Consider the following 57,671-nt stretch of genomic DNA (forward strand, 5'->3'; position numbering starts at 1 on the left):
ATAAGAGAATTGAAGCTGCTCAAGCAGAGGAAATCGGGAAAAAGCTCAAAATAGAGGCGTGGAGCAGGAAAAGGGCTGAGAATATCAACGATTCAAGCAGATAAAATCGGAAAAAAGGCCAAAATAGAGGCGTGAAGCAGGAAAAGACCTGAGAATATCAACGATTCAAGCAGAGAAAATCGCAAATTTCCTCAAAATAGAGGCGCACGTCAACAACCGAATATCAGAGGCATTCATTTCACAACATAACAAAACTTCCGGATCCTTAAAAAGACCCGGAAGTTTTTTATCCCGTAACCTCATCATATATCTTCTCAAGCTTATCAATATGTGCATCAAAGCTATATTTTTCTGTAGCAATCTCAAGACTCTTCTTTGCGGCAAAGACATAAGCCTCATAACTTGATAGATAATCCATAATGCCCTGCGCCATGCCTGATGCATCCTGAGGCGCATAGAGCTTGCCGTTTACATCCTTTGCCACAACCTGGGGGATACCGCCAACCTCTGTGGACACAATGGGAAGAGCATATCCCATGGCTTCAAGTATTGACATGGGCATAGCCTCCATGTGGGAGGGCAGAAGGAAAATAGCACTTTCGCGAAGGAGCTTTTCTTTTTCATCTCCTGTAATCCATCCAGGCAAGATCACCGTATCCTGAAGCCCAAGTCTTTCAATCTCGGCTATAACAGGCTCTGTCTCACCTGTTCCGCCAAGAACAAAACGAACATCATCAAATTTCTTTTTTACTATATCCGCGATGGCAGGAATATCCACAACACCCTTTAGATTATCGAAACGTCCAAGATACAGGATCTGACGCTTGTTAAAACGCTCAGACAGAGAAGTATCAGCTGCCATCTCGGGATAAATCTTGCAATAATTGGAAACGACAGTAATCCTCTCAGCAGGCACAATCACCGACAGCTTTTCTTTCCATTCCTCAGACAGCACAACTATTTTTGTACAGTAGCCATAGATTTTGCGAACAAGGCATTTCTTAAAGCTCCCTGCATTGGTGTAAAGCTCATCAAGAGCTGAGCCGTGGATGTGGTTGATAATTGGAATTTTCCTGTTGTGGGCCATTATGATGATGGGCATTTTTCTAAAAAAGCTTGGTCCAAAGGATGAATGTACATGAACAGCATCCGGTCTGTTTGTCCTTAGTACGCATCTAAATTCCCTGTAGGCACCCAGTGCCTTAGAGAGTTTTTTCCACTTGGAGCCGTCACAGTAAGATTCCACGTAGGTTATATCAAAATCATCTTCAAGACGGCTTCCGTAGTAATTTTCGATAACTGCGGCGATTCCGCCCTTTACCGTGCGCTCCTGCACTATCATGCAAATTTTTTTTCTGTTATTAGAAGTAGCCACAAATAGACCTCACTGTCATAAATGATAGGCTAATCTTATCATTATAAGGAGTTTTTGTAAAAAAATGATTTCTGCCGGGGACTTATCAAATAGTAGATTTTATAGGGGAAATTAGCGTAAAATGGAATATATAAATTCTAAAAGTTGCTAAATGGAGTGAGGGTATGAAACTTAATCTGAAATGGATGCGGGATTATGAACAGCTCCGCAAGGAAAAGGAAAATGCTGAGCTTGAAGCGGAACGCAAGATGGAGTATTTTGCCAGCGTTGCGCATGAGATCAGAACGCCCATCAATGCCATTATGGGTTATGATGAGCTGATCCTTCGTGAGTACAACGATCCTGCCCTCAGACAGTATGCCAGCAGTATCAGATCTGCTGCCAACACTCTTTTGTCCATAATAAATGATTCCCTTGATTATTCCAGAATACAAGCAGGGAAAATGCGCCTTTTTCCCGCAGAGTACGACCTTGGTGCTGTAATAGAAGAGCTGGCTGAGATGATCCGCCCAAGGGCGGCATCCAAAGGCCTTGAACTTAAAAACTATGTAAATGAGCAGACACCCAGATTCCTCTACGGCGACTGTGACAGACTTAAGCAGTGCATCATGAATCTTTTGACCAACGCTGTTAAGTACACGGAGGAAGGCGAGATTACTTTTTCTGTTGACTATGAGATGCTTGATGAAAACAGTGAGCGCGGCAACAGCCAGATGCTTTTGAAAATATCTGTAAGAGATACGGGTATTGGTATCAGAAATGAGGATATGGGCAGACTCTATAATCCCTTTGAGAGAATAGAGGAGGAGAAAAATAAATATGTTGAGGGCACAGGCCTTGGTATTTCCATCGTAAAGGAAATCCTCGGACTTATGGGCTCTAAGCTTGAGCTTGAAAGTGTATACGGCGAGGGCAGTAATTTCCATTTTGCAATTAAGCAGGAAGTTATGAAAATGAGCCCCATCGGTGATTTCGAGCAGCTCTATGCCGAGAATATTGTAAGTAAGGAAAAATACAACACTAAGTTTCTTGCGCCAAATGTGAAGATACTGGTGGTGGATGATGCGGATCTGAACCTCTCTGTTATGGAGGAACTTTTAAAAGATACCAGAATGCAGGTGGATTCAGCACTTAGCGCTACCACAGGACTTGAGCTTGCATATAAGAGAAAATATGACATTATTTTCATAGATCTTAGAATGCCCGGGATGAACGGCGAAGAGATGGTAAGGCTTATAAGGGGTAAGGATTCTGATAGTAAAAGCAAAAGGATAAACAGATGGAAGAAGGATAAGAAGGGTGATGACAGAAGCGGCGAGCATGCCGGAATAAACAGGAACACGCCCTGTATCGCACTTTCCGGTGGAACACTTCAGGAGATGCAGGATAAGCGCGGTTTTGCCGACTATCTGCTAAAGCCCGTTTTATATAAGGAACTGGAGGAGGTTCTATTAAAGTACCTTCCTGCAGACAAGGTAAAAACCATCGATAATTCAAGCAGAAATAAGTCAGCAAGAGAGGCAGACTCAAGAGTTGAGAAAGCTGCCGAGATACTTAGACGCAGACAGAACAAGGAACTGGGAGCGGGAGAATAAATTGGCAACGAAATATAACATTTTTCTGGAGTTATCAGCAATACCCTTTGACGTGATCCTATGCGGGTTTTTCTGGTACAAATATAGAGACAACACCAAGATAAACAGGGAGTTCCGCGCTTTCTCAATTCTGGTGCTTTTGGGAACGACAATGGATGTTATCGCCGGAATTTGCATTGGCTATGACGGCGTAATTCATCCTGCCATTATGTATGTAGTAAACACTCTGAACTATGTTTTGGCAACCTGGGCATCATATCAGTTTGTAAAATATGTAACTGCTTATTCCGGCTTTGAGTGGAGAAATACCGGAGGCGCGGTTATCAACAGAACGGCATTTCTTATCTATTTTGTACTTCTGATACAGAATCTTTTTACGGGCACAGTTTATAGCTACGATGCTGCAAGACATTTTGTGCCCGGGGCGTTTTTCAATATTGTTGTGTATATTTATCCGCTGTACTTCATTGTATTTGGCGGCATTTATATTCTAAGTCACAGTGAAAAATACTCCTTTGGTATGAAATTGTCGCTGATATTTACCTTCGCATTCACTCTTGCGCTGTATGTAATCCAGATGCTGGTGGATCAGTACCTGTTGGTTACTTTCTTCGCAGGATCCGCAGCGCTGTTTACCATGTTCCTGACCTTGGAGACCCCTGATTATTCTAAACTTATGAGGACCATGGAAGAATTGTCCATTTCCAAGAGAGAGCTTGAAGCCTCCGGTATACGAGCAACAGAAGCAAGCCGTGCAAAAAGTAGATTTCTGGCGCAGATGTCCAACGAAATAAGAACTCCTGTTAACGCCATAATGGGATACAGTAACCTGATACTGGCGGATACCGGTGAGGACAGCACCAGAGAGTACACTCAGAGAGTAAAAATATCTGCTAAGAGACTTCTTGTGTTTTTTGAAAACGTCCTTAATTTCGTATCAGAGGAAAATGAGAGTCCATCTCCAAGAAGACTTCCTTCCATGGCAGAGCTGATAGAGAGCACTGATGAACAGTCATTTTTGGATGATACGGGTTCCTCATCCCACAAGGTTGTAAGCGGTGCATCCAGAATAAGGATTCTGGTTGTTGACGATGCGGAGATGAACGTGGATCTGATGGTCAGAATGCTGAGACCCATGGGCTTTACCGTTGATACTGCATCTAACGGCAAGCAGGCTATCCTTCAGGTAAGAAAATTTCACTACGATCTCATTTTCATGGATCATCTGATGCCTGTAATGGACGGCGTAACTGCTCTTTCACAGCTTCGGGATGAAAAGCTTTGCGAGAATACACCAGTAATCATGCTGACAGCCAATGCCATAACGGGTGAAGAGGAGAAATATTTAAAGAAAGGCTTTGCTGCTTATCTTACAAAGCCCTTCACAGAGAGCAATATAAGGGACCTTTTGAAGAGATTCCTTCCCATGCCTGAAAGCGGATGGGACGAAGAAGCTGATATAAGCGAATGGGAAGCACTGCAGGAAAAACTTCCCACTGTCAGAGTTGCGGATGCAAGAAATCATCTGCTTCACGACATAGTTTTATACAGACAGCTCCTTACGGCATTTGCTGAAAACGATGTGTCGGGTGACCTTTCCGCAGCCATCAGAAAAGGCGACTACACGGTATGCAGGGCTCTTATCAGAGAGCAGCGAGACTGTGCTGTTTTCCTTGGAGCAGAGAGTCTTGTGAAAAAAGCGGACAGGCTAGAAGTCCTTCTTAAAAAGAGTGAATTCGAACTTATGAGAGAAAGAATCGGATCCTTTGTTGCAGAGAAAAATCTACTTGCAGATCAGATCCGTATGATAGGTGAGAGCGTTGAGTAAAAAAATCCTAGCAGTGGATGATTCCGTTGTTGAGACCATGTATTTAAAGGGCTTTGCAGGAAAAATCGATGACGTAACATTTGAATATGCAAAAAGCCATGAAGAGGCAATAAAGCTCTGTAGTCAGGAGAAGTTTGGCCTCATTCTCATTGATGAATGTATGCCGGACGGCGATGCCTTTGGACTTCTGGCTGCCATAAGAGAGCTGGATGATTTAAATGCCAAAACACCTGCCATTGCCATGGGAAACCCCTCTGATTTTGCAGGGGAGGAATATCTTGAAAAAACAGGCTTTGCCAATTATCTCGAAAAACCTGTGGACTTTTATATGCTAAAAGCTGCCATATCATTGTATTCATTATGAATTTCGGGGGAAGAAAATGATGATAATAGATCCAAGATATGAGATTGCTGCAGTATTTTTTGACCTTGTAATATGTGCATTTGTTAATCTCATTTATACGGACTCATCGAAATCAACCAAAGCGTTCAGAAAACTCGCGGCATATCTCACAATCGCGACTATTATTGATGCCCTGACCTGCATAGCCATCGGAATGGGATCGCAGCTGTCCGTTTTTTCGCATTATCTGCTGCACTCGCTGAATATATTATCATCCACGCTGGCGTCTGCATCCTATGTGGAATACGTTATAGCCTGTGTAAATGTTGATCCGAGAAAGCTTGCTTTTAACAAGATAAATCTCGCCATATTTGTTGTGCAGGTATTCCTGGTTCTTCAAAATGTTCTTACAGGATACGTCTTTTCATATACCGTGGAAGGCGGCTATGTTCATGGGATGTTTTTCTATGTGGCATCTGCCATTATTCCGCTGTACTATCTGATTCTGGCATCGGGGTTTGTGGCCGTTAACAAATCAAGCTATACCATGCTGCAGCTTGTAAGTATGGCGATTTCCACAGTTGTGCTTGTAACGGTATACATGGCTCAGATTTTCGTCTTTAAATCAGCATCACTTGCCTTTTTTGCGGCATCGCTGGCGCTGCTGATGCTGTTTTTTACATTGGAGACTCCCGATTTTCACAGACTTGAAAAGACCATCGATAAGCTTGAAAAAGCAGAGAAAGAAGCTCTCGAAGCAAGGAGAAGAGCAGAAGAAGCCAATGATGTAAAAAGTGAGTTCCTCTCTCAGATGTCCCATGAGATAAGAACGCCCATCAATTCAATCCTTGGCTTTAACAATTTCATCCTGGAAAATACCAAAGAAAATCTAACCTCCGAGTATGCGTCCAAGATAAAGAGCGCAGGAGAGAATCTGCTGGCATTTTTCAATAACCTCTTAAGTCTCATATCCCAGAGCGGTGATGAGGAAGTTGATATTAAGAGCCTTTTTGAGTACACATCCCTTATCGATAATGATACGGACGAGGTTCTGGTGCCCATTATGCCTAAAGCTTCTGTTCTTGTGGTGGATGATAATGCCATGAATGTGGACCTTCTTATAAGAATCCTTAAAAAGACAGAAGTTATCACAGATACGGCAGCTGACGGCCAAAAGGCTCTGATGAAGCTTAGGAAAAAGAACTATGACCTCATCATAATGGACTACATGATGCCTATTATGGACGGCGTTGAGAGCCTCAGTATCATGCGTGAAGAGAGGCTGTGCCCCGGATCTCCTGTTGTAATGCTGACAGCAGGCGGCCTTCGCGGAGATGAGGAGCGCTTTAAGGAACTTGGTTTTGATGCATACCTTACAAAGCCTGTTGTTGCTAACACGCTCTATGAGCTTCTTGCAGATATCATGCCACTTGAGCTGATCGAGCAGAGAGTATCTCTTGAGCATCTTTTTTATAAGGAGAAAAAGGGAGAGCTCGAAACGGCAGCACCGCCTGCTAAAAAGAGGAGCCTTGCTGAGATATTCACTGATCTTGATACCAAGGCGGGACTTAATTACTGCATGGATGATGAGGAATTCTATCTCTCACAGCTTGAGATGTTCGTAGATAGCGGTAAAGGTGATGAACTTGAAGGATTCTGCAATGAAAAGGATTATGATAATTACCTGATCTCCGTTCATGCCCTTAAGAGTACTGCCAGAACCATCGGTGCCAATGCCCTGGCTGATGAAGCTCTTGCTCTTGAAAATGCCATAAAAGAAGGAAGGACTGAGGCTGTTGATTCAGATCACGGACAGCTTAAGATCCATTTTGATGAGCTTTCAGAAAAGCTTAGAAACGGCCTTGATGAGTACAAAAACCAGAGTTCTGCTCCCGCACTGCCGCAGGATTCTGCAATTCCTGAGATTGCACTATCTGCAAGAGACCAGGCAGAGCAGAAAAACCTGTCGCTCCAGATACTTCTCGCCCTGGCAAATACTGTGGATGCAAGGGAAGTAAGCGGCAATGGACGTTCCATGCGAGTTGCCAAATACGCAACTGAGATCGCAAGGCGTTTTGGTAAAAGCGATGAGGAGCTTAAGGATATTTATTCCATGGCCCTTGTGCATGATATAGGAAAACTTATTATCCCCGAGAAAATCTTAAGAAAGCCTGACAGTCTCACAGAGGATGAGTCTGAGATAGTAAGGCAGCACCCTGTAATCGGCTACGAGATTCTAAGAAACGTATCAGAGCTTCCCGGCCTTGCTACAGGTGCCAGATGGCATCACGAGAGATATGACGGAACAGGCTATCCCGACGGACTTGTGGGAGATGAGATACCCGTTGAAGCCCGCATAATCGGAATAGCAGATGCCTATGATGCCATGACCAGCGAGCGTCCCTATGCACCTGTTATGCCGCCTACCCGCATAATAAAAGAGCTGGAGCGAAACAAGGGAGTTCAGTTCGATCCGGCTCTTGTGGATATTCTTATTCAGATGATTAATGAAAGTATGTGATTTAGCTTAAGGAATTCATGGCATAATCTGCCAGAAGTCTTGCAGCTTCGCGCATACTCTCGCGGCGAATGTGAACAGTATCGCCGTCCTTCATGACAAACATTTGCAGATCCTTATCCACGCTCTTTACATGAGCAATGTTTACAAGAAAGCTCTTGTGAGTCCGCATGAAAGTGTCATCCGGAGTCTGTGCTTCGATATCGTCAAGCTTGCCGGTGAACTGAAGTACTGCTCCGTTGGCCATATGCATGAAAATAGTGTGGGTATTCTGCTCCACATAACATATCTTTTCATAGGAAAAGGTCATGTCCTTGCCATTAATACGCACAGTGACACCTCCCTGTCCGCCCTTCATCTGCTGGGCAAGGGTCAAAACCTCTGATACCTCCGTGGGATCAAAGGGCTTCATAAGATATCGGATGACTCTGTTTTTATATCCCTCCATTGCATAGTCGCGACTGGAGGTAGCAAATGCGATGGGAACTGAAGCGTCGATGGCTCTAATCTTGGTAGTAGCATCAACTCCGCCCATTCCGGGCATCAATATATCCATGAAAATAAGATCATATATTCCGGGACGAAATGCATTAATGAATGCTTCTCCTGATTCAAAAAGGTCGACCTGAGAACCTGGAAGAATTTTGTCGACCAAAAACTGAAGTTGTCTGCGCTGAGCCTGTTCATCGTCGCAGACCGCTATTTTTAATGTGTTAGATTCGCTCATAAGAAAGTATCGCTCCTTTATTAAATATATTATATTTCATGCGGAAAATTTGGGCAAGAGCACAAAAATCTGAATTGTCAAGTACGAGTTTTGAACAAAACTGTTCATTTTCCGTAAACAATCTATCATCTTGGCAGATTATAATATAAGAGCAGTTAATATGTTTTTTATATTAGGTGATGGGGAGATGGAAAATAATAGTTTGAAGAACGTAATTACTACGCTTGTTCGCATGGCTATCACGGCATGTGTAGTTTTTGCGTTCTTCGGGCAAAGTATGAATCATACGCTTCATGTACGGGCCATGGAGAAGCATACTGAGAGAATAATCTTTACAGCTCCAAGTGCAGAGAAATTGTATGATGGTACGCCGCTAAGAGAACAGATAGACGTAACCGCTCAGGGGTTGCCTGAGGGTTATACATATAAAGCAGTTGCTGAGGGAAGCGTTACATATCCTGAAGATAATACAGAAGATAACAATATTGTTACTGACTATATAATATATGATCCAAACGGCCTTAATGTTACGGATCAGTTTGTAAATGTAGTGACAAGACCCGGGACTCTCAGAGTCAGCTACACCAAGGAGAACGTCCTTGGCGCAAGGCGCGACAGGGCTACGGGTAAGGAGATAGCTGTTAATACAGATAGTAGTCAGGAAGTGGTTATCGAGGATGAGGGGACACCTCTTGCAGATGGCGCAGGAAATACCGCAATTAAAGGTAACACGCCGGATACCTCTGTAGAAATTTTTATCTATGGGATTCTTTTTCTTATAATGCTCATAGTTTTTGGATTATTCATAACAGATAGTAGCAAAATGAGGGCAAAATGAAATCTATTCAGCAAAAAATAATGCTGCTTACTACGGTGGCGATAGTGATTGTCGCTATTGTTGTAGGCACGTCGGCGGTTTTTAATCTGATACAGGTGGGTGAGTACGATTCTGCTCAAATTCTGAATCTGACCTGTGCAAAGGAAGCGACAGCAATCAACAGGACACTTTACGACGCTGAAGAAGCGGTAAGTATTCTTGCTGATTACGCTGAGGAGCGCCTTTTTTCCGTAGAAAAGCTGGCAAGTGATGCGGACTACAGAGACAGTTACACTGTACAGCTTGGAAATATCTTTGCAAATGTCGCGGCTAATGTTTCCGGTACAATTGCATATTATGTTGTTTACAACCCGGCCATCATTGAATCCGAAGGCGGTCTGTATTATGTGTTTGATGAAGATACAAGGACTTTTTCTCCCGAAGAGCCCATAATGATAGCTGCTATTGAAAAGGGAGATAAAGATTCAATAGCGTGGTGGTATGAGCCTCTTGAAACAGGAGAGCCCACATGGATAGATCCTTTTTATGATCCGGTTTCTGACAGAGAGATTATTTCACATATTATCCCTCTTTATTATGGGGATATCCTGATAGGCGAAGCCGGCGTGGATATTGACTTCTCTGGGATTGTAGAGGATGTTAAGAACGTTAAGTGCTATGAGACGGGATACGGCAGCCTGGCAGACGATAAGGGGACGGCGTACTATAATCCCAACTATGAAAAAGGCACGCTCATGAGCGAGATGGATGTCAGCGAAGGCCTGACCTTTGATGCAGAGAGTAACGGCGAAGAACTTATGACCTACTATTTCCATAATGTTCAGAAGCAGATGGCATATACGACTTTGGCCAACGGAATGAGGCTTATGATCACAGCGCCCACCAAAGAGATAAATGCTGTCAGCAACAAGCTTGTAAGACAGGTTATCATTTCTACTATATTAGTACTTTTCATTTTCTTCTTCGTAACTCTTATGGTTTCAAGAAGAATTACTGAGCCCCTTAAGGAGCTTGCTGAGGTTGCCAAGAAGATCAATGAAGGCGAGCTTGAAGTTACCTTCCCTAAAGAGACCAAGGATGAGGTAGGAGCACTTACCCATGTCCTCGAAAAAATGGTGCATCATCTAAAGCATCATATAGATGACCTCAATTCTCTGGCTTTTCATGATTCACTTACAGGTGTAAAAAATAAGACAGCCTATGATGAAGCTGTAGCCAAGCTTGATGAGATGGAGGGCGATAAGGAGTATGGCATTGTAGTAATGGATGCCAATAATCTGAAGAAGATAAATGATACCTATGGGCATGAGAAAGGCAACATCTATCTGAAAAATGCCTGCAAGCTTACCTGTAGGATTTTCAAGGGAAGTCCTGTATTCAGAGTAGGTGGAGATGAGTTTGTCGTTATTCTTCAGGGTGATGATTATGAGAATTGCTACAAGCTGATGCGCGATTTTGATGTTGAAGCAGAGAAACATAATAAACGTACCAAGAACGAATGGGAAAAGATAAATATTGCAAAAGGCATGGTTAAATATGAGCCAGGTACCGATCAGAATGCAGAGGCTGTATTCAAGCGGGCAGATGCCAGAATGTACGTGGCAAAACAGAAGATGAAGCTGGCGGAAATATCCTGATATCTTCTATATAAAGTAATAAATAATAGAGCCTATCAAATAAATGAAAAAATTTGTTTGATGGGTTCTTTTTGTGATGCTTAAAAATGGTGAAATTGGAAACACTTAAAAATATGCCGTTTCGCTATTGACATTTGTTAGCAGGTTTTTATGGAAACGAGATACGGAAAAATGGTATTGTCAAGTACGAGTTTTGAATAAAAAATTTCATTTTCCGTAAACAAAAGTGAAAAGAAATTTCATATAATTAAAGAGTAACATGAGGTTGATAAACCCAATTTTTTTTCATTAGAGGGGGAATATCTATGAGAAAGAACATTGCTAGAAAGTTTGCACTGCTTTTGGCACTGACACTGCTTGTAACGACCTTTGGCTCTGATTACAACAGTATCGGCGTTCGCGCTGATGAAGGTGCCCCCGAGCAGGCAGAAGACGTTGATTACAGCCCTGTGTTTTCCGAGCCTATCGGCGCTGAGCAGGAAACTCCTGCAGAAGAGGAGATTCAGGAAGAACCTGAAGAAGAACAGGAAGAACCTGAAGAGGAAGCTCCTGCAGAAGAACCTCAGCCTGAACAGCAGGAAGAAGAACAGCCTGCACAGGAAGAGGAAGCTCAGCCTGAGGAGACTCCTGCAGCAGAGACACCTGCAGATGAGACTCCCGCGGAAGAGACACCTGCAGATGAGACACCTGCAGCAGAGACTCCGGCGGACGAAACACCCGCAGAGGCACCTGCAGAAGACGCTCCCGCAGCAGAGACTCCTGCAGACGAGACGCCTGCAGCAGAGACACCTGCAGATGAAACACCCGCAACAGCAGTTACGATCAGATTCGTAGCCGGCGAAGGTGGAACAGTTTCTAAGGAAGCCGAGACTGTTGATATGAGTATAGAAGGCGCTGCATTTGAAGGCGCTTTGGCAACAGCTAATGAAGGCTTTGAGTTTGTAAACTGGACAAACGTTGAAGGTACTCCTGTTTGCGAGACAGCTGCATTTGCACCTGTTGGCGATCAGATTATCAACGAAGCAGTTTATACAGCTAACTTCAAGGCAGCGGAAGTTGTTAAAGAAGAAAAGGTAGAAGAGCCTGAAGAAGAAATGCCTGCAAAGGATTTCGAGGATGTTACAGATAATAATGTTACCGTTAAGGTAAGTGCTCCTGAAGGTGCATTTCCTGTAGGTACAACAATGTCTGTATCAGACGTTACAAATCCTGAGATCATAGATGCTGTTAAGGATGCGGCAAACAGTGACGTAGAGAACAGCAAGCAGGAAGCTGTTGCTGTTGACATCACATTCAGAAATGAAAAAGGTGAAGAGATCGAGCCTAAGTGCGCTATTAGCGTAGCCATCTATAGCCCGATTATTGAAAAAGAGAATTCAACTCTTGTACACGTAGATGATGAGCAGAAGGCAGAAGTAGTAGATGCAAGCTTCAAGGAAGATAAGGCAGAGTTTACTTCTGATGAGTTCTCAATTTACGCTATCGTTGTTGATCCCAAGCCTGAAGTACAGACTCCCAGACGTACATATAAGTTCCAGGATTCTGACGGAACACCTTATATGTTCACAAATGAGGAAGGTGAGGAAGTAGACAACCAGATTATTAAGAATGGTGAAGCTCTTGCAGAGATTCCTGCTCCTTATTCCACAGGAATGGAATTCATCGGATGGTATGAATATGATACAGAGGGTGGTGCATATACAGAAAACAAGATTACATTTGGCGCCGCTATCGATTTATCTGCCCTTACAAAAGATGAAGAAGTTATCGTAAGAGCTAAATACAAGAATTCTTACATTATTACATACCTTAGCGAGCCTAAGGGTGAGAACAACGAGAGAGCTATTCTTGAAACTGTAGAGGTTTTAACTGAGGATGGTTCCTGCAAAATTGATTACAACTATGAAGCTTCAGATCCCGAGACATCTGCATTCCTCGGCTGGAAGCTTGAGAATCCTGCTCAGCAGAGCAGTGTAACTATTGATGGAACATGGCCTGACTACATCGCTAATGGTACAGAGGTGAAGATAAAAGATAACATCACACTTATACCCTATGTACCTACAGGACATTGGCTCATTTTCCATGAGAATGGTAAAGGCGCATCCTATACACCTTCAGCATTTGTTGAAGGCGGCGTGCTTAACGATGAAAACAGGGATAGTTACATACCTGCAGATCCTAAAAGAAAAGGTTATGATTTTGCAGGATGGTATACTTGTAAGGTAAACCCTAAAGATCATAAGCCTTACGTTGATGATAATGGAAATCCTGTAGATGAGAATAATAATCCATATGGAGAAGAGTATTCATTCCTAGGAACACTTGATAAAAATGTTGATCTTTTAGCTATGTGGACACCGGCAGGCACCGCTCCTTACACAGTCATTATCTGGAAACAAAATCTTAAAGGTGATGACTATGATTATGCAGAGTCTATTACAGTCCAGGATGCTCCTACCGGAGTTGTTGCCAGTGGAATAGTGCTTCATACAGCAGACTGCTATGCAACGATTAATGGAAAGAATTATGGTGGCCCTGAACCTGCTAATCTTAGGACTGCAATAAATAATAATGATCCTATGGTGAAATATGTAGGATTTAAACCGGTCCGCTACGACAGTACTAAGAAAATTAGTCCTGATGGAAATACTATTATCAATGTATATTTTGATAGAATAGAGTATGTATTCCAGTATAGACTTGCATTTTATAGAGGAAATTCTCTTCATGCCTATACTGATGGAAGCAGAACGCAGAGTAGAGAACTGACTAATCTGCCGGCAGATGCTTTTGCGGCAATATCAGAACGTGTTGGAAATAATTATGTTGTTACCAGAACAGCAAAGTACGGTCAGGATATAACAGGACTGTGGCCGAAGTATGAAGAGTTTGCAAGCTTAAAGGGTAAACTTGGAAGATTAAGAAACGCTGATGCAGAGCTTGTCAGCTGGATACTTGATCCTAATGCTCAGGCATATACAGGAGGAGACAATCAGGGCGGTGAGACTGTAAAAGGTAAGCTTACCGTTATGGATGAGCAGCTTCTTGGAAATTGGAAGGATCCTAACGCTAACTATGTCGATGCCAGATATGATGGTAATCCATACAATTATTCATACTATATTTGTGTTGAAAAGGAAAACTCTACCGGGACAACAGCTAGAAATACTGCAACAACAAATGCAGCTTATGAAGCAGCGGAAACTATCGTTCATAATCGCGTAGAATACACATTAAAAGAAATAGTTCCCTCCAAAGCAAATTCTGATTATGGCGGACAGAAGGCTCCTGCTTATGAAGGATTTACAGCTCAAAAAGATGCAAATGGTAGATTTGTTTACGAGCAGTTGACAGAGAATGGCCAAAGTCGTGGTATGGCTTTCTACTACACAAGAAATACCTCCGGTATTACCTACATGGACGGTGCATATTATACAGGTAATGGAGTTAAGGTAGAAGGAATGGTACCGGATACTATCCTTAAGGAAGTTGAGGATATCAAATTCGCTACTGACTTGACATCATATAATAAGAATGTTAATGGTCAGCAAGGCGCGAACTATTATGTACCAACACCTAAGTATGAGGGAATAATATTTGATGGATGGTATAAAGATGCTGAATGTCAGGATCCTTATACATTCACTACTATGACTAAAGATCAGATTATAGTATATGCTAAGTGGATTCTGAAGCAGTACAGAGTAATTCTTCATCCAAATGCTTATGAAGACGACGGAACAACAAAAAAGGCCGGATATTTTATTGGAAATCAGGGCATGTCATTCCGTGTAGATTACAATGATCTGGTTTCTCCTACATCTCCTACTGCTGATGATTATGAGTTTGTAGGTTGGTACAGGGATACGGAATTTTCAGAACTTTTCAGTTGTGCTGCAACAGCATTGAATGATACTTCTGTTATTACTCCTTATGATCGAACAGGACCTACAGAGTATGATCAGCTTGGTAATGCTACAAGTGACATTAACGGTGATGAGCATCCTAAAGACAATGATGGTAATCCGTTGCCTCCTCGTTTTTGGATCACAAGAAGGCTTGATCTCTATGCTAAGTGGAGAAGCAAGCTTGCAGGTGCTAATGGTATCAACGTAGAATATGTTGATAACGATGGCAATGTACTGGAAAACCTTGATACTAAACTTTATTCAGATCATTCTGCAGCTATAGCTAAGGATTGTCCTGATAGTATTAAAAAGATTACTGTTAATGATGAGGAAAAGGTATTCGATCACTGGGTTGTTCAGAAGTATGAAAACTCAGCTTATACAAATTCCGACACTACAGTAACAGAAGGTAAGAGTTTCACAGTATATAAGAGATATGCTAAGGTGACAGCGAATTCTGATAATACACCTGAGAATCCTTCTTATACATATACTGTAAGACTTATTCCGGCATATAAGAGTGCTAAGAACGATAACATTAAGCTTACACATATCAACTATCACGGTAATGAAGGCACAACATCTCTTACAACAGATGCTAGCAAGAACCTTACCGTAAGTGATGATAAGGCAACTGCTTCCTATGAAAAGCTTCAGCTTAATACAGCTATAATACTTTCAGATGAAGGCTTTACAAGAGAACATTATACATTGGTAGGATGGGAAGACAGAGCTAACCAGAATACAGTGTATAAAGTTGGTGATAAGATTGGTGTAGATCAGAATAATCCTTTACCAAATGATCTCTATGCTGTATGGGAAATCAACAAGGCATCATACATCATCAGATACTACAAGGATGAAGTAGTAGAAGGGGGAACACCTCTTGCATCTGTAGAAAAAGGCCCTGTAGATGTTGGTACTCGTGTTGTTATCGAAGCAGGAGAAGCAGAAGGACAGCTCGATTACAAGAAGCCTGATTCCGGTTATGAATCCGGTGTACAGCAGGGATTGACAGAAGAAAAGCCTTATTATGAGGTACAGGATACTACTAAAGAGCAGTACATTGATGTATTGTATGTAGCTTCTTCTACATCCTACACAATCGAGTACTACAAGGGTGATGCTAATGGCAATCCTGTAGGAGATCCTATCGGTACAGAAACAGTTGATAATGTAACTGTTGGAAGTAGCGTAGGCCAGCTCGATGATGCAACAATAAATGCTAAGAGACCCGGCGGCTATAAGAATGGTGTTCAGAAGAATACAATTGAAACTATAGTTGCAGAAGCTTCAAATAATGTTATCAAGGTTGTTTATTCACCTATTAAGGTTACTGTAACTGTAAGAGGTAAGCAGTGCGAAACTGACTACGATGGAACAGAGAAGTCTCAGGCAGATTCAAATCTTAAAGATAAGACAGCGCCTAACGCAAATTGGGCTGACGGATGGATCATCGAATCTGTTGAAGCAGAGACAGGATATGAAGTATCTGAGAGTGACTTTACAATAAGCACAGTAGATTTAGGTCTTAAATATCCTCTGGTAAAGACAGACGCAGGTACATACGAGAATGAATTTACAGAGAACAACTTTGTAGCAACTCCTGTAGCAGGTAAAGAAGGCTTAGATATCGACATTGAGGTTGAGGATGGTTACCTTAAGATCAATAAGATTACTTCTAAGGTAATAGTAAAGATCAAGGGTGAGCAGGTTGAAACCTACTACACAGGTAACAAGCAGTCCACAGATGAATTCGAGACTGCCGGATTTAACGGAAATGGTTATGCAGTTGTATCCAAGCTTACAGAAGATAACAAGCCTGTAGCAGGTCTTGCAGATACCGATATCGTCCTTGCAGAAGGTAAAACGGCTGAGGCACATGGTACAGAATCAAGTGATGATCCTTATCCTATGAACCTCACAAAAGATCACTTCCAGTGCAGCAATGAGAATTTCACAGATGTGGAATTCGAGATTGTTGAAGGTGATGATGGTAAGACCAAAGACGGTTATATCCTGATTAAGCCTGTAGAAGGTATTGTAGTAACACTTCATGGCGAGATCCTTGAGACTCTTTACAGTGGAGAAGAGCAGTCAACCGCTGATGAGCAGTTCGAAGGTCTTGATAAGTTCACAGTTGATAGCATTAAGAAGGATGGTGAGGATTGCAATCTCATAGATGCTTCACAGATTATTCTTAAGGATGGTGAAGGAATCGCAACCGGTACAGATGTACAGGATGATCCTTATGCTATGGGTCTTACAGAGGATAGCTTTGAGTGTTCTAATAAGAACTATAAAGTAAGCTATATTATTACAAGTGATGGCGGGCTTAAGATAAATCCTGTTGAGCTGGTGGTTAGAGTTACAGGACACAACAATGGCGAAGGCGATCCCTGGACCGGCAAGGAAATTTCTGTAAAGGGATTTGATATCGGACTTGATGAAGAGTTTGCTCAGTCAACAAATACACCGGACGCAGTAAGCAAGTATGATATCGATAAATCTGTAGAGTTTGATGGAACCAAGATCGGCGAGCTTGAGAAAGAAGACGGAGCAATCGCTGTTCCTGTATTAACCAAAAAGAATGTTGGAACTTATCCTATGGGACTTGACCAGATGGATGAGAGAGAAAACTATACACGTTTTGTTAATACAGATACTAACTACCGCGTATTCTTCATGGTTGAAGATGGTTATCTGAAGATCAATCCTCCTGCAGGACTGTATACACTTACAGCTGAGACAATCGGCGGAGAAGAGCAGTTCTCAGGAAAGACCTGGACAGGTCCTGATTTTGATTACAAGATTTCCGGTGAGGCACCTAAGGAAGTACTAAGACCTATGGTTGAGGCTCTTAACAGCTTTATTGGTGGACTGACAAGCTTCTTCGGACTTAAGGCACATGCTACTACTGAAGAAGATCTGCACAGCTTTGAGATTGACGGCGTTACATTCTATGCTAAGGGACTTAGGGTAGAAGTAACTGCAAGAGACGTTGATACTTATGAGCTTGATCTTGTAGGAACACCTGTAATCATGGATGGTACCGGAGCTGATGCTACTGATGTAACAGAATTCTTCGATGTTGAACACATGACAATTATTAAGGGCAAGTTCAAGATCACACCTAAGCCTATTACTATTACATCAGGATCAGCAGAGAAGGTTTATGACGGTCAGCCGCTTAGAATGGAGTCTGCAACAAATAGTCCTGAGCTTGCAGAGGGTGATGCATTTACATACACCTTCACAAAGAGCCAGACAGAGGTTGGTGAGTGCGATAACGAGTTTGATTTCGCACCTGCAAATGAGCAGACCAAGGTTGGCAACTACCAGATTACCAAGGTTTACGGCAAACTTAAGGTAACAGCAACTACTGATACCAACAATGATGATGACGACGATGATGATGACGATGATGATAATCGCAGAGAACGTCGCCGCAACAACAATAACGCAGCTGACAATGATGATGACGATGACAACGATACACAGGTACTTGGCGCTAAGAGACCTGCAGATGAGCCTGCAGCAGTTCTCGGAGCAAAGAGAGAGCAGGAAGAGCCCGGTGTACTTGGAGCAAGAAGAGGTGGTACAGATGATAACACCAATGCTTCAAGAGTAATCGTTCTTCTCATTGCAGCCGGAGCAGTAGCAACAATCCTTGTTACCGGTAGAAAACGTAAGGAAGACGAAGAATAATTCGTTCGTTAACCTGAATAAGTAAAACTTAAAATGGGATCGGCACATTGAAGTGTGCCGGTCCCGTTTTTTCATGCCATAAAAATATTATTCATGGTACAATACTAGTATAAAAAATCACGGAGGTAGGCTATGAATAACAGAGTTTTTCATGTTGATCACCAGATTGCCAATAAAAGTGTTGAGGATTCCATCACAGAGATCACAAGAGTGGTCCAGTATAATCAGATAAACGGATATGAGAGAATGTTTGGCGGAGAGCTTATGCGCTGGATCGATGAGGTTGCAGGTATGGTTGCCCTTAGACATGCAGGTACTCCCGTAACTACAGCTGCAATCGACAATATGCAGTTTAAGCAGCCTGTACTGCTCAACGACATCGTGGTTTTGATAGGAAGGATTACCCATGTGGGCAAGACCTCTATGGAGGTAAGAGTGGACACTTATGTTGAGGACCTTCGCACAGGTATGAGACATGTGGTGAACAGAGCTTATCTTACAGAGGTTTGCGTTGATGAGGACGGAAGACCCACCACGGTTCCTTATGGTCTGAATGTGCGCACTGAAGCTGAGAGAGCAGAGTGGCAGGGAGCTGAGAAGAGAATAGAGCTTCGCGTTCAGAGAAGAAAAGAAGGTTTTTAAGTATTATTAGTTAGAAGAGGTTTCAAGTGATAGATTACGAGGAAAAATATCACAGAGAGAAAAAACTGGCAGATCAGCTGATGCATGCCCTTGCCAAGGTTGCCGATGAGAACGGACATTATACCCACGATCATTCGGAGCGTGTGGCACTGTATTCCATGGAGATCGCCAAGCGCATGGGCAAAAGCAGGGCTGAGCAGTTTGAGATTTATCAGATGGGTCTTATGCATGATATCGGTAAGATTGGGATTCCCAACGAGATTATCAGTAAGGCTGAGTGTCTGATGGATGAAGAATATACCCTTATGAAAAAGCATCCTATGTTTGGTGCTAAGATTCTGCAGGATATCACTGAAATACCGGGTCTTGCAGTAGGAGCTCGATGGCATCATGAGAGATATGATGGCAACGGATATCCCGACGGTCTCAAGGGTGAGGCTATTCCTGAAGAAGCCAGGATCATAGCTATCGCCGATGCTTATGATGCCATGAGCTCTGAGAGATGTTATCAGGGTGTCATGAAGCAGAAAAAGGTCAGAAGCGAGATAGAGAAGGGCAGGGGCACACAGTTTGACCCTGAAATAGCTAATATTTTTTTGTCTATAATAGATGCTGATACTGAATATGTCATGAATTCTGAGGTTCCCACTTATATTATCAAAGAATTTTTCGGAAGGTTTGATGATTGACGAACAAAATTGAAAAAGAGGGCACATCGTGGTAAAATTCATACGGTGTTTAAGTAAACACCCGGCGTGATAATTTGCGCCGGTGAACTTTTTTTGTTTAGATTCCAATTTTTATTTTTTATCCAGGAGGTACATATAATGAGTAAGAGTTTCGATGATATCCTTGCCAAGCTTAAGACAGCCAGCACCAAAAAGCTTGCAGTTGCATGCGCACAGGATGAACCTGTTCTTGAGGCTGTTAAACTTGCTAAGGAGCGCGGAATTGCTGATGCAATCCTTGTAGGTGATAAGGATGAGATTGAGAGAATCGCAGGTGAGATGGGCATGGACCTTTCTCAGTTTGAGATCATTGACGTGAAGGATACAGTTGAGGCTGCTACCAAGGCTGTTTCACTTGTACACGACGGCAAGGCTGATATCTACATGAAGGGTCAGCTTGATTCCAAGACTTTCCTTAAGTCAGTTCTTAATAAGGAAGTTGGTCTTCGTACAGGTCGTCCGCTTTCTCACGTTTGCGTATTTGAGATTCCCGGAATCGACCGTCTTCTTTTCCTTACAGACGTTGCATTCATGCCTTATCCCACACTTGAAGATAAGAAGGTTATCATTGAATATACAGTTAACGTAGCAAGAGCTTGCGGTGTTGAGTGCCCTAAGGTTGCTCCTCTTGCAGCAGTGGAAGTTGTTAACGATAAGATGCCTGTTACAGTTGAGGCAGCAGAGCTCACACGCCTTAACGAAGCTGGCGAGATTAAGAACTGCATCGTTGACGGACCTCTTTCCATGGACCTTGCTATTGATCCTTCAGCAGCTGAGCACAAGGCTGGCGCTAAGGACCGTAAGATTGTCGGTGATGCTGATATTCTTCTTTTCCCTGACATCCACGCAGGTAACCTTACATACAAGACCATCGTTCGTCTTGCAACAGTTAAAAACGGTAACATCTTAACAGGAACACAGGCTCCCGTTATCCTTACATCACGTTCTGATTCTGTTGAGGTTAAGCTCAACTCTATCGCACTTGCAGCAGTAGTAGCAGAAGAGAAAAATTTATAATAATGAGCCCTCATCCGGCACTTCGTGCCACCTTCCCCCAAAGGGGGAAGGCATGAATGCTTTGCCTTCTTACCAAGGGGGGAAGACATGAATGCTTTGCCTTCTTACCAAGGGGGGGAAGACATGAATGCTTTGCCTTCTGCCCAAGGGGGAAGGCATGAATGCTTTGCCTTCTCCCCTTGGGGAGAAGGTGTCACCGTAGGTGACGGATGAGGGAGAAGGAGACAATTATGATCAAAAGTTTAATCATTAATCCGGGTTCCACATCTACCAAGCTTGGTATTTTTGAGGATGAGACTCTTACAATGGAGGAGACTCTCCGCCATCCCACAGAGGAGATTGCCAAGTACGACCACATCATCGATCAGCTTGGCTGGAGAAAAGAGCTTATTCTTAACTTCCTTAAGAGTGCTGATCAGGACGTTAAGTCCTTCAATGTAATAGTGGGTCGTGGCGGACTTGTTAAGCCCATTCCCGGTGGTACATACGCAGTTAATGATGCACTTATCAAGGATCTTAAGGCAGGTGTTCAGGGTGAGCACGCTAGTAACCTTGGCGGACTTCTTGCAAAAGAGATCGCAGACGAGATCGGTGTTCCTTCATATATCGTAGATCCCGTTGTAGTTGATGAGCTTTGTGAAGAGGCAAGAGTTACAGGTCTTCCTCAGATCCCGAGAGTTTCAATTTTCCATGCACTTAATCAGAAGGCTGTTGCCAGAAGATATGCAAAGGAAATCGGCAAAAAGTACGAGGACATCAATCTTGTAGTAGTTCACCTTGGCGGCGGTGTTTCCGTAGGTGCTCACAAGAATGGTCAGATCATAGATGTATTCAACGCTCTTGATGGTGACGGCGCTATGTCTCCTGAGCGTGCAGGCGGACTTCCTACAGGTGGTCTTATCCGTCTTTGCTTCTCAGGTGAGTATTCTGAGGCTGAGGTTCGCAAGATGGCAGTTGGTAAGGGCGGCTTCAATGCTTGGCTTGGCACCAACGACATGAGAGAAGTTGTTAAGATGAGAGATGAAGGCGATGAGAAGGCTAAGCTTGTTATCGATGCATTCATCTTCCAGCTTGCTAAGAACATCGGATCAATGGCAGCTGTTCTTGACGGCAAGGTTGATCAGATCATTATTACAGGCGGTATCGCTTACAATGCTCCTATCATGGAGAGATTATCAGCTAAGGTTAAGTTTATCGCTCCTGTAACAGTTTATCCCGGTGAGGATGAGCTTCTTGCACTTGCACAGGGGGCTCTCCGTGTAATGAACGGTGAGGAACAGGCTAAGATTTACGAGTAATACTTAGAGTTCTGATATTTTAAGAAAAGATAAGCCCTTCCGGGTACTTACCGGAGGGGCTTTTTTGAAAAGCTATACAAAAGAGGAATGTATGAAGGTATTTTTGGTTGAAGACGAGTTTGTTGTGAGGGAAGGCATAAAAAACAATGTGGACTGGGCTGCCCACGGCTATGAGTTTTGCGGAGAAGCAGGTGATGGGGAGCTTGCTTATTCAATGATACAGAAGTTAAAGCCGGACATTGTAATTACTGATATTAAGATGCCCTTTATGGACGGGCTTACACTGAGCCGCATGATCAAGGAAGAATTTCCCTGGATAGAGATTATTCTTCTCACAGGTTATGAGGACTTTCAGTATGCCACAGAGGCCATAAGAATAGGTGTATCCTGCTATCTCTCTAAGCCCATCAGCGGTGAGAGTCTCCTTAAAGAGGTGGACGCTGTAGCCAGGAGGATAGAGGAGAGGCAGGAAGAGGTTGAAGCAAAAAAGCGTTACGAAGAGGACATGGAAGAGCGGATGGAGCTGGAAAAACAGGAGTTTTTCAGCGATCTCGTAACAGGCAACAAGGAGTTTTCAGAGCTTTTAGAGAATGCCAAGAAGCTTTCAATCGATATTACCGCAATCAGATATAACATTTTGATGCTGAGGGTATGGTCAGGCAAACGTGATGCGAGAGAATATTCAGGAAGCGTCGTTGAAGTTGAGCAGGGAATCCGCAGGATTGCGGAAAAATACAGCGCTATCTATTTTAATTTAAATATAGAAGGCATCGCTCTTTTATTTAAGGCTGATGATGAAGCTTCTTTATCAGGCAGTATAGAGCGTTGCATACAGGAGATAAAAAGACTTTTATTTGAATATAAGCACGTACGCTATTTTGGCGGTGTAGGCAGAAGTGTTGACAGGATAAGTGAGATTCCTGCCTGCTTTGGATGGGCCAGCAGAGCCTTTGCCCATATGTATCTGACAGAAGATAGCGGATTTTTATTTGGCACGGAAGAAGCTCTCAAGGGTGGGAGCGACAATGTTATCCTGTCAGAGATAGATCCAAGGCACATTGACAGACGCCTTATCAAGGAATTTTTAAGACGTGGTGAGAAGTCTGAGACAGAGTTTTTTGTGGAAGAGTTCATTAACGGCATGGGCAGAAGCGCCATAAGATCTACTCTTATCAGACAGTATGTGGCAATGGATTTCTATTTTTGCGTATCTGATTTTCTTGAGAATGAGCTTGGAATTTCCAGAAAGGACCTCAGTGAAGAGGTGGAGACTCCTACGCCTGAGATTCTGGCAGATGAGGAGAAGACTCAGAAGTATATGGCGAGAATCATCAATCAGGTGCTTGCTGTCAGGGAGGCTGATTCAAAGGGACGTTACAGCGATGTTGTAAGTGAAGTTATCTCCTATATTGAGAAGAATTACACAGATGATGAGCTTTCGCTTAATACGCTGGCAGCTCACGTTAATTTTTCACCCAATCACTTAAGTGCTATTTTTAAGGCACAGACGGGACAGCCCTTTATCAAGTACTTAACTGACTACCGTATGAATGCTGCTAAGGAGCTTCTTGTCACTACTTCAAAGAAGAGCAACGAGATAGGACTTATGGTGGGCTATAAGGATCCACACTATTTTTCATATACTTTCAAGAAGACCCAGGGCATGACCCCGACACAGTACAGAAGCGGAAGTTCTCCGGAGGTAAGCTGATATGGAGTTTCTAAAAAGAAGAAACAGATCAAAATCACACCTTGCGGACCAGATAAGACTTTCCTATCTGATACTGCTTCTTCCCAATATTGTTTTCATGTTTTATGCGTTCTTTAATCTGTGGACCATAAACGAGCGCTACAATGATATGCTTAATTCCGTGGTTGCAGCCAGTGAGTTCAGTTTGGACTTCAAGGAAAAGTTTGACTATGAGACCTATCTTTTAATAGTAGGAAATGTGTCTCCCGAGGAGTCTGCGATACCTCAGCTGATATCGGATGCAAGGGGTGTTGTCCACAGGCTTGAGGGCATGACCGATACTGAGGACAATGTGAAGCGTCTAGAGAGCGCAGGGAAATACCTTGATAACCTTGAGGGATACATCGCTCATATCGAAGACAACATGAACTACGAGGATAAGTATGACGACAACATGACTATCTGGGAGAACGACGTTCAGATAGTTACGTCCCTTATCAAGGAGACCATCAACGAGTATATCTATTATGAAAACAAGCAGCTTCAGACTGCCCAGGAGGAGACAAGTGCCTTTTTCCTTAACACGGCAAAGGTTTCTATAGGTATCTTTATTTTCATAGTGGTCAGTATTGTTTTCGTATCATTGGTTGGTCCTGTCATCATCACAAGACCCATCGAGGAGCAGGTAAAAGAAGAGCAGAAGCAGCTTCGTAAGGCTGAGTTCGAGCTTTTGCAGGCACAGATAAATCCTCACTTTTTATATAACACCCTTGATGCCATTGTTTGGTCTGCGGAGGCGGGGAACCAGAAGCAGGTTGTTAAGATGGTTGGCAGCCTCTCTGACTTTTTCAGGACTTCTCTTAACAAGGGTAAGGAGATCGTCACCATAAAAGAGGAGCTTCAGCACGTAAGAAGTTATCTGGAGATTCAGCAGATCAGATATCAGGATATTCTTACCTATGAGATTGATGCTGAGGATGAGATTGGGGGATACAAGATTCCCAAGATTACGGTTCAGCCCATAGTTGAGAATGCGCTTTATCACGGAATAAAAAATAAGCGGGGAGGCGGAAAGATCACTGTAAACGGCAAGTCCGACGGTGATGATATCGTGATAACGGTTCATGACGATGGAATGGGTATGGATTTTGACAGGCTCCAGCAGGTACAGCAGAGTCTTGTTTCCGGCGATGAAAATGAAAAGGCGATCTATGGTCTTTATAATGTAAATGAGAGAATACGTCTGGAGTTTGGTGAAGAATACGGTATAAAAATCGAGAGTATTCACGGCATTGGAACCACAGTTACGGTTCGTCTGCCGAAAATCTTAACCTGAATCGTAAAAAATTCAACTTTTCAATTCAAGATGATAAAAATTCCAACTTTATAAAGTTTTTTATTCAATGGCTTTTTTTCTCCAAAAATCTAAAATATTAACTAACAGGGACGAAGTCCCAATATTCACATCATATTTTTTGGAGGGAAAAAGTTATGAGAAGAAAGTTATTGTCAGTAATTATGGCATCCGCTATGACACTTAGCTTAGTAGCATGTGGCGGCGGCGCAGCAGAGAGCACAACTACAGAAGCTCCTGCAGCAACAGAGGAAACAGCAACAGAGGAAACAGCAACAGAGGAAACAGCAGCTGAGGAGCCTGCAGCAGAAGAAGCAGCAGAAGAGCCCGCAGCAGAAGAGACAGCAGCTGAGGACACAGCAGCTTCAGGCGACCTTATCAAGGTTGGTATCATCAACAACGATCCTAACGAGTCCGGCTATCGTACAGCTAACGATGCTGACCTCAAGGCTACATTCACAAAAGAGAACGGCTATGATGCATCATTTGCATACAGCTTAAAGAATGATGAGCAGATCGCAGCAGCTCAGACATTCATTCAGGACGAAGTAGATTACCTTCTTCTTTCCGCAGCTGATACAGCAGGCTGGGATTCAGTTCTTCAGGATGCTCAGGCAGCAGGAATCAAGGTTATCCTTTTCGACCGTACAATCGATGCAGATCCCAGCCTCTATGAAGCTTCTATCGTTTCAGATATGGCTAAGGAAGGCGAGACAGCAGTTACATGGCTTGCAGGTCAGGGACTTGACGAGTACAACATAATCCACCTTCAGGGTGTTATGGGTTCAGCAGCTCAGCAGGGACGCAGCGGCGCTCTTGATGAGAAGGTTGCAGCAGAAGCTAACTGGAACATCGTTAACCAGCAGACAGCTGAGTGGAACGCTGAGAAAGCACAGCAGATCGTTCAGTCAGTTATCGATTCCGGCGAGAAGTTCAACGTAATCTATGCTGAGAACGACGATATGGCTAAGGGTGCAGTTGCAGCTCTTGACGCAGCTGGTATCTCACACGGTGTTGGCAAAGACGTTATCGTAATGGGCTTTGACTGCAACAAGTGGGCACTTGAAGAGCTCCTTGCTCAGAACTGGAACTATGATGGACAGTGCAATCCTTTCCAGTCAAGCTACATCGATGAGATCATCAAGACTCTTGAGAGCGGCGGATCACTTTCAGAGAAGACCATCATCATGGACGAGAAGGGCTTCGATGCAAGCACAATCACTCAGGAAGATGTTGATAACTACGGCATATAATAGTATTGATGCGTAGCAATTTGGTTATCAATTTAAATTAGTCTATTCAGCGCGGTGCGGAGAAGTGTCCGCACCGCGCATTTTTTAAGAAGCGAGGTAGAACCGGTGGAAGAAAACAGAGTGCTCGAAATGCGAGGCATAAATAAATCGTTTCCGGGCGTTAAGGCATTGCAGAACGTGGATTTTAACCTGGGTAAAGGTGAGATTCATGCTCTGATGGGCGAAAACGGTGCCGGAAAATCCACACTGATCAAGGTGCTTACCGGAGTGTATTCCAAGGACTCAGGAACTATCAGCCTTCAGGGGAAAGGTGAGGTTGCCATTCATTCACCTCAGGATGCACAAAAAAACGGTATCAGTACTGTTTATCAGGAAATAACGCTCTGCCCCAACCTTACTGTTGCTGAGAACATGTTCATCGGCAGAACACAGGGAGTCATCACCAACTGGAAGAAGATAAATGAAGACGCTGACAAGCTCCTTCAGAATCTGGATATCCCTGCCAAGGCAACGCAGCAGCTTTCCAACTGCTCAATCGCAGTTCAGCAGATGGTTGCCATTGCAAGAGCCGTTGATATGGAGTGTGAGGTTCTGATTCTGGATGAGCCTACATCATCTCTTGATGAGCAGGAGGTTGAGAAACTCTTTAACCTGATGAGAAATCTGAAAAACAGAGGTGTTGGAATTATTTTCGTAACACACTTCCTTGATCAGGTATATGAGGTATGTGACAAGATCACCGTTCTCAGAGACGGTCAGCTTGTGGGAGAGTATGAAATTAAAGATCTGCCCAGAGTTCAGCTGGTTGCCAAGATGCTTGGCAAGGAGATGGACGATCTCTCAGATATTAAGGGAGAGAGCGGCGGATACGAGGGAGCAGATGCAAATGATAAAATCTTTGAAGCAAGCGAGCTTCAGAGTGATGCTGGCATTAAGCCCTTCGATTTTTATATCAAAAAAGGAGAGGTCAACGGATTTACAGGACTTCTCGGATCAGGCCGAAGCGAGTGCGTTCGTGCTATCTTTGGTGCTGACAGAGTTCTTGGCGGTAAGGTCAAGATGCATGGCAAGGAGGTTAAGATTAACAAGCCCCTTGATGCAATGAAGAACGGAATTGCTTATCTTCCTGAGGACAGAAAGGTTGATGGTATCATTGGGGATCTTTCAGTAAGAGATAACATCATACTTGCGCTTCAGGTGCTTAAGGGATTTTTCAAGCCCTTCTCAAAGGCACAGGCTTATGCTTTTGCAGACGAATATATTAAGAAGTTAAACATTAAAACTGCTTCTGCGGACACACCGATTAAGTCACTTTCCGGTGGTAATCAGCAGAAGGTTATCCTTGCCAGATGGCTGCTTATGCATCCTGAATATCTGATCCTTGATGAGCCTACAAGAGGTATCGACGTAGGAACCAAGGTAGATATCCAGAAGCTTGTCCTTGATCTTGCAAAGGACGGCATGAGTGTAACCTTCATTTCATCTGAGACAGATGAGATGCTGAGAACCTGCTCAAGGCTTGTTGTCATGAGAGACCGCAAGGTTGTAGGAGAGTTGTCGGGTGGTGATCTTACCCAGAACAAGATCATGAGTACGATTGCAGGGGAGAGTAAGGTATGAGTAAGATAGAAAAAAATGAGCAGAGCTTTCTTAAAAGGCTCGTAAGTAATCAGCTCTTTATACCGGTTATAGCGCTTCTTTTGCTGTCGGTTATAAATCTGATAAATGATCCCGGATTTTTCAAAATAACACTGGGAACAAATAATGCAGGTAATCCTGTTCTTTCAGGATATCTGATCACCATCCTGGACTACGGTTCAGAACTTGGTATTCTTGCAATCGGAATGACACTTGTAACTGCTGCTTCAGGCGGACAGGATATTTCGGTCGGAGCTACAATCGCTATCGCAGGTTCTGCAATGCTTAGAGTTCTCTGCGGCGGTGTTTCAAGACCTACTGAACTGGCAGCACCTGTAATCGTTGCATTTCTTGTAGCCTGCGTGGTTGGTATGCTCTGCGGAGCCTTCAACGGAATGCTGGTCTCGGTGTTTAAGATACAGCCCATGATAGCGACGCTGATACTTTTCACGGCTGGAAGATCAATCGCAGCGTGGATCAACAACAACGAGCTGCCCATCGTTCCTGACCCGAAGTTTGGTTACTTTGGCGGATTTATTCCCGGAATTCCGATTCCGACAACAGTTTTCATAGTTATCGCTTGTATTATAGTTATCGCACTTGTTCTTAAGTTTACAAACCTTGGACTTTACACACAGGCAGTTGGTATCAACGAGAGTTCTTCAAGACTTAACGGTATCAATCCTACCTTTATAAAGTTCCTCAGCTTTGTAATCCTTGGACTTTGCGTAGCTGTTGCAGCTCTTATCAAGGTCAGCAGACTTTCAACCATCAACTATTCTGTAATTGCAAAGGATATAGAGATGGATGCGATCCTTGCGGTTGCACTTGGCGGTAACGCACTTTCAGGTGGTAAGTTCAATATGTGGGCTTCAATCCTTGGAGCTTATGTAATACAGTTTTTGACAACTACCCTTTATAAGTTCAATGTTTCTTCAGATGCACTTGCAGCTTACAAGGCAGTAGTAGTTATCCTCCTTGTTGTTTTCTCTGCTCCCAAGGTAAGAGAGTCTATGAGTGGTTTAGTGAAAAAAGCCACAGCTAAGAAGGGGGTGGCTTAAATGAAAGAAGCAAATGAAAAGAAGGGCTTTTTGTCCAAAATGAATGATACAAGCCTCCTCCTGGCGATTACTATTGTAATCTTCTTCCTTATGTATATAGGAGCAATAGTGTTCCAGGGAGGCGGATTTACAAAGCCTCAGATGTTTTTCAACATCCTCAATTCCAATGCGGCTCTTATCATCACAGCCTGCGGAATGAGCGTGGTTATGATCTCCGGCGGTATCGATATCTCTGTAGGCGGCGTTGTTGCACTTGTTTCCATGTGCTGTGCTGTGTACCTTGATTATCATGATGGTAGTATCTTTGGTTCTATCCTTATCGCTCTTGGAATCGGTGTTGCTTACGGTATAGTACAGGGCTTCTTGGTTGCTTACCTTGATATCCAGCCCTTTATCGTATCCCTTGCAGGTATGTTCTTTGCAAGAGGTATGACCACTATCGTAAACACAGCTCCCTTCAACGTAGCTGATGAGGAGTTCACAGCTCTTAAGCTTACGAGAATTTATGTGCCCGGAATGGGAACAGTTAATAAAAAAGGCATTTACGTACCTGCTTATGTAGAAATTGGTGTAATCGTAGCGCTGATAATTGTGGTATTATTGTTTGTGGTGCTCAGATGGACCAAGCTTGGAAGAAGCTTCTATGCAGTAGGCGGAAACAAGCAGAGTGCGCTTATGCTCGGCATTAACGTTCAGAGGACAAAATTTATCTCACACATGATCTGCTCAGTTCTTGCGGGAATCGGCGGATATGTGTACTTCCTTCACGTTGGATCCGGTTCAGCTTCACATGCCATGGGTATGGAAATGAACGCAATAGCATCCTCCATCATCGGAGGTACGATGCTTACAGGTGGTGTCGGCAATATCATAGGCACACTTTTTGGTGTTCTGTCACTTAGTACAATTCAGAATATCGTTGCGTCCGCAGGTCTTGATCAGGCTTGGTGGACCGGAATCACCATAGCAGCTATGCTCTGCGTATTCTTGCTGATCCAGAGTGTTGTTATGGCACAGAAAAAGAAGGCAGTTAAAAGCTAATGAAAAAAGCCATTTATGTTACCACAATGCTGCTCCTTACGCTGGCACTTTTTGCCGGCTGCGGGAGCAGCAGTGCTAATGAAGAAAATAAAAATGAGACGGAAGCAGCGCAGGTCAACAGGATAACTGTTGGCTTTTCGCAGCTTGGCGCAGAATCCGATTGGAGAAATACCAACACGGAGTCGATGCAGAGCGCTTTTACCAAGGAAGCGGGCTATAACCTCATATATAAAAACGGTCAGCAGAAACAGGCCAATCAGATCACTGCCGTAAGGACTTTTATTCAGCAGGATGTTGATTATATTGTTCTTGCACCTGCCACAGAGACAGGCTGGGATACGGTTTTATCTGAAGCAAAGGAAGCGAACATCCCTGTAATCCTGGTTGACAGAAGAGTTGATACAGCGGATAAAAGCCTTTATTCCTGTTGGGTGGGATCTGATTTTGAATTAGAGGCAAAGAAGCTTACAGCCTGGATTAAGAACTATACCATTAAGAGAGGAATTGCTCCGGGAGAGCTTCATATAGTAAACATTCAGGGTACCATGGGCTCCACAGCCCAGATAGGACGTACCAGAGGCCTTGCAAATGCAGCAAGGGAGAATCACTGGGAGATTATCTCAGAGACCAGCGGCGATTTCACGGAAGCCAAGGGCAGAGAGGTCATGGCCGCACTTTTAAAGAGATTTGATAATATCAATGTGGTTTATTGCGAGAACGACAATATGGCAATCGGCGCAATTGATGCCATTGAGAGCGCAGGCGGTCATGTTGGCGGTGATATCATGAACGGAGACATAATGGTCGTATCCTTTGATGGCGTAAACAAAGAGTCTCTGGAATATTGTAAAGAAGGAAAAATATCCTGCATAGCTGAGTGCAATCCCCTTCACGGGCCCAGGGTAAAGGCACTTATTGAGGCTTTGGAGAGTGGCAACACCCCTGAGAAATTCAACTATGTGGATGAAAAGATATATAGTTCGATAGAAGACGTGATCAGTGTAGTTGTAGACGGCGAGAAATACGAAGTAGAGAAGCCGGAGTAAAACGTGCATCTCTGCGGAGTGCTATGGAAACGGGGATTTTGCCCATGGCCATAGTTGATTAAGTTACTTAAATTTGATACAATGTCATTTGTGATTTTGTCTTTATAGAGCGGGAGGCGAATCGTATTATGTTACTGCTTCCTGCTTTTTATATGCACAGAATATACAGACGTAATTATTTTTATGGAGCGATAAGAAATGAGTATTATTGATAAGATTATCGGTACACACAGTGAGAGAGAGCTTAAGCGTATTCAGAGTACTGTAGATAAGATTGAGAGCCTGCAGCCTGAGATGAAGAAGCTCACTGACGACGAGCTTAAGGCTAAGACCGATGAATTCAAGAAGAGACTTGAGGGCGGCGAGACACTTGATGATATTTTGCCTGAGGCCTACGCAACAGTGCGTGAGGCAGCATGCAGAGTTCTTGGTATGGAACACTTCCGCGTTCAGCTTATTGGTGGCGTTATTCTCCACCAGGGTCGTATAGCCGAGATGCGTACCGGTGAAGGTAAGACACTTGTAGCAACACTTCCTTCATATCTTGATGCACTTGAAGGCAAGGGCGTACATGTAGTTACCGTCAATGATTATCTTGCAAAGCGTGATGCTGAGTGGATGGGAAAGGTTCACGAGTTCCTCGGCCTTACAGTCGGTGTTGTTCTCAACAGCATGACAAGTGAGGAGAGACAGGCAGCTTATGGCTGTGACATCACTTATGTAACCAACAACGAGCTTGGTTTCGATTATCTTCGTGACAACATGGCTATCTACAAAGAGCAGTGCGTACTTAGAGGTTTGAATTACGCTATCATCGACGAGATAGACTCAATCCTTATCGACGAAGCCCGTACACCTCTTATCATTTCCGGTCAGAGTGACAAGTCCACCAAGCTTTACGAGGCCTGCGATATTCTTGCCAAGCAGATGACTCGTGGTGAGGACCAGGAAGAGTTCTCCAAGATGGATGCCATCATGGGTATCGAGCAGGAGGAGACAGGCGACTTCATAGTTAATGAGAAGGACAAGATTGTCAATCTTACAGCACAGGGTGTTGCAAAGGTTGAGAATTTCTTCCGTATAGATAACCTTGCAGATCCTGAGAACCTTGAGATCCAGCACAATATCATTCTGGCTCTCCGTGCTAACAACCTCATGTTCAAGGATCACGATTACATTGTAAAAGATGATGAGGTTCTCATAGTTGATGAGTTCACAGGACGTGTAATGCCCGGACGTCGTTATTCAGACGGTCTCCATCAGGCTATCGAAGCAAAAGAGCATGTTAAGGTTAAGCGTGAGTCCAAGACTCTTGCAACCATCACGTTCCAGAACTTCTTTAATAAATTCGAGAAAAAGTGCGGTATGACAGGTACAGCTCTTACAGAGGAGCGAGAGTTCCGTGATATTTACGGTATGGACGTTATCGAGATTCCTACCAACAAGCCTGTTGTACGTATTGACCATCAGGATGCTGTTTACAAGACCAAGAAAGAGAAGCTCAATGCGGTAGCTGATGCAGTTCAGGCTGCTCACGAGAAGGGACAGCCCGTTCTTGTAGGTACTATCACAATCGAGTCTTCAGAGGAAGTAAGTAAGCTCCTTAAAAAGCGCGGCATTCCACATAACGTTTTGAATGCCAAGTTCCATGAGATGGAAGCTCAGATAGTTGCAGAGGCAGGTAAGCATGGCGCCGTTACAATCGCAACTAACATGGCAGGTCGTGGTACCGATATTAAGCTTGATGATGAGGCAGTTGCTGCCGGCGGTCTTAAGATCATCGGTACTGAGAGACACGAAAGCAGACGTATTGATAACCAGCTCCGTGGACGTTCAGGACGTCAGGGAGATCCCGGTGAATCCAAGTTCTATCTTTCTCTGGAGGATAACCTCCTTAGATTGTTCGGTTCTGAGAGACTTATTTCAATGTTCAACTCTCTTGGAATTCCGGAAGGTCAGGAGATCGAGCACAAGGCTCTTTCCAAGGCTATTGAATCAGCTCAGAAGAAGATCGAGGATAACAACTATGGTATCCGTAAGAACCTTCTTGAGTATGACCAGGTTAACAACGAGCAGCGTGAGATCATCTATGATGAGCGTAGAAGAGTTCTTGACGGCGACAGCATGCGTGATACTGTTTACAAGATGATCACAGATATTGTAGAAGAGTCAGTTGAGACTGTTGTAGGTGAAGTTACAGATGCAGATGAGTGGAATCTTAAAGAGCTCAACGAGCTTCTGCTTCCTACAATCCCGCTTAAGAAGATCAACCGCGGACGTATCACCAAGCTTACCAAGAACGGACTTAAGCAGCAGCTTAAGGAAGAGGCAGTTAAGCTTTACGAGGAGAAGGAGGCTGAGTTCCCTGAGCCCGAGACTATCCGTGAGATAGAGCGTGTAATTCTCCTTAAGGTAATCGACAGAAAGTGGATGGACCACATTGATGATATGGATCAGCTCCGTCAGGGTATCGGCCTTCAGGCTTTTGCTCAGCGTGATCCTAAGCTTGAGTACAAGCTGGCAGGCTTCGAGATGTTCGATGAGATGACTCGCAACATCAAGGAAGATACTGTAAGACTTCTCTTCCATGTACACATTGAGGAGAAGGTAGAGCGTGAGCAGGTTGCTAAGGTAACCGGCACAAACAAAGATGAAAGTGCAGTAAAAGAGCCCAAGAAGCGCATGGAAGCCAAGGTTTATCCCAATGATCCCTGCCCTTGCGGAAGCGGCAAAAAATACAAGAACTGCCACGGAAGAGCACAGGCTTGACAGAATGTGTATAATTAATTTACTTGCTTGGTAGTGAAAATAGAGCCTTCCCCTTTTAGGGGAAGGTGGCTGCGAAGCAGCCGGATCAGGTTGTCCTTGGATAATAGAATATTAGTCCAAGCTTTTTTTATGGAAGGATATAAAAATGGTAGTTTTAGATCAGATGAAGGTTGAGCTTTCTAATCTTAGAGGTACTCTTGATGAGATTACAGCCTCACTTGACCTTGATTCAAAGAAGAAAATGATTGAAGAGTTATCCCGTGAGATGGAAGAACCTAATTTCTGGGATGACGCTGAAAAAGCCAATAAGAAGACAAGAAACCTTAAGAACATGCAGGATCTTGTTGAAGAGGTAGAGGGCCTTCACAAACAGTACGACGATATGATGGATCTCATCGACCTTCAGAACGAAGAGGGTGTTGATGATGACGATATGGCTGCAGAGATCAGAGAAGAGCTTGATCAGTTTGAAGATACTCTTGAGAAGATCCGTATCAGCAATCTTTTGAACGGACCTTATGATAAATATGATGTAATCCTCAGACTTAATGCAGGTGCCGGCGGAACAGAGGCATGCGACTGGGCATCAATGCTTTATAGAATGTACACCAGATGGGCAGAGAGAAAGGGCTTCACAACAGAGGTTCTTGACTATCTCGATGGTGATGAAGCAGGAATCAAGTCCGTTACATTCCAGATTTCAGGAACTAATGCTTACGGACTTCTTAAGTCAGAGCACGGTGTTCACAGACTTGTTCGTATCAGTCCTTTCAATGCACAGGCTAAGAGACAGACTTCATTCGTTTCCTGTGATATCATGCCTGATATTGAGGAAGATGTAGATATCGACATCAATCCTGATGACCTTAGAATTGATACATACCGTTCAAGTGGTGCCGGTGGACAGCACATCAATAAGACATCATCTGCTGTACGTATCACACATATTCCTACAGGTGTTGTAGTTGCTTGTCAGAATGAGCGTTCTCAGTTCCAGAACAAGGACAAGGCTATGCAGATGCTGAAGGCAAAGCTTTTCATTATGAAACAGGAAGAGCAGGCAGCCAAGCTTGCAGGCATCAGAGGTGAGGTAATGGATAACGCATGGGGAAGCCAGATTCGTTCCTACGTTCTTCAGCCTTACACAATGGTTAATGACACTCGTACAGGCTTCAAGGCTTCTAACGCAGACGGCGTTCTTGACGGAGATCTTGATCCCTTCATCAATGCATATCTTAAATGGCTGGCAACAGGCGGAAAGCCCGTTGGCGATACAGATGCAGAATAATGGCATCAGGAAGAATATGGCTAGTTGATGACAGAACTATATAAGATGAATTGAGAATTAAAGCGATCACGAAAGTGGTCGCTTTTTTCGTCTCGTGATTTCAGGTTTCGCGGGTTGCTTTTTTGACACATTCACGCTTATTTGGTAACATATACTTGTAATTTTATCGATATTTCGAGAAGTATAAGCTTTAGCATTTTTAATGAGGGGTTAATTATGGTTACAGTAAGTTTATGCATGATCGTTAAGGATGAAGAGGACAAACTGGCTACTTGTCTGGACTGTGTGAAGGATCTGGTTGATGAGATGATCATCGTGGATACCGGTTCTACAGATAAGACAGTGGAGATAGCGGAGTCCTACGGCGCGAAGGTCTTTAAATTCGCGTGGACCGGCGATTTTTCTGATGCGAGAAATTTTTCCTTTAGACAGGCTACATGTGAATATATTTACGCTGCTGATGCGGATGAGACGATAGACGAAGAGAACAGAGAACGTTTCAAACAGCTGAAAGAAGATATTGATGATCTCGATATCGATGTGGTTCAGATGTACTATTGCAATCAGCTCAGCCACAATACTGTTTATAACTATGACAGGGAGCTTAGACCCAAGCTTTTCAGAAGGGTAAGAAGCTTTGTTTGGCAGGATCCAATCCATGAGATCATCCAGCTTGATCCCGTTGTATGCAACAGCGAGGTGGAGATTCAGCACAATCCCACAGAGGATCACGGAGAAAGAGATCTGGCTGCCTTCAGAAGAGCTGTGGACATGGGAAGCTATATTTCCAAGAGACTTCACAATCTCTATGCAAGAGAGCTCTACATGGTAGGAACAAATGAGGATTTCATTCTGGCAAAGAAGTTCTTCTCTGATTCCATAATCGATACAGGAAGAGATCTTGATCAGATTAAGGAAGCAAGCTGCGTCCTTACTCATATAGCAGTTATCGAGGATGATGTTCTTGGAGTTCTTAAGTATGCACTTAAGGATGTGACTACTATCGCATCTAGTGAGATGTGCTACGAGCTTGGAGAATTCTACAGAAAGCGCGGAGATATCGACGAAGCTATTGTGTGGTATTTTAACGCAGCCTATGAGACATCTCCTATTCTGGACGTACATCACGGCGGCGATATGCCTATGCAGAAGCTGGCAGAGTGCTACAGAGAGCTTGGCAATCTGGAGCAGGCTGAGGATTACGAGAAGGAAGCTGCCCGCTGGGAGCCTCCAAAGCCTGAGTGATAGGGATAGTAGAAAGGTCAAATAAGGAAATAGGTTAGGATAAAGGTGATCACTTGAGGGGGTCACCTTTTTTATGGGGATAATAGATCGTATTGGATCATATTCGGAAGTATTCGAAAGTGACGGCCGAGAGTGTGGCTTTCGAAGGCAAAGGCGGCTGTGACTGTCAGTTTAATCTTTGGTCTGCTTGTTGACTACTCTATCTGACATGGAATATCAGTCAACCCCAAAGCCGCTTCGCGGTGCGCACAGCGCAGGGTTGACTGATACTCCATGCCAGATATTTTGTAGTCAAACAGATCAAGGATATTTTTGCGCCATTGCGCGATAATTTAACAGTTAAGAGGGAGATTACAGCGTGGCAGGTCTCTGCGGGGAGACACGCGGTAATAATAGGGCAGAATTACCGCGCAGGAGGGCTTTTTGGAGAAGTGCGCAGCAATAATAGGTTAAGATAGTGAATGATTGCAGCGACATGGCTTGTATATAGCGCTCGCGCGGCAATAATAGGGCAGAATTACCGCGCAGAAGGACTTAACAGAGAAGTGCGTGGTAATAATTGGCTAAGATGGCGATGGATTGCAGCGACATGGCTTGTATATAGCGCTCGCACGGTAATGGTAGTGCAAAGTTACTGCGCAGGAGGGCTTTTTGGAGAAGTGCGCAGCAATAATAGGTTAAGATAGTGAATGATTGCAGTGACATAGCTTGATTCTAGGCTGTGCGCGGTAATACCAAAACAAAATTACTGCGAAGCTACACAAATACTAGAAGTACGCTGCATTTTCGTATTCTTCCGGTACGAAACATAATATTTCTGATTTAGAAGTTTCAAGCAGAGGAATCTTAGGAAAAGCCCGAAATAGAGGCGTGAAACAGGGAGAGGTCAGAGAATATGGAAGTTTCAAGCAGAGGAAATCGGGAAAGAGCCTCAAATAGAGGCGTGGAGCGAGGTGAGATCAGGGGATTTAGAGGGTTCAAGCAGAGGAAATCGGGAAAGTTACCGAAATATAGGCGTGGAGTAAGGAGAGGCCAGAGGATTAAGACGGTTTAAGCAGAGGAAATCGGGAAAGTTCCCGAAATAGAGGCGTGGAGCAAGGAGAGATCAGGGGATTTAGAAGTTTCAAGCAGAGGAATTTGAGGAAAAGCCGGAAATAGAGGCGTGGAGCGAGGTGAGATCAGGGGATTTAGAAGTTTCAAGCAGAGGAATCTTAGTAAAAGCCCGAAATAGAGGCGCGGAGCAAGGAGAGATCAGCGGATTTAGAAGGTTTAAGCAGAGGAAATTGGGAAAACGTCTCAAATAGAGGCATGGAGCAAGGAGAGATCAGCGGATTTAGAAGTTTCAAGCAGAGGAAATCGGGAAAGTTACCGAAATAGAGGCGTGAAACAGGTAGAGACCAGAGAATTTGGGAGGTTCAAGCAGAGGAATCTTAGGAAAAGCCCGAAATAGAGGCGTGAAACAGGTAGAGGCTAGAGAATATGGAAGTTTCAAGCAGAGGAAATCGGGAAAAAGGCTAAAATAGAGGCGTGGAGCGAGGAGAGGCCAGAGGATTTAGAAGTTTCAAGCAGAGGAAATCGGGAAAACGTCTCAAATAGAGGCGTGGAATAGGGCAGAATTACCGCGCAGAAGGGCTTAACAGAGAAGTGTGTGGTAATAATTGGCTAAGATGGCGATGGATTGCTGCGACATGGCTTGTATATAGCGCTCGCGCGGTAATGGTGGTGCAAAGTTACTGCGCAGGAGGGCTTTTTGGAGAAGTGCGCAGCAATAATAGGTTAAGATAGTGATGGATTGCTGCGACATTGCCTGGATAGAGCGTCTGCGCGGCAATAATAGTGCAAAATTACCGCGCAGGAGGGCTTAACAGAGACGTGCGCAGTAATAATAGGCTAAGATAGTGAAGGATTACAGCGACATGCATTGATTCTAGGCTGTGCGCGGTAATACCAAAACAAAATTACTGCGAAGCTGTACAAATACAAGGAGTTCGCTGCATTTTCACATTCTTCCGGTCCAAAACATAATATTTCTCTGATCGAAACCCTCACATTTCTCCGATTGGAATAGTCGACGTTAAATGACAGAAGCAGAATACTAGTATATAATTACCATCAAGCAGACTTGCAGTAAGGGCAAAAGTATTTGACACTTACTAAAGCATTCCGCAAGGATGGGCAAGGATATTGAAAGGACTTTAGTTAAAAGTGACCAGGAAAACTTTAGCTATAATACTTGGCGCCGTGGGGATAGTTATTGCAGGCGCACTGATCTATAAATTCACCGGCAACAACCAAATAGAAGAAACTGTTCAGGAGACGCCGGCACCGGCGTGGCACGCTGCAGACGGATACATTAAGGAGTCGGAACCTATAGGGGAGCCTGGAAGCGCCTCGGATACAAGCTCCGAATCCGACCAAACCACAACCGAAGCCAGCACAGCCGAAGATACCTCCGACCAAACCACAACCGAAACCAGCACAGCCGAAGATACCTCCGACCAAACCACAATCGAAGCCAGCACAAACGAAGAAGCCTCCGAGCCTGCCGCAAACGCAGAGTATTCCTTAAGCGTACCCACGTACATAGGCCAGATAGGTAGTGATTACTTCATTGCTGATTGCTATCACAACCAGATCATCTACAGTGACAGTCTTGGAAGTGATCTTCTTAGCTGGAAGACCCTTGCTACAGATCTAAGTCAGCCCCATACCATGGCGGGAGATGGACAGGTCATAGTAATAGATGATACAGAGAAAAACGAAGTAAGGGTATATGAGCCATCTGAAAATGGATATAAGTATACGCAGCTCTTTACAGGGATAGGTAACAGGCCCCATTACACGGTATATGATGAAGCAGAAAAGGCCTTTTACACCTGGAGTTCCATGTCAGGTGAGATGTATGTTTTCAGGCATGAAGAGGGCAGTACTAAGATGTACCTTACTGAGGTAAGGACCATAGCAGAGCTTAGCGGAACATATATAAGGTCGTTTTATATAGAAGGAAATGATATCTATTTTGTTTCCGGAATAAGAGGGGATGGCACATCCTCGGGTATCATAAAGTGTGATAAGAACACGCTTGAAATAAAAGAAACCTACAGTGTTCCTGATTCCCTTGCAGGAATGGCAGCCATGCGATTTGATGCACCTTTTTATTACATAACCGTATCAACGGATGTTGCAGGAAGTCAGGACGCAGCCACCATGATAAGGACAAAGGACCTTAAAGGGCTTGCCACAGGCGATTATGAAGACATTTATTCAACATATTTTATGGGTGGCGGAACGCCTTATAATATGTTTAAAATAGGAGATAAGTGGTTCCTGACAGAGCACCGGATTCCCGGACATGCCATTTGGAGCTATAAAATAGACGAAAACGGAGAAATTACTGATGTCGAAACAGTGTATTGATTATAAAAAGACCACAAGAGCGTCGATCATTATGATACTTGTGATGGCGCTTATTACAGCGGTATTACAGGGTAATTACTGGGTTTCAATTGCAGGAGGTCTTGCCGCAAGGCAGCCGCAGGTGATGATTCTTTTCCTGGTTGGGTTTGTGAGCCTTACAGCCATTTACTGTGAAGCAACAGGCAGGATCAGATTCAGACGCAAGTCAGAGGAGAAGGCAGGAACTATATCTAAGACCTTAAACCTCACCACAGAGCGAGGGGTTCTCTGGACTATCTGGCTTGGAATGCTGATGCGTGTGGGATATGTTCTTTTCTTTGACATTAACACATTGCAGAACGACGGCGGTACCTTTACAGGATTTGGAACAACTCAGATAAATAACGGTCATATCGGATACATTGAGTACATTTACAAATTTTTCCATTTGCCTACAATGGACCCTTACGAATACTTTGGCTATTATCATCCGCCGCTTCATCACATTATCGAGGCTCTTTGGCTTACTGTACAGAGATTCCTTGGGGTGGCTGAAGAGCTCGCTTTTGAGAACCTTCAGATTCCTACCCTTATCTACTCGGGACTTTGCATGGTCGTGATGCTGCAAATCCTTAAGGAGTCGGATATAAATGAGAAGTATGTCATTCCGGGTATGATGCTCTTTGCATTTCATCCCAGGATGATGGTACTTGCAGGCTCAGTAAATAACGATATTCTGGCGCTGCTGCTTCTTCTTTGCACCATTTGGAGAACTCTCGTATGGATCAGAGAAAAGAACATCAAAAATATCGTTATGATAGCTCTTTCCCTTGGCTTTGGAATGATAAGTAAGCTAAATACCGCTATCTGTGCTTTTTCAATAGCAGTCATTTTCCTGATCGTGCTTGTAAATGCATTTAAGGATGGCAACCTTCTTGTAAGGAAGAGTGTTATCACACAGTTTGTGATTTTTACTGTGGTTTGTGTTCCCATCGGTTTGTCATATATAGTACGTAACATGGTACTTTTTGGGGAAAAGCCGGGAATACCTTCACCTGCAATTATTCCCAATGAGTCAGTGATGTATACAGGCCCGTATTCCGTGTGGTCCATAATCGGAATACCTGCTTTATCGGATTGGAATGCGGCATTTCCTTTCCATCCCATAAGCGCAGAGGCCAGCCATAATACCTGGGTTATTCTGTTCCAGACAGGTCTTTTTGCTGAGGCTTATCCGGCAGGAATGAACGACTATCTGTTGTCGGTTGCTCAGATAGCCTATGTTGCATCCATAATAACTGCTGTTGCAACTACAATTGTTTTCCTTTGGGTATACCTTAAAAAGCTTGTAAAGGAGACAAGAAAGATCAGATATTCCCTTGCATATCCCACAGATGAGGAGCGCGCAAAGGGTGTTATCAGCACAGAGGAAGCCCTTAACCATATGGAGAGAAGTGTTTTCCTGTGGATTACATACGTGTTCATGCTGCTTAGCTTCTGCCTGTATGTGTTTAAATATCCTTATACCTGCAGCAGCGACTTTAGGTATATGACAGCTTGTCTGGTATTCACATCCATAGGCTTTGTGGATGTTCAGACCGTTTGTGGCAAGGGAGCACGAAAAGTAGTTAAATTTATCGTAAATACAGCAATGGCGGCGTGCCTTATAGGTTCACTGCTTGTTTATATGTTCTGGGATATCGCGTGACGGCTTTAGAGAATTGCCAAGCGGTGATTTAAAGAAGCAATTTTGATAGACCGGGCATGGTTTAAAGAGGAGAGCATTATGAGTTATGAAAAGTTTGTCAGGAAGGTATCACCTTACGTTCCGGGGGAGCAGCCAAAGGACAGAAACATTATCAAGATCAATACAAACGAATGTCCTTATCCGCCTGCACCAAAAGTAACAGAGCTTATTGAAAACATGAAATATGAGGATCTGCGTCTTTATCCGGATCCTGAAGCGGCAACACTTGTGGATGCCCTTTCAAAGTACTATAAGGTTCCGACAGATCAGATTTTTGTGGGTGTGGGATCGGATGATGTACTTGCTATGGCTTATCTTACTTTCTTTAATTCCGATAAGCCCATTCTTTTCCCTGATATAACATATTCTTTCTATGATGTGTGGGCAGAGCTTTACAGGGTTCCTTACAAACAGATCCCGCTACGCGATGATTTCACAATAGATTTTGATGATTACATGCCGGAAAATAATCCTAACAGCGGCATCATAATCGCCAATCCCAACGCACCTGTCGGAATCTATGAGCCTGTATCCAAAATTGAAAAAGTGATTGCTGCAAACCCTGATTCTGTGGTAATCGTAGACGAGGCATATATTGATTTTGGCGGGGAGAGCGCCCTGCCTCTCATTGATAAATATGAAAACCTTCTGGTGGTTCAGACCTTCTCCAAATCAAGAGCTATGGCAGGAATGCGCATAGGCTTTGCTTTTGGTTCAAAGAAGCTTATAGGCTATTTGAGAGACGTAAAGTTCTCCTTCAACTCGTACACCATGAACAGACCTACATTGGTGCTTGGAGTGGCAGCAGTTGAGGATGATAAGTACTTTAAGGATACCTGCGCAAAAATCATAGCTACAAGAGAGAGGGTTAAAAAGCAGCTTACTGAGCTTGGATTTACTTTCCCTGATTCTAAGAGCAACTTTATCTTCGCAAAACATAGCACTGTTTCCGGTAATGATATTTTTGAAGAGCTGAAAAAGAGAGGCATATATGTACGTCACTGGAACGCAGACAGAATAAGCGATTACCTGCGAATCAGTATCGGTACTGACGAAGAGATGGATAAGCTTATCGAAGCTCTTGTTGAAATTGTTGGTTGATTTGCCATCTGCTCCGGTAGTGCAAATTCTAAAAGCCTTGATGTAATAATAGTATTCTGTTAAAATTGTGCCTTGGAATGTTTTGAATGCCGCATGACTATTTTGCCGGCACATGAATTAACAGAGAGGTTTTTGAAATGTTAAAGAAATATCTTATAGTATTTTTATGGTCAATGGTTCCCCTTGTAGAGCTTAGAGGAGCTATTCCGATAGCACATGGTATAAATGCTGCAGATCCTGCTTTTAATCTGCTGTTTGCTTATGTAGTTATAGCGATTGGCAATATGATTCCCATGCCTTTTATTTTCTTCTTTGCAAGAACCGTACTTGAGTGGGGTAAGGATAAGCCTGTAATCGGCAAGTTCTTCACATTCTGTCTTGAGAAGGGTGAAAAGGGCGGCTTGAAGCTTCAGGAGAAGGCAGGAAAAGGTCTTTACTGGGCGCTGCTATTATTCGTAGGAATCCCTGTTCCCGGAACAGGTGCATGGACAGGCACACTGGCTGCATCAATCCTTGATATGGACTTTAAAAAGAGCGTTCTTGCTGTAATCGGCGGAATCGCCCTTGCAGGTACTATAATGGGTATCGTCAGCTTCCTTGGCGTAAGTGCCATCACAGGAATCGCCGGCTGATAAGTGCAGACTTTCGTATCTATGAAATTTACGAAGTTGCACTGATTAAGTGAAAACTTTAGAATGGGTATAGAATTACATTTACAGTAGGAGCAGCTTATGGAAGCCTATACCGATTTTGCAAAAGTATATGATGAATTTATGGACGAGACCCCATATCACGACTGGGCTGTGTATATATCGCAGCTCATTTCGCGATATGGGATTTCTGCGCCTTATAAGAAAAATGTCGCAGATGATAATGGCAGCGAAGATGAAACTATAGAAGGTGCTGAGACACTTGAAGAAAGCCTTGATGAGGATTCAGAAGAGGCGCTGCTTCTTCAGGAAAAAAATCTCGTGGTGGAGCTTGGCTGCGGAACCGGCAGCTTTACAGAGGAGATGGCGAATCTGGGATATGACATGATCGGCATCGACAACTCCGGTGACATGCTTGGAATAGCCCGTCAGAAGATGGAGAAGGCAGGCCTTGATATCATGTATCTTGAACAGGATATGTGCGAGCTGGATCTTTTCTGTACGGCAGGAACCATTGTCAGTGTGTGTGACAGCGTCAATTACCTTATAGAAGATGAACAGGTAAGGAAGGCCTTTACGAAGGTAAATAACTACCTTTATCCCGGCGGATTGTTCTTATTCGACTTTAATACCCTTCATAAGTACAGGGATGTTATCGGCGATGTGACCATAGCTGAGAACCGTGAAGACTGCAGCTTCATCTGGGAGAACTTTTTCGACGTTGATACCAATATCAATGAGTATGACCTTACTCTGTTTGTGAAAAAGGAGACGGATGGAGCAGAAGATCTCTTTGAGAGGTCCATAGAGACTCATCTTCAAAGGGGCTATACGCTTGACGAGATGAAGGCCTTTGTTGAGCAGGCAGGAATGACCTTTATTAAGGCCATAGACGCGGATACTCACGAAGAACCCACTGAGAATAGCGAGAGAATCTATGTCCTTGCCAGAGAGCATGGGAAGGCATGAGAGAAAATGAAATAAATATTCAGAAGTGCGAATTTTTGGAGCTTTAAAGAAATAAAATTTCAAAGTAATATTTATGAAGAATATCTAAAAAAACACGTGACAAAAACTGTCAATGACAGAGCTTTGCTGCGTGTTTTTTTGCGCTTTTGCCGATGCTAGAATTGAAGTATGAAGTGTAGAAAGGGTGTGGGAGCCTGTCCCATTATGTGGTTAAAAAGGAGAGTGCTTATGAGGAGAAGAATTTTATCCATACTACTGATATTTGCAATTATGCTGGCTATGATGTCTGTTTCTGCAAGGGCTGCTGCTACAGATCAGGAGACTGCAAAAGAGACCACTACACATGATATGCTTGCGCAGTCCATTCCGGAATCAGAAGTAGCAGAGCCTATGTTTACCGATGGATTTGAAAAAGTCACGGACAACAAAGCCTATGTAAATGACGATGGCAAGCTTGTTGGAAAAAATATCTGGATTCAGGGAAAGGCCTTCTTTTATGAAGCAAACACCGGAAGCCTTATTGTAACCAATGATACCACTGCCTGGGTTGTAAACTGCGGCGATAAGCCCACAGAGAATTTTAAGAAGCTGATGAACAGTATAGTAGATAAGGACATCAGAGTGTTTGGTAAGTTCACCGGATGGACCGATTATGATGCTCCCGGAATTTCATTTTTGTATAAGGATGAGTACATGACTACTCCATACAGAATTGAGACCCTTGATAATAAGACCAGAATTTCATACTGCGACTATGCATTTGAGACGCCTAAGTACGATAAAGAGAGGAAGATCGGCAGTTATACATTTAAAGAATCATCAGCCTATGAAGTAGAGGAAGAGCAGCAGATGATAAGCTACAACCTGAGCAAGGATACCATGGCTTATATGCTGATTCAATGCGAGGATTTAAGTGGTGATGAATACAAAGCCCTGAACCAGGATCAGCTCCATGAACTCTTCGTGGGAATCATGGAAGGAATGTATCCCAATATTGTGTATAAAGAGGATGTGGAGATAGGCGGAAGGAAGTTCCACATCAGTGAGATTACTATGGATCAAAATGGCATTACAGTAGCTATTTACAGCTATATGGCTGTCATAGACGGATATTATTACTTTGTTGCAGTATCACAGCCGTTCTTTGCAACAGAGAGCTATAAAAAACTTATACCAATGGCACTGGGAATCGATACAGTTAAATAGACCACACCCTTCATGACTACACGGTAAAGCGAAGGACCTGCTCTTTATCTCCAAAGGGCAGGTCCTTCGAGCGTGCGTGGGAATTAAAAATTCATGCTTTCTTAATGGAATTTTGTCATGCTTTGTGCCAGAATATAAAATATCAAAGATATTTTTATATCTTAAGAGTCTTATGGGGGCAATTGAGTATGAATATTTCAGAAAAGCTTGATTTTCTCATGAATCTTACGAACACCAAGAATGTAGCTTTGGGAAAGGCTCTTTCCTTCGATCCGTCATATATCAGCAGAATCCGGTCAGGAAGCCGCGGCACGCCTAAAAATCAGCCTTTTTCCAGGGAGGTTGCCGCATATTTTTCAAGGAATATAAAAGATACATACCAGATAGAAGCTGTATCCAAGATGATATTTGGAAGCGATGCTCTGCCCATCGATAAGGAGGATCTCGAAAGCAGCCTGTATAAGTGGCTTGAGCAGGGGAGCGGTAACAGCGAACAGGCGCCGGTAGTAAATCTTATTTCAGATATCACAAATATGCTTGATAGTGGTAAGGGACAGGTACCATCTGTTGATATATCTTTTGATGATTCAGTCATAACAACTGCTCCTGATGACAAGATAGTGCCCATGAACGCATTTTACGGGAATCAGGGCAAAAGAGAAGGCGTAAAGCGCTTTTTGATGACGCTTGTCATGAAAAAGAAACCATTTCGGCTGTTTTTGTATTCTGATGAAGATATGAGCTGGCTCTATGAGAATCCGGAGTTTTCAAGAGAATGGGCAATGCTTTTACTGCAGCTTCTAAAAAACGGATCCCGCATACAGATAATCCACACCATAAGCAGAGATCTGGTGGAGATGATGGAGGCCATAAGAAAATGGATGCCTCTGTATTCAACAGGGGCTATTGAGCCATATTATTATCCAAAACTAAGGGATGGAGTATACAGGAGATCACTTTTTATAGCACAGGGTCATTCAGCCCTTGTGTCCACTTCTGTTGAGAATAAAACAGATGATATGGTAAATCTCCTTGTGAGAAATACCGATGTGGTTGCAGCCCTTGAGAAGGAGTACAGCAACTACTTTGAGCTTTGCAGACCGCTTATGAAGATGTTTTCTGCAAAGAACAGGGATGTGTTCATGGACCTTCTTCTGAACGAAGACGTGTCAGACGGACAGTTCTATATGTCAAATCCTTTGCCTTCTATCTGGACAATGCCGGAAGGACTTGCTAAGAAACTTGCAGAAAAAGCAGGTGATCCTGCAATTATCAAAGTGGCAGCGAAGATGAGAAAGAATATGACATCGCTCCTTGAAAACGGCGGTAAGATAACAGAGATTATCTCAAGGAATATGACCGGGGATGAGCTGGAAAAGGGCATGACTCTGCCGCTTTCTGATATGATAGGATCTGCAGAGTACATCTACAGCGCAGAAGATTACATCTGTCATTTAAAGGAGACTCAAAGGCTTTGCGATAAATATGAGGGCTACAGAGTGATCATTTCAGACAGCATACCTTCGACATTACTTGTAATGTCACATTCTGAGTCCGATACCATAATCGCCGGAGCCAGTGTGCCCACAGCTGCGTTTTGCATAGCCCACAGACAGTTTTCCTTTGCTTTTTATGAGTACATGGAGCGCATAGAAAAAGACAGCGAACACCGAAAGGCCGGTAATACGCTGTCTGAATATTTTAAACGTCTCCTTCAAAAACGGTAGTGGCAGGACCTGTCATGAAGACGGTGTTCTGTTCACGATCCCATTTACACTTAATCTCACCACCTCTGACATGAATTGTTATATTGTCGGAGGTGTGATCATTTAATACGCAGGCAACTACTGTAGCACAGCATCCTGTGCCGCAGGCGAGAGTCTCGCCTGTTCCGCGCTCCCACACACGCATGTGGACGTTTTCTCTGTCATCTATTGTTACGAATTCTGTATTTATTCCCTTAGGGAAAAATGTATGATGTTCGAATCTGGGTCCGATCTTCTCAAGATCCAGGGAGTCTAAATCCATGCCCCTGTTCAGGAAAACGACTGCGTGGGGATTACCCATTGATACGCAGGTGATATTGTATTCCTTGTCCATAACAGTGATGGGGTAGTTTACAATCTGGCTTGAATTCATAGCCCTCTCATCAGGGAGAGCAAGAGGAATCTCAACAGGTGTCAGGATAGGTGCACCCATATTCACTCTGACGCTTGTAACGATGTTGTCTTCGGTTTTAAGGTCAAGGATTCTGACCCTGCCGCCGCTTACGATCTTAAGCTTGGTCTTATCGGTAAGACCCTTGTCATAGACGAACTTAGCGACGCATCTGATGCCGTTTCCGCACATTTCAGAGTAGGAACCATCAGCATTGTACATCTCCATCTCAAAGTCAGCCAGGTCATCTTCAAACTTGTTTATGAAAATAACGCCGTCGCCGCCTATGCCAAAATGTCTGTCGCTTAAGTATCTTACAAGCTCAGGCTTTTCTTCTTTTGCGATTTTTTCTTTGCTGCCGTCTATATAAATATAGTCGTTTCCGCAGCCGTGCATTTTAGTAAAGTGCATATTTTGTCTCCATTCATGCAATTTAAAACATATTGTGATTATACTCAGTTTTTTTATGTGATGTCAAAGCTCTTAAAAAACTTTTTCGATTTAATTCATTAAAGTTCTTGCCAAGGAAAAAGTTCTGTGATAATATCGTTCAAGGGCGCACAAATGTCCGTGGTACAAAAACACTCTAAAATTCAGTTTTTATGCGACTTGGACACGCAGCGCCAATCTTATTATTTCAGAGGAAGTAGTATGAAGGAAGAAACCGGATATTATGTTTTGAAAAAACAGGCGGTGCCGGAGGTTTTGCTGAAGGTTCTCGAAGCCAAGAAGCTTCTTGATACCGGAAAATGTAAGACTGTAAACGAAGCATCCGAGCGCCTTGGTATAAGTCGCAGTTCTTTTTACAAATACAAGGACGACATATATGAATTCCATGACAGTTTGCAGGGTACCACACTTACACTTAACCTGCAGATGGATGATGAGCTTGGAGTTCTCTCAGATGTTCTTAGGATAATTTCTGAATGTGGTGCGAATATACTGACAATTCATCAGGCAATACCTTATAATGGAGTTGCGGCTCTCTCGGTAGGAATTCAGGTTTTACCTACTACCAGAGACATCGCAGAGCTTCTTATGAAGCTTGAGTCCGCGCCTCGTGTACACAGGGTGCAGATTATCGGTAGAAACGCCGAAGTATAAGGAAGAAGGAAATTTATCTATACAGACTTAATCAGACAGACTTATTTAAGAGGAGGAATTCGTAATGGCAAAGATCGCAGTTTTAGGATATGGCACTGTGGGGAGCGGTGTTGCATATGTTTTGGATACAAACGGTGCGCAGGTCGCAGACAGCGCAGGCGAAGATATTGAGCTTAAATACATCCTCGATCTTCGTGATTTTCCCGGGGATAAGCATGAATCAATAGTCGTTCATGATATCGATGTGATCTTAAATGATCCTGAGGTAGAAGTAATCTGCGAGACTATGGGAGGAATCGAGCCTGCTTTTACTTTTGAAAAGAAAGCACTTGAAGCAGGTAAGAGCGTATGTACATCTAATAAAGAGCTGGTTGCGGCTCACGGCCCTGAACTTGTTGAGCTGGCAAAGAAAAACAATGTCAGCTACCTGTTCGAGGCAAGCGTCGGAGGTGGTATCCCGGTGCTTCGCTCCATGAATGATTCAATCAGACATGAGAGACTTGATTCCATTAGAGGTATCCTCAATGGAACCACCAACTACATCCTTACCAAGATGGATAAGGAAAAGGCAGATTTCGATTCTGTTCTTAAGGTTGCTCAGGAAAAGGGTTACGCTGAGAGAAATCCTGAGGCAGATATTGAGGGACATGATGCCTGCAGAAAGACAGCTATCCTTGCTTCTATAATGAGCGGTCAGTTCGTTAAGCACGAGGATATCTATACAGAAGGAATCACCAAGATCAGCTCTGAGGATTTCGAATATGCAAGAAGCCTTGGAAGAGCCATTAAGCTCCTTGGAAGCTGTGAGAGAAAAAATGGAAAGTTCTTCGCAATGGTAGCACCCTTCATGGTTGGTGCGGACAATCCGCTCTCTACCGTTAACGGAGTTTTCAATGCAATAGATGTTCACGGAAATATGCTGGGCGACGTTATGTACTATGGAAAAGGCGCCGGCAAGGAAGCCACAGCTTCTGCTGTTGTAGCTGACGTGATCGACATAGTAAAGCACAGGGGTAAGCACATTGACTGGAATCTTAGAAATGTTCCTGCACAGGTTGAGTCTAACGAGAATGCGGAGAGGCAGTTCTTTGTAAGAGTTGATGCATCAGCTAAGGACGCAGCTCTTGCCCAGTTCCCCGGTGCCCAGGAAGTTACAGCATCAGGCGTAAGCGGCGAATTTGCATTTGTTACAGAAGTTATTTCTGAAAAAGCCTTTGAAGAAAAATTAACATTACTCGGCAATGTCAAAGGTTATATCAGATTACTGTAAGAAATGATTTTAACATCCCCGAATCGTAGATTTAAGGATGTTACGAAATCCTGTTTTTTTGATGGGAAACAGGATTTTATATGATATGAGGATTTTGAGAGGAGATTATGAAAAGTGAGTAAGGTAGTAAAATTCGGCGGAAGCTCCTGCGCTGATGCCAATCAGTTCAAGAAGGTCGCAGAGATCATTCACGCAGATGCAGAGAGAAGATTCGTAGTAGTTTCTGCTCCCGGTAAACGCAGCGACAGCGACACCAAGGTTACTGATATGTTGTATCAGACCTATGCACTTGCTGAAGCAGGAAAAGATTTTTCCAAGCAGCTTACGGCAATCGAGGCCAGATATAATGAGATTATCAAGGGACTTAAGCTTAAGCTTTCTCTTAAGGATCAGTTCGCTGAGATTGAGAAGCAGTTTAAGGCAAAAGCCGGAAAAGACTACGCTGCATCAAGAGGTGAATATCTTAACGGTGTTCTGATGGCAAACTATCTTGGCTTTGAGTTTATAGATCCCAAGGAAGTTGTTCTTTTTGACGATGATGATTCATTTGATGCAGAGATCACCAACAGAAGAGTCGCTAAGAGACTTAAGGGTGTTGAGAATGCAGTAATCCCGGGATTCTACGGTGCTTACGAGGATGGCAAAATAAAGACCTTCTCAAGAGGAGGATCGGATATCACAGGTTCTATCGTAGCAAGAGCTATTCATGCTGATGTTTATGAGAACTGGACTGATGTATCAGGATTCCTTGTAGCGGATCCCAGAATCGTTGACAGACCTCAGCCTATCGAGACTATCACTTATACAGAACTTCGAGAGCTTGCATACATGGGTGCATCGGTTCTTCATGAGGATGCGATTTTCCCTGTAAGAAAAGAAGGTATTCCGATCAACATCAGAAATACCAACAGACCTGATGATGCAGGTACATGGATTGTAGAATCCACAGCCAAGAAATCAAAATTCACAATCACAGGTATCGCAGGTAAGAAGGGCTTTTGCTGTGTGAATATCAATAAGGACATGATGAACTCAGAGGTTGGATTTGTAAGAAGAGTTCTTCAGGCCTTTGAGGATCAGGCTATCTCCATTGAACATGTTCCTTCAGGAATCGACACAATGACAGTGTTCGTAGCTCAGGAGGATTTCATTGATAAGGAGCAGGCAGTTGTTTCGGAGATCCACCGCCTTGCAAAACCCGATCTTCTTGAGATTGAATCAGACCTTGCGCTTATCGCGGTAGTTGGTCGCGGAATGAAGAGACAGCGCGGAACAGCAGCAAGAATCTTCTCAGCTCTTGCTCATGTAAACGTAAACTGCCGAATGATCGATCAGGGTTCATCCGAGCTTAACATCATAATCGGTGTGGAGAGCAAGGACTTTGAAAAAGCAATAAAGGCCATTTACGATATCTTCGTAATGACACAGCTTTAATAGATTAAGAAAAAATAAGAGCTTCGCACATTCATTTCGGTGAATGGTGCGAAGCTCATTTTAATTGTTGCCTAATATCTTTTTTAAATACGCTTTACTTTAAAAGAAAATCGATGAAAGCCTTGGATACTTCAGGGCGCTCGGTGCTGGCAACGATGCCGGCGATGGGTGTAACTCCGATGTAACATTCATAGTCTGTAAGCTTCTGACTGTCCTCCAGGATGATGCCCATGGGAATAGGCTGCTCCATTTCTGCAGGATCTCTTCTTACGAATTCATAGTTTCCTTCATCTTCCGCAGTTACCATCTCTCCGTTTGCGAGAGCCTTTTCAGCTTCTTCTTTGGCTTTAATAACTTCTGCGTAGTCTATGTAATATACCTTATCGCCGAGGGCTTCAAGCTCTGCCTCAGAATAAACATCTCTAAGATCGAGGAACATCTCGTTTTTGGTGAAATTCTCAAAAAGCTGAGGGTCAGCTGCGAAAACATCCAGTTCTTTTGCGGCTATCATGGCATATATTCTCTCCATGGTGGTGTAATCCATCTGACCGCCTGCTCCATCAGCTGAGAGAGAAGTTGTTGTATCGATATATACTTCTTCTTCATCTGTATTAATGCCTTGAGCTTCGGCGAATTCTGCTTCCAGGGGGTCAGATCCGATAAAGGATGCGGCATTTACAAACATGGCATTCAGTGCATAGGGCTTATTTGAGCTGATATCACGAACAAGCATGACAAGCATTATTATCGAAAAGATCGCTACAAAGGTGTGGATCTTGTAGTAATCCCAGAAATATTCAAGGTGCGCCTTGAAGCCCATGCCCTTCAAAGCCTGCCACTGGCTTCTTTTTTCTTCATTTATATTCATTTTGTAACTCCTTTTTTCCTATAATAACTTTTTGATTATAAAACAAAATTGTGAATATTATAAGAAAACTTATTTTTTTTATTAATTTTTTTCTTTTTTCTAGGTATAATTATTATTGCAAGTTATTGTATGTTAATATATCATATCCTTTAAAAAGTTAATCGGAAGGAAATCAATATGATGAATGACAACAGTTACGTAGAAGTTCTGGTTGCCAGAAAAGCATCACCTCTAATGCTTGTGCTTAAGTATGTGCTTTTTACACTGGCAGCTCTCGCTTTTATTATGGGATTTTTGGGCGGCATGATTGTGCTCGTAATCGCATGTATAGTTTTTGCTGTAGCGGGTTACTTCGTATCACTCAATGCTTCTATTGAGTATGAGTATCAGTACTGTGAGAGAGAGATCACAGTAGACAAGATTCTTAACAAGAGCAGGAGAAAAAGGGTAGCAGTTTTTGAGACTGATAAGATGGAAGCCCTGGCTCCTTCAAGGTCCTATCATCTGGACGATTATCGTAAAAACACTAATTACAGAACACTTGATTTTTCATCTGGAACAAATGAACAGCCTGATCCTACATATACAATGTATTATGACGGCAGAGAAAAGGTTATTTTTGAACCTAACTCTCAGATGGTTGAAGCAGTTAAAAACGTGGCACCACGTAAAGTATTTACAGATTAAGGAAGGAAAGAGGAGTAATAATGGGACAGATTATCGGCGAAGGAATTACATTTGACGACGTACTTTTGGTACCTGCATATTCACAGGTTGTACCTAATGAGATTGACGTAAGCACACAGCTTACCAAGAAACTGAGACTTAATATCCCTATGATGAGTGCAGGTATGGATACAGTTACTGAGCACCGCATGGCTATCGCTATGGCAAGACAGGGTGGTATCGGTATCATCCACAAGAACATGTCAATCGAGGCTCAGGCCGATGAGGTTGATAAGGTTAAGAGATCAGAGAACGGCGTTATTACAGATCCTTTCTCACTTTCACCTGAGCATACACTTGCTGATGCTGACGCCCTTATGGCTAAGTTCAGAATTTCAGGTGTTCCGATCACAGAGGGCAAAAAGCTCGTTGGTATCATCACTAACCGTGATCTTAAATTCGAGAAGAACTTTGATCAGAAGATCAAGGACGTAATGACAAGTGAGAACCTTGTTACTGCTAAGGCAGGTATCACACTTGAAGAAGCTAAGCAGATCCTTGCAAAGTCCAAGAAGGAGAAGCTTCCTATCGTTGATGATGACTACAATCTTGTAGGACTTATTACAATTAAAGATATTGAAAAGACAATCAAGTATCCTCTTTCAGCAAAGGATGATCAGGGACGTCTTCTTTGCGGAGCAGGCGTTGGTATCAGTGCTAACTGCCTTGACCGTGTAGCAGCTCTTGTTGATGCCAAGGTTGACGTTATTGTACTTGATTCCGCACACGGACATTCAGAGAACGTTCTTAGATGCCTTCGTATGATCAAGGAAAAATTCCCGGATCTTCAGGTTATCGCTGGTAACGTTGCTACAGCTGCTGCTACAAAGGCTCTTATCGAAGCCGGTGCAGATGCTGTTAAGGTTGGTATCGGACCCGGATCTATCTGCACAACACGTGTGGTTGCAGGTATCGGTGTTCCTCAGATCACAGCTATTATGGACTGCTATTCAGTAGCAAAAGAGTATGGTATCCCGATCATCGCAGACGGTGGTATCAAGTACTCAGGAGATATCACAAAGGCAATCGCTGCAGGCGGTAACCTTGTTATGATGGGTTCAATGTTTGCAGGATGCGACGAGGCTCCCGGCGATTTCGAGCTTTTCCAGGGTAGAAAATATAAGGTTTACCGTGGAATGGGATCAATCGCAGCCATGGAGAACGGCTCTAAGGACAGATACTTCCAGGAAGGTGCCAAGAAGCTGGTTCCCGAGGGCGTTGAAGGCCGTGTAGCATACAAGGGAACTGTAGAAGATACAGTATTCCAGCTCATCGGCGGACTTCGTTCAGGTATGGGTTACTGCGGATGTGATACAATAGATAAGTTAAAAGAAAATGGTCAGTTCATTAAGATGACAAGCGCTGCACTCAAAGAGAGTCATCCTCATGATATTCACATTACAAAAGAAGCGCCTAACTACAGTGTAGACGAATAATACATATTCAAGGAGGCGGGTTTTTTGGAACGAGAAGGCCATAAAAACTCAGCAAATTCAATAAAGATACGGGATAAAGAACTCCGGAGATGGCAGGATGCCTTTACATCCATAGCAGGAGTCTATTTATGCTGTTTGGATATGTCAGGAGAGAAGATCTCCGATTTTTCAGGGAGCCCGCTCGAGGTTTCCATAATAAAAAAAGCTGTTGATGATATTCATATCAGAAACATTTTTCAGAGAGTAACCGAAGGTGATTTGGAGGATCAGGCCGTTGAGCGCACACTGATCCCCAATCTTCGGATTGCTGCTGTTGCTGCCAAGGTCGAAGGCAAGGCAAGATTAGTATGGATTATCTGCGCCGTACTCAAGGATATTGAGTACGAGCCGGATCTGTACGACATTGAGCCCGTAAGCGATTTCCCCCACATGATAACTGAAAAGGAATTTTACAATACTCTTGATTTTGTCAGGATTACTTCTGTTGCCATGGTTCGGGCGAAAAAGACAGAGGATGAGGCAGCAGCTTCTACAGCAGAGAATTTCAAGAGATCAGAGGATTTCAAGGTTTCCTTCCATCGCGCTGAGATAATGACGGAGATAGTATCTCTCCTTGACAGCGATGATGAGATTGAATCCGTAATGCTGCAGATCCTGCAGAAAATCTGTGAATACCTCGATATCAGCAATGCTTTTATCGCAAGGATGCATCAGGAAGATCACCTGATGGATGCCATAGTCCAGTGGAAGACCGAAGGCGCATACAACGTCTTCGAAGAGACCGATGATCTGGACAGATGCTGGTTCATCGGAAGCTCACAGATGGTTGCTGTATCAGGCAGTACCACTATGAATGCCGGTGAGAGGGAACAGCTTGAGGACCTTGGAATATATGCCGTTGTGGCAGTTCCCATTGTAATAGCAGAACAGATTCCTTTCTATGCATGCTTTGCAGAGACCAGAGAGAATAGAGAGTGGATCGTAAATGATATCAAGTTCATAAATGATTCCATCAAGATCCTGCAGAATATCATTACCAAGAGAATTCAGAGGAACTCCATTGCCAGCTCCTTTAATTCTTTAGAGGCAGTACTTGATAACGTGGGAAGTGCAATCTATGTAAGATGTATGAAGACTGATGAGCTGCTTTTTGCAAACAGAAGTCTTAAGAAGCATTTTGCAAAAGAGCTTCAGAAGAACACACTTAAGGATCTATTTGAAGGAAACATTCCGCCGAGAAGTCACAGCGGCAATTATGAGATTTACTACGAAGCAAAAGACAGATGGTTTGATCTTTATTACACCAGGATTAAGTGGGTTGACGGAAGGCTTGTTTCTCTCTGCGCAATCTATGAGATCACTGAGAAAAAGATATATCAAAAGAGAATAGAGCAGCAGGCTTATACCGATTTCCTCACAGGTCTTTACAACAGACTTTGCTGTGAGAGAGATCTTGTTACCTATGTGGAGCAGGCTAAGACAAACAATACCAAGGGTATGCTTATGTACCTTGACCTTGATGATTTCAAGAAGATAAACGACGGTCTTGGGCATCAATACGGCGATGTGCTTTTGCAGGATATTTCCGCTGCCATAAAGTCTATCGATGGCGTACAGAATTCCTGCTACAGAATGGGCGGAGATGAGTTTGTCATCATCGTTCCTCCGGAAAGCTACGACAGAGTCGACAGTATTCTTGAGGAGATAAAGAGAGCCTTTGCGACACCCTGGTATCTGAAGGATGGCGATTATTACTGCACTATGAGTATGGGTATCGTTGAATTCCCTACTGCAGGAGATACGGTTGAGGAGCTTATCCGCAAATCCGATATCGCCATGTATGAAGCCAAGAAGTCAGGTAAAAACAGAATATCACAGTATTCTGAGAGTATAGATGCATCCACCATCCGCAGACTTGATATGGAAAAAGCCATGTATAAGGCTGTGGAGGACAGCTGCAATGAGTTCGAGGTTTACTATCAGCCTATTTTGCAGATAGATGACAAGGATCAGATTGTGGCAGCGGAAGCGTTTGTCAGATGGGACAGCAGAAGCCTTGGTTCAGTAAGCCCCGCAGAGTTTTTGTCTCTTGCAGAGTACCTTGGACTTATCAATCCTATAGGAGAGTATGTCCTTAGAAAAGCCACCAAGCAGTGCGGCAGATGGAGCAAGAAGCTTAAGCGCAAGATGAAGATCCATGTAAATATGTCCGTTGTGCAGCTGATGCAGCCGGATATTGCAGCCAAGATCGGAGAAGCTCTTGAAGAAGCAGGCATAGGTCCTGATCAGCTGATTCTCGATGTGGGCGAAGCTCTTACTATGAACAACACAGAGCGTACAAAGGGTGCCATTGAGAAGATAAGCGAGATGGGAGTTATGCTCTCTCTTGATGATTTCGGAACAGGATACAGTTCCTTAAGCGGACTTAGGGCATATCCATTTGCCGTTGTTAAGATCGACAGGACCATAACAAGCGAGCTTGGAAAAGAAACCTATGCCGTATCCCTGGTTCAGTCCCTTATGGATCTTTCAGGAGCCATTAATGCAGATGTCTGCGTAGAGGGTATTGAGAAAAAGCAGCAGCTTAACATTCTTAAGGACTTAAATGTTCCTCTTGCGCAGGGACAGTATTTCTCACAGCCTCTTGATGCAGCTGAATTTGAGAAGAAGTATATCAAGTGAATGCCGGCCTTTTTGCTATGATGTACAAAAGGCTTGCATTGTGTGGTAAAATAATATAAGCGGCGAAGACTCACTATAAGGCTTCGCTGTTTCGAATTAAAGTTTATTAGATTGGAATTACAGAAAATGTCAGAAGAATCAAGAAATTTTATTGAGCAGGAGATCGACAAGGATTTAAAGGAGGGCGTTTACGACCACGTTGTCACAAGATTTCCGCCTGAGCCGAATGGATTTTTACATATCGGACACGCTAAGAGCATACTTTTAAACTATGGTCTTGCAAAAGAATATAACGGCAAATTCAACATGAGATTTGACGATACCAACCCCACCAAGGAGAAGTCCGAATTCATGGACGCTATCATCGAGGATGTT

The 57,671-nt window shown here is 43.4% G+C and carries 39 protein-coding genes (1 of these 39 running past the window's edge); 35 read left to right on the forward strand and 4 right to left on the reverse strand.

Annotated features, from left to right (window positions below; genetic code table 11):
* Window positions 1-286: 286 nt before the first annotated feature.
* The gene (locus G603_RS0115920; RefSeq protein ID WP_026670842.1) at window positions 287-1,375 is read right to left on the reverse strand and encodes a glycosyltransferase family 4 protein; all 1,089 of its coding nucleotides are present in this window, start codon (window positions 1,373-1,375) and stop codon (window positions 287-289) included.
* A 164-nt stretch (window positions 1,376-1,539) separates the two neighbouring features.
* Here G603_RS0115920 and G603_RS20755 point away from each other — a divergent pair, with 164 nt between their 5' ends.
* Genes G603_RS20755 through G603_RS23075 form a run of 4 tightly spaced genes read left to right on the forward strand, consistent with a single transcriptional unit; the run spans window position 1,540 to window position 7,662 of the window.
* On the forward strand, window positions 1,540-2,970 hold the full coding sequence (locus G603_RS20755) for an ATP-binding response regulator (RefSeq protein ID WP_051207984.1): 1,431 nt from the start codon (window positions 1,540-1,542) through the stop codon (window positions 2,968-2,970).
* A gap of 1 nt (window position 2,971) precedes the next feature.
* Window positions 2,972-4,798: a response regulator gene (locus G603_RS0115930; RefSeq protein WP_026670843.1), complete on the forward strand. Its 1,827-nt coding sequence runs from the start codon at window positions 2,972-2,974 to the stop codon at window positions 4,796-4,798.
* Window positions 4,791-5,162 carry a response regulator gene (locus G603_RS0115935; RefSeq protein WP_026670844.1) on the forward strand — a complete coding sequence of 124 codons (372 nt, stop codon included), beginning with the start codon at window positions 4,791-4,793 and terminating at the stop codon, window positions 5,160-5,162. The genes G603_RS0115930 and G603_RS0115935 overlap by 8 nt, the downstream gene beginning before the upstream one ends.
* A 16-nt stretch (window positions 5,163-5,178) precedes the next feature.
* On the forward strand, window positions 5,179-7,662 hold the full coding sequence (locus G603_RS23075) for an HD domain-containing phosphohydrolase (protein WP_051207986.1): 2,484 nt from the start codon (window positions 5,179-5,181) through the stop codon (window positions 7,660-7,662).
* A gap of 1 nt (window position 7,663) precedes the next feature.
* On the opposite strand, the gene G603_RS0115945 is transcribed toward G603_RS23075, so the two are convergent.
* On the reverse strand, window positions 7,664-8,386 hold the full coding sequence (locus tag G603_RS0115945; RefSeq protein WP_026524861.1) for a LytR/AlgR family response regulator transcription factor: 723 nt from the start codon (window positions 8,384-8,386) through the stop codon (window positions 7,664-7,666).
* A gap of 160 nt (window positions 8,387-8,546) precedes the next feature.
* On the opposite strand from G603_RS0115945, the gene G603_RS0115950 reads away from it, so the two are divergent.
* The 24 genes from G603_RS0115950 to G603_RS0116085 all read left to right on the forward strand — a co-directional run bounded on the left by G603_RS0115950 (window position 8,547) and on the right by G603_RS0116085 (window position 47,346).
* Entirely contained in the window at window positions 8,547-9,224 is a 678-nt protein-coding gene (locus tag G603_RS0115950) for a hypothetical protein (protein ID WP_026670845.1), read from the forward strand.
* Complete coding sequence (locus tag G603_RS0115955) at window positions 9,221-10,861, forward strand: diguanylate cyclase (RefSeq protein WP_026670846.1); 1,641 nt, start codon at window positions 9,221-9,223, stop codon at window positions 10,859-10,861. The genes G603_RS0115950 and G603_RS0115955 overlap by 4 nt, the downstream gene beginning before the upstream one ends.
* Before the next feature lie 305 nt (window positions 10,862-11,166).
* A complete protein-coding gene (locus G603_RS0115960) occupies window positions 11,167-18,480 on the forward strand; it encodes an InlB B-repeat-containing protein (protein ID WP_026670847.1) in 7,314 nt (2,437 codons plus the stop codon).
* 132 nt (window positions 18,481-18,612) lie between these two features.
* Entirely contained in the window at window positions 18,613-19,122 is a 510-nt protein-coding gene (locus tag G603_RS0115965; RefSeq protein WP_051197941.1) for an acyl-CoA thioesterase, read from the forward strand.
* A 26-nt stretch (window positions 19,123-19,148) separates the two neighbouring features.
* Window positions 19,149-19,811: an HD-GYP domain-containing protein gene (locus G603_RS20765; protein WP_051197942.1), complete on the forward strand. Its 663-nt coding sequence runs from the start codon at window positions 19,149-19,151 to the stop codon at window positions 19,809-19,811.
* Window positions 19,812-19,949: 138 nt separating this feature from the next.
* Window positions 19,950-20,867, forward strand: coding sequence for a phosphate butyryltransferase (gene ptb, locus G603_RS0115975; protein ID WP_026496118.1), 918 nt, complete (start codon window positions 19,950-19,952; stop codon window positions 20,865-20,867).
* 230 nt (window positions 20,868-21,097) lie between these two features.
* Window positions 21,098-22,165, forward strand: coding sequence for a butyrate kinase (gene buk, locus G603_RS0115985; protein ID WP_035793740.1), 1,068 nt, complete (start codon window positions 21,098-21,100; stop codon window positions 22,163-22,165).
* Between the two features lie 64 nt (window positions 22,166-22,229).
* Window positions 22,230-23,876: a response regulator transcription factor gene (locus G603_RS0115990; protein ID WP_026670848.1), complete on the forward strand. Its 1,647-nt coding sequence runs from the start codon at window positions 22,230-22,232 to the stop codon at window positions 23,874-23,876.
* A gap of 1 nt (window position 23,877) precedes the next feature.
* Window positions 23,878-25,191: a sensor histidine kinase gene (locus G603_RS0115995; RefSeq protein WP_026670849.1), complete on the forward strand. Its 1,314-nt coding sequence runs from the start codon at window positions 23,878-23,880 to the stop codon at window positions 25,189-25,191.
* A 155-nt stretch (window positions 25,192-25,346) separates the two neighbouring features.
* Window positions 25,347-26,462: an ABC transporter substrate-binding protein gene (locus G603_RS0116000; RefSeq protein ID WP_026670850.1), complete on the forward strand. Its 1,116-nt coding sequence runs from the start codon at window positions 25,347-25,349 to the stop codon at window positions 26,460-26,462.
* A gap of 105 nt (window positions 26,463-26,567) precedes the next feature.
* Complete coding sequence (locus tag G603_RS0116005; protein ID WP_026524869.1) at window positions 26,568-28,082, forward strand: sugar ABC transporter ATP-binding protein; 1,515 nt, start codon at window positions 26,568-26,570, stop codon at window positions 28,080-28,082.
* Window positions 28,079-29,161, forward strand: coding sequence for an ABC transporter permease (locus G603_RS0116010; RefSeq protein ID WP_026524870.1), 1,083 nt, complete (start codon window positions 28,079-28,081; stop codon window positions 29,159-29,161). Before G603_RS0116005 ends, G603_RS0116010 begins: the two co-directional genes overlap by 4 nt.
* A complete protein-coding gene (locus G603_RS0116015) occupies window positions 29,162-30,202 on the forward strand; it encodes an ABC transporter permease subunit (protein WP_026524871.1) in 1,041 nt (346 codons plus the stop codon).
* Window positions 30,202-31,248: an ABC transporter substrate-binding protein gene (locus tag G603_RS0116020; RefSeq protein ID WP_026670851.1), complete on the forward strand. Its 1,047-nt coding sequence runs from the start codon at window positions 30,202-30,204 to the stop codon at window positions 31,246-31,248. The genes G603_RS0116015 and G603_RS0116020 overlap by 1 nt, the downstream gene beginning before the upstream one ends.
* A gap of 198 nt (window positions 31,249-31,446) precedes the next feature.
* Window positions 31,447-34,017, forward strand: a complete 2,571-nt coding sequence (secA, locus tag G603_RS0116030; RefSeq protein ID WP_026670852.1) for a preprotein translocase subunit SecA — start codon at window positions 31,447-31,449, stop codon at window positions 34,015-34,017.
* Between the two features lie 145 nt (window positions 34,018-34,162).
* Entirely contained in the window at window positions 34,163-35,305 is a 1,143-nt protein-coding gene (prfB, locus tag G603_RS0116035; RefSeq protein WP_026524874.1) for a peptide chain release factor 2, read from the forward strand.
* A gap of 216 nt (window positions 35,306-35,521) precedes the next feature.
* The gene (locus G603_RS20770; protein ID WP_035793668.1) at window positions 35,522-36,550 is read left to right on the forward strand and encodes a glycosyltransferase; all 1,029 of its coding nucleotides are present in this window, start codon (window positions 35,522-35,524) and stop codon (window positions 36,548-36,550) included.
* 2,205 nt (window positions 36,551-38,755) lie between these two features.
* Window positions 38,756-39,967 (forward strand): hypothetical protein, encoded by a 1,212-nt coding sequence (locus tag G603_RS20775; protein ID WP_155832707.1) that lies wholly within the window; start codon window positions 38,756-38,758, stop codon window positions 39,965-39,967.
* Window positions 39,948-41,654, forward strand: coding sequence for a glycosyltransferase family 39 protein (locus G603_RS0116060; protein WP_026670854.1), 1,707 nt, complete (start codon window positions 39,948-39,950; stop codon window positions 41,652-41,654). The genes G603_RS20775 and G603_RS0116060 overlap by 20 nt, the downstream gene beginning before the upstream one ends.
* Window positions 41,655-41,732: 78 nt before the next feature.
* Window positions 41,733-42,794 carry a histidinol-phosphate transaminase gene (gene hisC, locus G603_RS0116065; protein WP_035793671.1) on the forward strand — a complete coding sequence of 354 codons (1,062 nt, stop codon included), beginning with the start codon at window positions 41,733-41,735 and terminating at the stop codon, window positions 42,792-42,794.
* A 137-nt stretch (window positions 42,795-42,931) separates the two neighbouring features.
* On the forward strand, window positions 42,932-43,426 hold the full coding sequence (locus tag G603_RS0116070) for a COG2426 family protein (protein ID WP_026670856.1): 495 nt from the start codon (window positions 42,932-42,934) through the stop codon (window positions 43,424-43,426).
* A gap of 99 nt (window positions 43,427-43,525) precedes the next feature.
* Window positions 43,526-44,413, forward strand: a complete 888-nt coding sequence (locus G603_RS0116075; protein WP_026670857.1) for a class I SAM-dependent DNA methyltransferase — start codon at window positions 43,526-43,528, stop codon at window positions 44,411-44,413.
* Window positions 44,414-44,641: 228 nt separating this feature from the next.
* Window positions 44,642-45,619: a hypothetical protein gene (locus G603_RS0116080; protein ID WP_026670858.1), complete on the forward strand. Its 978-nt coding sequence runs from the start codon at window positions 44,642-44,644 to the stop codon at window positions 45,617-45,619.
* A 188-nt stretch (window positions 45,620-45,807) separates the two neighbouring features.
* Complete coding sequence (locus G603_RS0116085; RefSeq protein ID WP_026670859.1) at window positions 45,808-47,346, forward strand: hypothetical protein; 1,539 nt, start codon at window positions 45,808-45,810, stop codon at window positions 47,344-47,346.
* Here G603_RS0116085 and dapF read toward each other — a convergent pair.
* Window positions 47,321-48,187: a diaminopimelate epimerase gene (dapF, locus tag G603_RS0116090; RefSeq protein ID WP_026670860.1), complete on the reverse strand. Its 867-nt coding sequence runs from the start codon at window positions 48,185-48,187 to the stop codon at window positions 47,321-47,323. The genes G603_RS0116085 and dapF overlap by 26 nt on opposite strands.
* A 240-nt stretch (window positions 48,188-48,427) precedes the next feature.
* Here dapF and G603_RS0116095 point away from each other — a divergent pair, with 240 nt between their 5' ends.
* From G603_RS0116095 to G603_RS0116105, 3 genes are all read left to right on the forward strand, one after another.
* The gene (locus G603_RS0116095) at window positions 48,428-48,880 is read left to right on the forward strand and encodes an ACT domain-containing protein (protein ID WP_026524882.1); all 453 of its coding nucleotides are present in this window, start codon (window positions 48,428-48,430) and stop codon (window positions 48,878-48,880) included.
* A 64-nt stretch (window positions 48,881-48,944) separates the two neighbouring features.
* On the forward strand, window positions 48,945-50,150 hold the full coding sequence (locus G603_RS0116100; protein ID WP_026670861.1) for a homoserine dehydrogenase: 1,206 nt from the start codon (window positions 48,945-48,947) through the stop codon (window positions 50,148-50,150).
* 114 nt (window positions 50,151-50,264) lie between these two features.
* A complete protein-coding gene (locus G603_RS0116105; protein WP_026670862.1) occupies window positions 50,265-51,584 on the forward strand; it encodes an aspartate kinase in 1,320 nt (439 codons plus the stop codon).
* A 94-nt stretch (window positions 51,585-51,678) separates the two neighbouring features.
* On the opposite strand, the gene G603_RS0116110 is transcribed toward G603_RS0116105, so the two are convergent.
* Window positions 51,679-52,452 (reverse strand): hypothetical protein, encoded by a 774-nt coding sequence (locus tag G603_RS0116110; protein ID WP_026670863.1) that lies wholly within the window; start codon window positions 52,450-52,452, stop codon window positions 51,679-51,681.
* Between the two features lie 177 nt (window positions 52,453-52,629).
* On the opposite strand from G603_RS0116110, the gene G603_RS0116115 reads away from it, so the two are divergent.
* The 4 genes from G603_RS0116115 to G603_RS0116130 form a co-directional block, all read left to right on the forward strand.
* Window positions 52,630-53,139 (forward strand): DUF6106 family protein, encoded by a 510-nt coding sequence (locus G603_RS0116115; RefSeq protein ID WP_242834900.1) that lies wholly within the window; start codon window positions 52,630-52,632, stop codon window positions 53,137-53,139.
* Between the two features lie 20 nt (window positions 53,140-53,159).
* Window positions 53,160-54,614: an IMP dehydrogenase gene (gene guaB / locus G603_RS0116120; protein WP_026524887.1), complete on the forward strand. Its 1,455-nt coding sequence runs from the start codon at window positions 53,160-53,162 to the stop codon at window positions 54,612-54,614.
* Between the two features lie 24 nt (window positions 54,615-54,638).
* On the forward strand, window positions 54,639-57,296 hold the full coding sequence (locus tag G603_RS0116125) for an EAL domain-containing protein (RefSeq protein WP_051207991.1): 2,658 nt from the start codon (window positions 54,639-54,641) through the stop codon (window positions 57,294-57,296).
* Between the two features lie 126 nt (window positions 57,297-57,422).
* Window positions 57,423-57,671, forward strand: partial view of a glutamine--tRNA ligase/YqeY domain fusion protein gene (locus G603_RS0116130; RefSeq protein WP_026670866.1) — the start only. Its footprint extends 1,413 nt past the window's final position; the window shows 249 of its 1,662 coding nt (coding positions 1-249); its start codon is at window positions 57,423-57,425; its stop codon lies off the right edge, out of view.

The sequence above is a fragment of the Butyrivibrio sp. AE3006 genome, assembly GCF_000424165.1.
Taxonomy (GTDB): domain Bacteria; phylum Bacillota; class Clostridia; order Lachnospirales; family Lachnospiraceae; genus Butyrivibrio.

Excerpts from the sequence above, each read along its gene's own strand:
- G603_RS0116020 (WP_026670851.1), top strand. The coding sequence starts at position 30,202 with ATGAAAAAAGCCATTTATGTTACCACAATGCTGCTCCTTACGCTGGCA.
- G603_RS0115965 (WP_051197941.1), top strand. The coding sequence starts at position 18,613 with ATGAATAACAGAGTTTTTCATGTTGATCACCAGATTGCCAATAAAAGT.
- G603_RS0116060 (WP_026670854.1), top strand. The coding sequence starts at position 39,948 with ATGTCGAAACAGTGTATTGATTATAAAAAGACCACAAGAGCGTCGATC.
- G603_RS23075 (WP_051207986.1), top strand. The coding sequence starts at position 5,179 with ATGATGATAATAGATCCAAGATATGAGATTGCTGCAGTATTTTTTGAC.
- G603_RS0116075 (WP_026670857.1), top strand. The coding sequence starts at position 43,526 with ATGGAAGCCTATACCGATTTTGCAAAAGTATATGATGAATTTATGGAC.
- guaB (WP_026524887.1), top strand. The coding sequence starts at position 53,160 with ATGGGACAGATTATCGGCGAAGGAATTACATTTGACGACGTACTTTTG.
- G603_RS0116085 (WP_026670859.1), top strand. The coding sequence starts at position 45,808 with ATGAATATTTCAGAAAAGCTTGATTTTCTCATGAATCTTACGAACACC.
- buk (WP_035793740.1), top strand. The coding sequence starts at position 21,098 with ATGATCAAAAGTTTAATCATTAATCCGGGTTCCACATCTACCAAGCTT.
- G603_RS0115945 (WP_026524861.1), bottom strand. The coding sequence starts at position 8,386 with ATGAGCGAATCTAACACATTAAAAATAGCGGTCTGCGACGATGAACAG.
- secA (WP_026670852.1), top strand. The coding sequence starts at position 31,447 with ATGAGTATTATTGATAAGATTATCGGTACACACAGTGAGAGAGAGCTT.
- G603_RS0115995 (WP_026670849.1), top strand. The coding sequence starts at position 23,878 with ATGGAGTTTCTAAAAAGAAGAAACAGATCAAAATCACACCTTGCGGAC.
- prfB (WP_026524874.1), top strand. The coding sequence starts at position 34,163 with ATGGTAGTTTTAGATCAGATGAAGGTTGAGCTTTCTAATCTTAGAGGT.
- G603_RS0115960 (WP_026670847.1), top strand. The coding sequence starts at position 11,167 with ATGAGAAAGAACATTGCTAGAAAGTTTGCACTGCTTTTGGCACTGACA.
- G603_RS0116110 (WP_026670863.1), bottom strand. The coding sequence starts at position 52,452 with ATGAATATAAATGAAGAAAAAAGAAGCCAGTGGCAGGCTTTGAAGGGC.
- G603_RS0116010 (WP_026524870.1), top strand. The coding sequence starts at position 28,079 with ATGAGTAAGATAGAAAAAAATGAGCAGAGCTTTCTTAAAAGGCTCGTA.
- G603_RS20770 (WP_035793668.1), top strand. The coding sequence starts at position 35,522 with ATGGTTACAGTAAGTTTATGCATGATCGTTAAGGATGAAGAGGACAAA.
- G603_RS20755 (WP_051207984.1), top strand. The coding sequence starts at position 1,540 with ATGAAACTTAATCTGAAATGGATGCGGGATTATGAACAGCTCCGCAAG.
- G603_RS0116080 (WP_026670858.1), top strand. The coding sequence starts at position 44,642 with ATGAGGAGAAGAATTTTATCCATACTACTGATATTTGCAATTATGCTG.
- G603_RS0116015 (WP_026524871.1), top strand. The coding sequence starts at position 29,162 with ATGAAAGAAGCAAATGAAAAGAAGGGCTTTTTGTCCAAAATGAATGAT.
- G603_RS0115950 (WP_026670845.1), top strand. The coding sequence starts at position 8,547 with ATGTTTTTTATATTAGGTGATGGGGAGATGGAAAATAATAGTTTGAAG.
- G603_RS0116100 (WP_026670861.1), top strand. The coding sequence starts at position 48,945 with ATGGCAAAGATCGCAGTTTTAGGATATGGCACTGTGGGGAGCGGTGTT.
- dapF (WP_026670860.1), bottom strand. The coding sequence starts at position 48,187 with ATGCACTTTACTAAAATGCACGGCTGCGGAAACGACTATATTTATATA.
- hisC (WP_035793671.1), top strand. The coding sequence starts at position 41,733 with ATGAGTTATGAAAAGTTTGTCAGGAAGGTATCACCTTACGTTCCGGGG.
- G603_RS0116115 (WP_242834900.1), top strand. The coding sequence starts at position 52,630 with ATGATGAATGACAACAGTTACGTAGAAGTTCTGGTTGCCAGAAAAGCA.
- G603_RS0116070 (WP_026670856.1), top strand. The coding sequence starts at position 42,932 with ATGTTAAAGAAATATCTTATAGTATTTTTATGGTCAATGGTTCCCCTT.
- G603_RS0115955 (WP_026670846.1), top strand. The coding sequence starts at position 9,221 with ATGAAATCTATTCAGCAAAAAATAATGCTGCTTACTACGGTGGCGATA.
- ptb (WP_026496118.1), top strand. The coding sequence starts at position 19,950 with ATGAGTAAGAGTTTCGATGATATCCTTGCCAAGCTTAAGACAGCCAGC.
- G603_RS0116000 (WP_026670850.1), top strand. The coding sequence starts at position 25,347 with ATGAGAAGAAAGTTATTGTCAGTAATTATGGCATCCGCTATGACACTT.
- G603_RS0116095 (WP_026524882.1), top strand. The coding sequence starts at position 48,428 with ATGAAGGAAGAAACCGGATATTATGTTTTGAAAAAACAGGCGGTGCCG.